The 55,806-nt window shown below is 67.5% G+C and carries 54 protein-coding genes (2 of these 54 only partly in view); 16 read left to right on the top strand and 38 right to left on the bottom strand.

The genetic code is table 11. The features are described from left to right. On the bottom strand, positions 1-642 hold the 5' portion of the coding sequence (gene maiA / locus DIE06_RS19275) for a maleylacetoacetate isomerase (protein ID WP_124662721.1). 3 nt of this gene lie to the left of the window's left edge; the window shows 642 of its 645 coding nt (coding positions 1-642); it begins with the start codon at positions 640-642; its stop codon lies off the left edge, out of view. Between the two features lie 198 nt (positions 643-840). On the opposite strand from maiA, the gene ybiB reads away from it, so the two are divergent. Both ybiB and leuA read left to right on the top strand, forming a co-directional pair. Beyond that, complete coding sequence (ybiB, locus tag DIE06_RS19270; protein WP_124662720.1) at positions 841-1,815, top strand: DNA-binding protein YbiB; 975 nt, start codon at positions 841-843, stop codon at positions 1,813-1,815. Between the two features lie 395 nt (positions 1,816-2,210). Continuing rightward, positions 2,211-3,857 (top strand): 2-isopropylmalate synthase, encoded by a 1,647-nt coding sequence (leuA, locus tag DIE06_RS19265; RefSeq protein WP_124662719.1) that lies wholly within the window; start codon positions 2,211-2,213, stop codon positions 3,855-3,857. Between the two features lie 143 nt (positions 3,858-4,000). Here the strand turns inward: leuA and DIE06_RS19260 are convergent, their stop codons facing one another. Continuing rightward, positions 4,001-4,384 (bottom strand): nuclear transport factor 2 family protein, encoded by a 384-nt coding sequence (locus tag DIE06_RS19260; RefSeq protein ID WP_124662718.1) that lies wholly within the window; start codon positions 4,382-4,384, stop codon positions 4,001-4,003. Between the two features lie 45 nt (positions 4,385-4,429). Continuing rightward, positions 4,430-4,999 carry an acyloxyacyl hydrolase gene (locus DIE06_RS19255; protein WP_124662717.1) on the bottom strand — a complete coding sequence of 190 codons (570 nt, stop codon included), beginning with the start codon at positions 4,997-4,999 and terminating at the stop codon, positions 4,430-4,432. Positions 5,000-5,359: 360 nt separating this feature from the next. On the opposite strand from DIE06_RS19255, the gene rpoH reads away from it, so the two are divergent. The 5 genes from rpoH to cydX all read left to right on the top strand — a co-directional run bounded on the left by rpoH (position 5,360) and on the right by cydX (position 9,817). After that, the gene (gene rpoH / locus DIE06_RS19245) at positions 5,360-6,295 is read left to right on the top strand and encodes an RNA polymerase sigma factor RpoH (protein WP_124662715.1); all 936 of its coding nucleotides are present in this window, start codon (positions 5,360-5,362) and stop codon (positions 6,293-6,295) included. Positions 6,296-6,623: 328 nt separating this feature from the next. After that, positions 6,624-6,902: a cytochrome oxidase putative small subunit CydP gene (gene cydP / locus DIE06_RS19240; protein WP_124662714.1), complete on the top strand. Its 279-nt coding sequence runs from the start codon at positions 6,624-6,626 to the stop codon at positions 6,900-6,902. Continuing rightward, the gene (locus DIE06_RS19235) at positions 6,892-8,472 is read left to right on the top strand and encodes a cytochrome ubiquinol oxidase subunit I (protein ID WP_124662713.1); all 1,581 of its coding nucleotides are present in this window, start codon (positions 6,892-6,894) and stop codon (positions 8,470-8,472) included. Before cydP ends, DIE06_RS19235 begins: the two co-directional genes overlap by 11 nt. A gap of 31 nt (positions 8,473-8,503) precedes the next feature. Further along, a complete protein-coding gene (gene cydB / locus DIE06_RS19230) occupies positions 8,504-9,640 on the top strand; it encodes a cytochrome d ubiquinol oxidase subunit II (RefSeq protein WP_124662712.1) in 1,137 nt (378 codons plus the stop codon). Positions 9,641-9,694: 54 nt separating this feature from the next. Beyond that, on the top strand, positions 9,695-9,817 hold the full coding sequence (gene cydX / locus DIE06_RS19225; protein WP_124662711.1) for a cytochrome bd-I oxidase subunit CydX: 123 nt from the start codon (positions 9,695-9,697) through the stop codon (positions 9,815-9,817). Positions 9,818-9,926: 109 nt separating this feature from the next. Here cydX and DIE06_RS19220 read toward each other — a convergent pair whose 3' ends face one another. Continuing rightward, on the bottom strand, positions 9,927-10,289 hold the full coding sequence (locus DIE06_RS19220; RefSeq protein WP_260433651.1) for a hypothetical protein: 363 nt from the start codon (positions 10,287-10,289) through the stop codon (positions 9,927-9,929). 116 nt (positions 10,290-10,405) lie between these two features. Here DIE06_RS19220 and DIE06_RS19215 point away from each other — a divergent pair, with 116 nt between their 5' ends. Then, positions 10,406-12,892: a family 20 glycosylhydrolase gene (locus DIE06_RS19215; protein ID WP_124662710.1), complete on the top strand. Its 2,487-nt coding sequence runs from the start codon at positions 10,406-10,408 to the stop codon at positions 12,890-12,892. 179 nt (positions 12,893-13,071) lie between these two features. On the opposite strand, the gene nagE is transcribed toward DIE06_RS19215, so the two are convergent. From nagE to imuA, 8 genes are all read right to left on the bottom strand, one after another. Beyond that, positions 13,072-14,835, bottom strand: coding sequence for an N-acetylglucosamine-specific PTS transporter subunit IIBC (gene nagE / locus DIE06_RS19210; RefSeq protein WP_124662709.1), 1,764 nt, complete (start codon positions 14,833-14,835; stop codon positions 13,072-13,074). A gap of 87 nt (positions 14,836-14,922) precedes the next feature. Next, entirely contained in the window at positions 14,923-17,505 is a 2,583-nt protein-coding gene (gene ptsP, locus DIE06_RS19205) for a phosphoenolpyruvate--protein phosphotransferase (protein WP_124662708.1), read from the bottom strand. A gap of 15 nt (positions 17,506-17,520) precedes the next feature. Further along, the gene (locus DIE06_RS19200; protein ID WP_124662752.1) at positions 17,521-18,528 is read right to left on the bottom strand and encodes an SIS domain-containing protein; all 1,008 of its coding nucleotides are present in this window, start codon (positions 18,526-18,528) and stop codon (positions 17,521-17,523) included. Then, positions 18,521-19,624 carry an N-acetylglucosamine-6-phosphate deacetylase gene (gene nagA, locus DIE06_RS19195; protein ID WP_124662707.1) on the bottom strand — a complete coding sequence of 368 codons (1,104 nt, stop codon included), beginning with the start codon at positions 19,622-19,624 and terminating at the stop codon, positions 18,521-18,523. Before nagA ends, DIE06_RS19200 begins: the two co-directional genes overlap by 8 nt. Positions 19,625-19,726: 102 nt before the next feature. After that, on the bottom strand, positions 19,727-20,461 hold the full coding sequence (locus DIE06_RS19190; protein ID WP_124662706.1) for a GntR family transcriptional regulator: 735 nt from the start codon (positions 20,459-20,461) through the stop codon (positions 19,727-19,729). Between the two features lie 320 nt (positions 20,462-20,781). Next, positions 20,782-23,997, bottom strand: coding sequence for an error-prone DNA polymerase (locus tag DIE06_RS19185; RefSeq protein ID WP_124662705.1), 3,216 nt, complete (start codon positions 23,995-23,997; stop codon positions 20,782-20,784). 6 nt (positions 23,998-24,003) lie between these two features. Beyond that, the gene (locus tag DIE06_RS19180; protein ID WP_124662704.1) at positions 24,004-25,491 is read right to left on the bottom strand and encodes a DNA polymerase Y family protein; all 1,488 of its coding nucleotides are present in this window, start codon (positions 25,489-25,491) and stop codon (positions 24,004-24,006) included. Then, entirely contained in the window at positions 25,424-26,131 is a 708-nt protein-coding gene (imuA, locus tag DIE06_RS19175) for a translesion DNA synthesis-associated protein ImuA (RefSeq protein WP_124662703.1), read from the bottom strand. Before imuA ends, DIE06_RS19180 begins: the two co-directional genes overlap by 68 nt. 250 nt (positions 26,132-26,381) lie before the next feature. Between imuA and DIE06_RS19170 the strand changes: the two genes are divergently transcribed. Then, positions 26,382-26,690: a VF_A0006 family four-cysteine protein gene (locus DIE06_RS19170; protein WP_124662702.1), complete on the top strand. Its 309-nt coding sequence runs from the start codon at positions 26,382-26,384 to the stop codon at positions 26,688-26,690. 109 nt (positions 26,691-26,799) lie between these two features. On the opposite strand, the gene DIE06_RS19165 is transcribed toward DIE06_RS19170, so the two are convergent. Both DIE06_RS19165 and DIE06_RS19160 read right to left on the bottom strand, forming a co-directional pair. Beyond that, positions 26,800-27,615 (bottom strand): MetQ/NlpA family ABC transporter substrate-binding protein, encoded by an 816-nt coding sequence (locus tag DIE06_RS19165; RefSeq protein WP_124615819.1) that lies wholly within the window; start codon positions 27,613-27,615, stop codon positions 26,800-26,802. Positions 27,616-27,802: 187 nt separating this feature from the next. Continuing rightward, positions 27,803-29,296 carry a methyl-accepting chemotaxis protein gene (locus DIE06_RS19160; protein ID WP_124662701.1) on the bottom strand — a complete coding sequence of 498 codons (1,494 nt, stop codon included), beginning with the start codon at positions 29,294-29,296 and terminating at the stop codon, positions 27,803-27,805. Between the two features lie 201 nt (positions 29,297-29,497). Between DIE06_RS19160 and DIE06_RS19155 the strand changes: the two genes are divergently transcribed. Continuing rightward, positions 29,498-29,788 carry a YciI family protein gene (locus DIE06_RS19155; RefSeq protein WP_044848209.1) on the top strand — a complete coding sequence of 97 codons (291 nt, stop codon included), beginning with the start codon at positions 29,498-29,500 and terminating at the stop codon, positions 29,786-29,788. A 149-nt stretch (positions 29,789-29,937) separates the two neighbouring features. On the opposite strand, the gene DIE06_RS19150 is transcribed toward DIE06_RS19155, so the two are convergent. Genes DIE06_RS19150 through DIE06_RS19130 form a run of 5 tightly spaced genes read right to left on the bottom strand, consistent with a single transcriptional unit; the run spans position 29,938 to position 34,017 of the window. After that, positions 29,938-30,555 carry an SCO family protein gene (locus DIE06_RS19150; RefSeq protein WP_059599875.1) on the bottom strand — a complete coding sequence of 206 codons (618 nt, stop codon included), beginning with the start codon at positions 30,553-30,555 and terminating at the stop codon, positions 29,938-29,940. Between the two features lie 18 nt (positions 30,556-30,573). Continuing rightward, positions 30,574-31,476, bottom strand: a complete 903-nt coding sequence (gene cyoE / locus DIE06_RS19145) for a heme o synthase (RefSeq protein WP_124662700.1) — start codon at positions 31,474-31,476, stop codon at positions 30,574-30,576. Positions 31,477-31,484: 8 nt separating this feature from the next. Beyond that, the gene (locus tag DIE06_RS19140; RefSeq protein ID WP_124662699.1) at positions 31,485-32,597 is read right to left on the bottom strand and encodes a heme A synthase; all 1,113 of its coding nucleotides are present in this window, start codon (positions 32,595-32,597) and stop codon (positions 31,485-31,487) included. A gap of 25 nt (positions 32,598-32,622) precedes the next feature. After that, positions 32,623-33,246, bottom strand: coding sequence for a cytochrome C oxidase subunit I (locus tag DIE06_RS19135; RefSeq protein WP_124662698.1), 624 nt, complete (start codon positions 33,244-33,246; stop codon positions 32,623-32,625). Positions 33,247-33,306: 60 nt separating this feature from the next. Further along, positions 33,307-34,017 (bottom strand): SURF1 family protein, encoded by a 711-nt coding sequence (locus tag DIE06_RS19130; protein WP_260433650.1) that lies wholly within the window; start codon positions 34,015-34,017, stop codon positions 33,307-33,309. Positions 34,018-34,101: 84 nt separating this feature from the next. Here DIE06_RS19130 and DIE06_RS19125 point away from each other — a divergent pair, with 84 nt between their 5' ends. Continuing rightward, entirely contained in the window at positions 34,102-34,311 is a 210-nt protein-coding gene (locus tag DIE06_RS19125; protein WP_124662696.1) for a twin transmembrane helix small protein, read from the top strand. A 186-nt stretch (positions 34,312-34,497) separates the two neighbouring features. Here DIE06_RS19125 and DIE06_RS19120 read toward each other — a convergent pair whose 3' ends face one another. The 8 genes from DIE06_RS19120 to DIE06_RS19090 form a co-directional block, all read right to left on the bottom strand. Continuing rightward, positions 34,498-35,355 carry a cytochrome c oxidase subunit 3 gene (locus DIE06_RS19120; RefSeq protein ID WP_124662695.1) on the bottom strand — a complete coding sequence of 286 codons (858 nt, stop codon included), beginning with the start codon at positions 35,353-35,355 and terminating at the stop codon, positions 34,498-34,500. A 137-nt stretch (positions 35,356-35,492) separates the two neighbouring features. Further along, the gene (locus tag DIE06_RS19115) at positions 35,493-35,693 is read right to left on the bottom strand and encodes a DUF2970 domain-containing protein (RefSeq protein WP_006752057.1); all 201 of its coding nucleotides are present in this window, start codon (positions 35,691-35,693) and stop codon (positions 35,493-35,495) included. Positions 35,694-35,709: 16 nt separating this feature from the next. Further along, entirely contained in the window at positions 35,710-36,318 is a 609-nt protein-coding gene (locus DIE06_RS19110) for a cytochrome c oxidase assembly protein (protein ID WP_124662694.1), read from the bottom strand. Positions 36,319-36,353: 35 nt separating this feature from the next. Continuing rightward, positions 36,354-36,494 (bottom strand): cytochrome oxidase small assembly protein, encoded by a 141-nt coding sequence (locus tag DIE06_RS38335; RefSeq protein WP_185733425.1) that lies wholly within the window; start codon positions 36,492-36,494, stop codon positions 36,354-36,356. A gap of 80 nt (positions 36,495-36,574) precedes the next feature. Beyond that, positions 36,575-38,182 (bottom strand): cytochrome c oxidase subunit I, encoded by a 1,608-nt coding sequence (ctaD, locus tag DIE06_RS19105; RefSeq protein WP_124662693.1) that lies wholly within the window; start codon positions 38,180-38,182, stop codon positions 36,575-36,577. 43 nt (positions 38,183-38,225) lie between these two features. After that, positions 38,226-39,821 (bottom strand): cytochrome c oxidase subunit II, encoded by a 1,596-nt coding sequence (gene coxB / locus DIE06_RS19100; RefSeq protein ID WP_124662692.1) that lies wholly within the window; start codon positions 39,819-39,821, stop codon positions 38,226-38,228. Positions 39,822-39,877: 56 nt separating this feature from the next. Continuing rightward, on the bottom strand, positions 39,878-40,402 hold the full coding sequence (locus DIE06_RS19095) for a DUF2244 domain-containing protein (RefSeq protein ID WP_124662691.1): 525 nt from the start codon (positions 40,400-40,402) through the stop codon (positions 39,878-39,880). A gap of 195 nt (positions 40,403-40,597) precedes the next feature. Continuing rightward, positions 40,598-41,563 (bottom strand): methyltransferase domain-containing protein, encoded by a 966-nt coding sequence (locus DIE06_RS19090; RefSeq protein ID WP_124662690.1) that lies wholly within the window; start codon positions 41,561-41,563, stop codon positions 40,598-40,600. A gap of 83 nt (positions 41,564-41,646) precedes the next feature. Between DIE06_RS19090 and DIE06_RS19085 the strand changes: the two genes are divergently transcribed. Together DIE06_RS19085 and trmL are read left to right on the top strand one after the other, a co-directional pair. Further along, a complete protein-coding gene (locus tag DIE06_RS19085; RefSeq protein ID WP_124662689.1) occupies positions 41,647-42,459 on the top strand; it encodes a ComF family protein in 813 nt (270 codons plus the stop codon). A gap of 104 nt (positions 42,460-42,563) precedes the next feature. Beyond that, positions 42,564-43,034 carry a tRNA (uridine(34)/cytosine(34)/5-carboxymethylaminomethyluridine(34)-2'-O)-methyltransferase TrmL gene (trmL, locus tag DIE06_RS19080; protein WP_124662688.1) on the top strand — a complete coding sequence of 157 codons (471 nt, stop codon included), beginning with the start codon at positions 42,564-42,566 and terminating at the stop codon, positions 43,032-43,034. A gap of 37 nt (positions 43,035-43,071) precedes the next feature. Here trmL and DIE06_RS19075 read toward each other — a convergent pair whose 3' ends face one another. The 5 genes from DIE06_RS19075 to DIE06_RS19055 form a co-directional block, all read right to left on the bottom strand. Continuing rightward, positions 43,072-43,596, bottom strand: a complete 525-nt coding sequence (locus DIE06_RS19075; RefSeq protein ID WP_124662687.1) for an O-acetyl-ADP-ribose deacetylase — start codon at positions 43,594-43,596, stop codon at positions 43,072-43,074. 118 nt (positions 43,597-43,714) lie between these two features. Further along, complete coding sequence (locus tag DIE06_RS19070; protein ID WP_124662686.1) at positions 43,715-44,713, bottom strand: NAD(P)H-dependent glycerol-3-phosphate dehydrogenase; 999 nt, start codon at positions 44,711-44,713, stop codon at positions 43,715-43,717. A 26-nt stretch (positions 44,714-44,739) separates the two neighbouring features. Beyond that, positions 44,740-45,219: a protein-export chaperone SecB gene (gene secB / locus DIE06_RS19065; protein ID WP_011658008.1), complete on the bottom strand. Its 480-nt coding sequence runs from the start codon at positions 45,217-45,219 to the stop codon at positions 44,740-44,742. 107 nt (positions 45,220-45,326) lie between these two features. Continuing rightward, entirely contained in the window at positions 45,327-45,587 is a 261-nt protein-coding gene (gene grxC, locus DIE06_RS19060) for a glutaredoxin 3 (protein ID WP_124615792.1), read from the bottom strand. Then, positions 45,584-46,006, bottom strand: coding sequence for a rhodanese-like domain-containing protein (locus tag DIE06_RS19055; protein WP_124662685.1), 423 nt, complete (start codon positions 46,004-46,006; stop codon positions 45,584-45,586). Before DIE06_RS19055 ends, grxC begins: the two co-directional genes overlap by 4 nt. A 136-nt stretch (positions 46,007-46,142) precedes the next feature. Between DIE06_RS19055 and gpmA the strand changes: the two genes are divergently transcribed. From gpmA to DIE06_RS19040, 3 genes are all read left to right on the top strand, one after another. Continuing rightward, positions 46,143-46,889: a 2,3-diphosphoglycerate-dependent phosphoglycerate mutase gene (gene gpmA / locus DIE06_RS19050; protein WP_124662684.1), complete on the top strand. Its 747-nt coding sequence runs from the start codon at positions 46,143-46,145 to the stop codon at positions 46,887-46,889. Positions 46,890-47,137: 248 nt separating this feature from the next. Beyond that, on the top strand, positions 47,138-48,679 hold the full coding sequence (locus DIE06_RS19045) for a S41 family peptidase (RefSeq protein ID WP_124662683.1): 1,542 nt from the start codon (positions 47,138-47,140) through the stop codon (positions 48,677-48,679). Positions 48,680-48,791: 112 nt separating this feature from the next. Then, a complete protein-coding gene (locus DIE06_RS19040; protein ID WP_124662682.1) occupies positions 48,792-49,544 on the top strand; it encodes a HesA/MoeB/ThiF family protein in 753 nt (250 codons plus the stop codon). Between the two features lie 89 nt (positions 49,545-49,633). Here the strand turns inward: DIE06_RS19040 and ptsP (DIE06_RS19035) are convergent, their stop codons facing one another. The 6 genes from ptsP (DIE06_RS19035) to DIE06_RS19010 all read right to left on the bottom strand — a co-directional run. Beyond that, the gene (gene ptsP / locus DIE06_RS19035) at positions 49,634-51,406 is read right to left on the bottom strand and encodes a phosphoenolpyruvate--protein phosphotransferase (protein WP_124662681.1); all 1,773 of its coding nucleotides are present in this window, start codon (positions 51,404-51,406) and stop codon (positions 49,634-49,636) included. Positions 51,407-51,611: 205 nt separating this feature from the next. Further along, positions 51,612-51,881 (bottom strand): HPr family phosphocarrier protein, encoded by a 270-nt coding sequence (locus DIE06_RS19030; RefSeq protein ID WP_006752075.1) that lies wholly within the window; start codon positions 51,879-51,881, stop codon positions 51,612-51,614. 74 nt (positions 51,882-51,955) lie between these two features. Further along, positions 51,956-52,426 carry a PTS sugar transporter subunit IIA gene (locus DIE06_RS19025; RefSeq protein ID WP_044848229.1) on the bottom strand — a complete coding sequence of 157 codons (471 nt, stop codon included), beginning with the start codon at positions 52,424-52,426 and terminating at the stop codon, positions 51,956-51,958. A 231-nt stretch (positions 52,427-52,657) separates the two neighbouring features. Then, entirely contained in the window at positions 52,658-53,614 is a 957-nt protein-coding gene (gene gshB, locus DIE06_RS19020) for a glutathione synthase (protein WP_124662680.1), read from the bottom strand. A 25-nt stretch (positions 53,615-53,639) separates the two neighbouring features. Beyond that, entirely contained in the window at positions 53,640-54,929 is a 1,290-nt protein-coding gene (gene gshA, locus DIE06_RS19015; RefSeq protein ID WP_044848231.1) for a glutamate--cysteine ligase, read from the bottom strand. A gap of 242 nt (positions 54,930-55,171) precedes the next feature. Next, positions 55,172-55,806 carry the 3' end of an ammonium transporter gene (locus DIE06_RS19010; RefSeq protein ID WP_124662679.1) on the bottom strand. The gene runs 880 nt beyond the window's last position, so only the last 635 of its 1,515 coding nucleotides appear in the window; the start codon falls outside the window, past its right edge — the gene reads right to left on this strand; the stop codon is at positions 55,172-55,174.

The raw sequence follows: 55,806 nt of genomic DNA, 5'->3' as shown, positions 1-55,806 counted from the left end.
TTCGGCGTCGGGCTGCACGCCGGGCTCGGCGGCCTTGAACCCATCGAGCGTCGACGCATGATCGGCGATCCGCTGGATCGTCGGAAAGCGTGTCGTGTCGATCGAGAAACGGTTCGCGTTGAACACCTGCGGAACGATGCAGATATCGGCGAGCGTCGGCGTGTCGCCGAAGCACAGCGTGCCGGTGCGCGGATCGTTCGCGAGGCGCGTCTCGAGCGAGGCGAAACCCGCCTCGATCCAGTGCCGGTACCATTCGTTCTTCGCTTCCTCGGGCACCTTCAGCGTGTGCTTCAGGTACTTGAGCACGCGCAGGTTGTTCAGCGGATGGATCTCGCAGGCGACCTGCAGCGCGATCGCCCGCACATACGCGCGGTCGGCCGGCGCCTTCGGCAACAGCGCCGGTTCGGGATGCGTTTCCTCGAGATATTCGATGATCGCGAGCGATTGCTGCAGCGTGGCGTCGCCGTCGATCAGCGTCGGCACGACCGCATCCGGGTTCACCGCACGGTAGGCGTCCTTCAGTTGCTCGCCGCCGTCGCGCAGCATATGCACGGGGATCGTGTCGTACGGCAGCTGCTTCAGGTTCAGGGCGATCCGCACGCGGTACGACGCGGAACTGCGGAAATAGCTGTAGAGCTTCATGGGATGTCTCTCTTTTGGTCGTATCCGGCCGGCAACGGGGCCTGCGGCGTACGCGCGGCACCGCCGGGAACCCGAGTTTAGCGCGCCGCGCGGCGGCGGCGCGCGGCCGCGCTTGGGCGAGCCGCGCCCGTGCGATACTCGGGGCATTCCTTACCGCTCACCGCGCGGCCCGATGCCGGCCGCCCGCCCCATGCCCCGATGACCCATCCCCACGACTCCGCAGCCTCGCCGTTCCCTTGCGCCCGCTTCATCAAGGAAATCGGCCGCGGTCCGAACGGCGCCCGCGCGCTGTCCGCCGAAGACACGTTCGAACTCTATCGCGCGATGCTCGACGCGCGTGTGTCGGACGTCGAACTCGGCGCGATCCTGATCGCGTATCGCCTGAAGGGCGAAAGCGCCGACGAACTGGCCGCGATGCTCGCCGCCGCGCAGGCATCGTTCGAACCCGTGCACGTGCAGGATGCCGCGTTCCGGCCGGTGTCGATCCCGAGCTACAACGGTGCGCGCAAGCAGCCGAACCTGGTGCCACTGCTCGCGCTGCTGCTCGCGCGCGAAGGCGTGCCGGTGCTCGTGCACGGCGTCGAGCGCGATCCGGGCCGCGTGACGAGCGCGGAGATCTTCTCGGCGCTGTCGATGGCGCCGTCGACGTCGCACGACGCGATCGAGGACACGCTCGCGGAGCGCCGCGTCGCGTTCGCACCGATCGCTGCGCTGGCGCCGCGCATCGCGCATCTGCTGTCGCTGCGCGGCGTGCTCGGCGTGCGCAATTCCACGCACACGCTCGTGAAGATCCTGCAGCCGTTCGCGCCGGCCGGGCTGCGGCTCGTCAACTACACGCATCCGCCGTACCGCGACAGCCTCGCGCAGCTGTTCCGCGATCATCCGGACGCCGCGCTCGGCGGTGCGCTGCTCGCGCGCGGCACCGAAGGCGAAGCGGTGGCCGACACGCGGCGCCAGGTGCAGGTCGACTGGCTGCACGACGGCGTGTGCGACACGCTGATCGAGCCCGAGCGCTCGTCGAGCGACGCGCCGCCCGTTGCGTTGCCCGAATCGCGCGACGCGGCGACCACGGCCGCGTGGACGGACGCCGTGCTGCGCGGCGACCTTCCGGTGCCCGATACGCTTGCGCGGCAGGTCGACACGATCGTGCGGATCGCCCGGCTCGCGGCGTGACCGGTATCCCCGGGCCGGCACGCTTTCGCACCGGCCTTTCAACCGACCATTTGACACGCGCACGCATCCTGGCATAGAGTTGTCGTCATGCGTTCCTTTCCGAACACCCTCCGAATTACCTCCGGCCGCCTAACGCGGTCGCTATCGCTACGACTAGCCTAAGGCTGTCTTAGCGCCGTGTGCTGTCCGCACGGTCCCTCCCTGCAGTTCCTCGCAGCACCCTTCTCGCAGTTTTTACAACCCGAAGTCGTCAGCATTCGTCCGTCTATCCGTCGGTCGATTCGCGAAGATCATCCGCATCCGCAGCGCGTTTCCGGCGCCACGGTGCGAGGCAGCGCCAACCGTCGCCCATGCCGCCCGTCTTCGCTCGCGACTTGAGACCCGAGGCCCAGAAGATGAAGCGCAACCCGCAAGACAAGTACCGTCCGTTCGAACCCGTCCGCATCCATGGCCGCCGCTGGCCGACCCGCACCATCGAGCGTGCGCCGGTGTGGATGAGCACCGACCTGCGCGACGGCAACCAGTCGCTGATCGAGCCGATGAGCATCGAGCAGAAGCTGGAATTCTTCGACATGCTGGTCGCCATCGGTTTCAAGGAGATCGAAGTCGGTTTTCCGTCGGCGTCGCAAACCGACTTCGATTTCGTCCGCAAGCTCATCGACGACAAACGCATTCCCGACGACGTGACGATCGAAGTGCTCGTGCAGTCGCGCGAAGACCTGATCGCACGCACCTTTGACGCGCTCGAAGGCGTGCCGCGCGCGATCGTGCACCTGTACAACGCGATCTGCCCGTCGTTCCGGCGCATCGTGTTCGGGATGTCGAAGGACGACGTGAAGGCGCTCGCGGTCGAGGGCACGCGACTCATCAAGGAACACGCGGCGGCCCGCCCGGACACGCACTGGACCTACCAGTACTCGCCGGAAACCTTCAGCATGACCGAACTGACGTTCGCGCGCGAAGTGTGCGACGCGGTCGCGCAGGCGTGGCGGCCGACCCGCGATCACAAGATGATCGTCAACCTGCCGGCGACCGTCGAAGCCGCGAGCCCGAACGTGTTCGCCGACCAGATCGAATGGATGGACCGCAACCTCGCGTATCGCGACAGCATCGTGCTGTCGGTGCATCCGCACAACGATCGCGGCACCGCGGTCGCGGCCGCCGAACTCGCGCTGCTCGCGGGCGCCGACCGCATCGAGGGCTGCCTGTTCGGCAACGGCGAGCGCACCGGCAACGTCGACCTCGTCACGCTCGCGCTCAACCTCTATACGCAGGGCATCGACCCGGGCCTCGATTTCTCCGACATCGACGCGGTGCGCCGCGTGGTCGAGCGCTGCAACCAGATTCCGGTACATCCGCGCCATCCGTACGCGGGCGACCTCGTGTTCACGGCGTTCTCCGGCTCGCACCAGGATGCGATCCGCAAGGGTTTCGCGCAGCAGCGCCCCGACGCGGTGTGGGAAGTGCCGTACCTGCCGATCGACCCGGCCGACCTCGGCCGCAGCTACGACGCGGTGATCCGCGTGAACAGCCAGTCCGGCAAGGGCGGCGCGACGTTCCTGCTCGAACGCGGGATGGGCTTCACGCCGACGCGCCGCGTGCAGATCGAATTCAGCCACGCGGTGCAGACGCTTGCCGATGCGTCGGGCGAGGAAGTGACCGGCGACGCGATCTGCGCGCTGTTCGCCCGCGAATTCTTCGAGACCGACGGCCCGGCCGAGCGCCACGGTGACGGCGCGCGCTGGCAGAACCGCGACGTCGCCGGGCCGCCGCCGGCCGGCGCGACGCCCGAAGACACCGTCCGGCGCGTGGCCGCGGCCTTCGCGACGGCGGCCGGCGCGACGATCGACGTTGCCTCGTGCGAGCACGCGCGCACGACGGACGGCCGGATCGCGGTATCGGTCGGCTGCCGGGTCGGCGATGCGCCGTTGCGGCATGGCGTCGGGGTGCACGACGATGCGGCGAGCGCCGCGCTCGATGCGGTCGTCAGCGCGATCAACCGCTCGGCCTGGCATTGCGCCGACCACCGCGCGGCGGCCTGACCGCCAGGTCTCGATTCAGGGTTCCAACGACAGCGAGCGGTGCGTGACCGCCCGTGCGCCGCGCGATCCGCGCCGCACGGGCCAGCAAAAAGCGGCCCAGGAGGCCGCTTCGGTCGGGACATGAAAACGAGCGCCACGCGCGCTCATGTCTCGGTCGCGCACCGCGTTGCCTGCCACGCGAGCAGGCGCCACCGGCCCTGCTCATGGGTGTGAACGGCGGTATAGGCGATCGGAAACACCAGACCGCCGTTATTCGTTTCCATCTCGATCAACGCGCGCCCGGTGACGACGCAGGTTGCATCACCGACGGGCAGCAGGTCCTGCGACTGGATTTCGATCTGGCGATAGCGGCGGCGGCCGGCGACGATGGCGTCGATGAACTGCTGCTTGGTTTCGCGTTTGCCATTGGTGTGCACGAAGAACACCTTGTCCGACAATTGCGCATCGAGCGCCTCGCCGTCTCCGTCGACCATCGCCCGGAACCGATCGCGCTCGAGTGCGCGAATCGCATCGACCACCTTCGCCATCGCCTGACTCCTCGGCAGCGCGCCCGCCGTGCGCGGACGTGCGGATCAGAAGTTGTACTGCACGTAGAACTGGTGGAAATTTATACCAGGATTCGGCTCTTTGATACCCGCGTTAGACACATGTTGAAAACGATAACCGACCTGATACTGTTGGCGTTCTCCGAACTGCGCGCCGACGCCGACGACGTCCGCGAACTGGAATGACGTCGACAGCGACAGATTGTGCGAGATCGTCGGATGCGTCAGGAACCGGATGCCGGCGCCGGCCTCGATGAACGGGCGGACCTGGCCCGCGCTCTTGATGAAACGGAACATCGGCGTCGCGCCGATCTCCCCGAGGTTGGCGTGGACGTTGCCGCCCGTGTGCCAGTAGCCGACGTTGCCTTCCATCACGAACGCGAAGTGCCAGCCGCCGATTTCCCACCAGTTCCAGCCCGGATCCCACACCACGCCGAGATCGGCCGTGTCGATCCCGTGGCGATCGGAAAATCCGCCGCCGGCCCGGATCCCCCACCGATCCGCGAATGCGGCCCCCGATCCGCCCAGCAGCGACGCCGCCAGCAGCGCATGCAGCGCAAGCCGGCTATGGGGCCGGCGATTCTTCTTATTGTTCATCTGACACTCCAACTTTGCGGGTTGAATGGAGCCTTGCCGCAACGGCCGGCCCGAGCGAACTGAATGGTATGGTAAAGGACTTTTCGGATCGGCATCACGAAGCGAAATTGTTTGCTTCCAAAACTACAAAAATCGAAACCGTCTACCGATTACTATCAGAAACAACGGTTTACGGAACTTCCTTCGGTCAGCCCGGTCGCAAATTAGACTATCGACTCGACATGTTCGATAGAAAATCGGGAACTCGGATGGCCACGCGCCCTCTAAGGAATTAGCACTCGGATTACGGGAGTGCTAAGATGGGCCCCGGAATCTCATCCGAGACCAGGGGTTTGTCCCTGATTCCAAAGGAGTTTTTTAGTGAGCCACGCCCTGACCCTTCCGAACACCCTGAGCCCGACGCCGGCCAAGGCCGAATCGGCAGGCTCGCTGGCGCTCGCAACTCAATCGATGTTGCCGGGCCAGCTTGGCAACATCGACGCGTATATCCAGGCCGTGAACCGGATCCCGCTGCTGAGTGCCGAAGAGGAACGCCAGTACGCGACCGAATTCCGCGACGACAACAACCTCGACTCGGCTCGCCGTCTCGTGCTGTCGCACCTGCGCCTCGTCGTGTCGATCGCGCGCAACTATCTCGGCTACGGCCTGCCACACGGCGACCTGATCCAGGAAGGCAACATCGGCCTGATGAAGGCGGTGAAGCGTTTCGACCCGGCGCAAAACGTGCGCCTGGTGTCGTACGCGATCCACTGGATCAAGGCCGAGATCCACGAGTACATCCTGCGCAACTGGCGGATGGTGAAAGTCGCGACGACGAAGGCGCAGCGCAAGCTGTTCTTCAACCTGCGCAGCCACAAGAAGAGCATGCAGGCGATGACGCCCGAGGAAATCGACGGCCTCGCGCAGGAGCTCAACGTCAAGCGCGAAGACGTGACCGAAATGGAAACGCGTCTGTCGGGCGGCGACATCGCGCTCGAAGGGCAAGTGGAAGACGGCGAGGAGTCGTATGCGCCGATCGCCTACCTGGCCGATTCGCACAACGAGCCGACCGCCGTGCTCGCCGCGCGTCAGCGCGACATGCTGCAGACGGACGGCATCGCGCAGGCGCTCGAGGCGCTCGACGCACGCAGCCGCCGAATCATCGAGGCGCGCTGGCTGAACGTCGACGACGACGGCTCGGGCGGCTCGACGCTGCACGACCTCGCGGCCGAGTTCGGCGTGTCGGCCGAACGCATCCGCCAGATCGAAGCGAGCGCCATGAAGAAGATGCGCACCGCACTCGCCGAATACGCATAAATCCGCGATTTAGAGCGCTTCACCCAAAACCGCTGCCCGACCGGCAGCGGTTTTTTTTCGTCTGTCGTTTCGCCGCGCGCTTCGCTTATTAATCGACCTTATTGATCGGGTATCGGGAGAATTCCGGCCCCTTCCGCATAACCTTGATCTGCCTCAAGTTTCGACACGCGCTTCGCGACGGTCTGCCGCAGCGCAGCACTCGGCATCGGAAAGCCGGCATTTTAAAATTGGCATGTCGGCTTAAAAGGATTAAAACAGCTTAACTGCCGTCATAAATCCGACGTAAAGTCGCCCCAAACCCGATGTAAATCGATTCAGGATAATCACCTTGATCTCGATCAATAAAGAGCCTGCGCCACCTCCCCCGCAGGCCGCCGGCACGCCCGGCTGGCGCGCGCGCATTGCCGCGTGGGCTCGCGGGCCGACCTTCGCCCGCGACATCGCGCTGGTGCTGATCGTCAAGCTGGTTCTCTTGATGTCGCTCAAATACGCATTCTTCAATCATCCGCAGGCTGAGCACATGTCGCTGCCGCCTGCCGTCGTCGCCGAGAAGCTGCTCTCGGTGCCGGCGCCTGCATCCACCGAGGGAGACCACCATGATAAGTAGCGAAGTCGTCGATCTGTCGCGTCTGCAGTTCGGCATCACGGCGCTCTACCACTTCCTGTTCGTGCCGCTGACGCTCGGCCTGTCCTGGCTGCTCGTCATCATGGAAGCCGTCTACGTGATGACCGGCAAACAGGTTTACAAGGACATGACCCAATTCTGGGGCAAGTTGTTCGGGATCAACTTCGCGATGGGCGTGACGACCGGCATCACGCTCGAATTCCAGTTCGGCACGAACTGGTCGTACTACTCGCACTACGTTGGCGACATCTTCGGCGTGCCGCTCGCGGTCGAGGGCCTGATGGCGTTCTTCCTCGAATCGACGTTCGTCGGCCTGTTCTTCTTCGGCTGGAGCCGCCTGTCGAAGGTCAAGCACCTGATGGTCACGTTCCTCGTCGCGCTGGGCTCGAACCTGTCCGCGCTGTGGATCCTCGTCGCGAACGGCTGGATGAACAACCCGGTCGGCGCCGAGTTCAACTACCAGACGATGCGCATGGAAATGACGAGCCTGTTCGACGTGCTGTTCAACCCGGTCGCGCAGGTGAAGTTCGTCCACACCGTGTCGGCCGGCTACGTGTCGGCGGCGATGTTCGTGCTCGGCGTGTCGTCGTGGTACCTGCTGAAGAAGCGCGACGTCGACTTCGCGCTGCGCTCGTTCGCGGTCGCGGCCGGCTTCGGCCTCGCGGCGACGCTCTGCGTGATCGTGCTCGGCGACGAATCGGGCTATACGACCGGCGAAGTGCAGAAGATGAAGCTCGCCGCGATCGAGTCCGAATGGGAAACGCAACCGGCGCCCGCGTCGTTCACGCTGATCGGCATCCCGAACCAGGAGGAGCAGCGCACCGACTACGCGATCAAGATCCCGTACGCGCTCGGCCTGATCGCGACACGCTCGATCGACGAACCGGTGATCGGCCTGCGCGAGCTCGCGCAGCACAGCGAGGAGCACATCCAGAGCGGGATGGTCGCGTACGGCGCGCTGCAGAAGATCAAGCAGGGTGACACGAGCGAGGCGACCCGCGCCTTGTTCGACCAGCACAAGCAGTATCTCGGCTACGGGCTGATGCTCAAGCAGTTCACGCCGAACGTGACGGACGCGACGCCCGAGCAGATCAAGGCCGCCGCGAAGAAGACGATCCCGCCGGTCGCGCCCGTGTTCTTCTCGTTCCGGATCATGGTGGCCCTCGGCTTCCTGTTCGTCGCGACGTTCGTCGCCGCGTTCTGGTTCTGCGCGCGCCGCGAACTGCTGCAGGACAACCGCCGCTGGTTCCTCCGCTACGCGGTGTGGGCGATCCCGCTGCCGTGGATCGCGATCGAATTCGGCTGGATCGTCGCCGAGCTCGGCCGCCAGCCATGGACGATCGCGGGCGTGCTGCCGACGCACCTGTCGGCGTCGAGCCTGCAGCCGAGCGACCTGTACCTGAGCCTCGCCGGCTTCATCCTGTTCTATACCGCGCTGTTCGTCATCGAGATCAAGCTGATGTTCAAGTACGCGCGCCTCGGCCCGTCGTCGCTGCATACCGGCCGCTATCACCACGAACTCGCCGCAGCCGGCGAGCGTGCCGCGGTTTGAGCACGCCCCCGCAACGGAACAAGGAATCGCTATGGACTATGCAACTCTCAAGCTGATCTGGTGGCTGCTCGTCGGCGTGCTGCTGATCGGCTTCGCCGTCACCGACGGCTTCGACATGGGCGCGACCGCGCTGCTGCCGTTCCTCGGCAAGACCGACGACGAACGCCGCATCATCGTCAACACGGTCGGCGCGACGTGGGAAGGCAACCAGGTGTGGCTGATCACGGCCGGCGGCGCGATGTTCGCGGCGTGGCCGCTCGTCTACGCCGCGTCGTTCTCCGGCTTCTACTTCGCGATGCTGCTCGTGCTGTTCGCGCTGTTCTTCCGGCCGGTCGGCTTCGACTATCGCAGCAAACGGCCCGACCCGCGCTGGCGCGCGGGCTGGGACTGGGGCCTGTTCGTCGGCGGCTTCGTGCCGGCGCTGGTGTTCGGCGTCGCGTTCGGCAACCTGCTGCAGGGCGTGCCGTTCAAGTTCGACAGCGACCTGCGCGTGACCTACTACGGCGGCTTCTGGGCGCTGCTGAACCCGTTCGCGCTGCTCTGCGGGCTCGTCAGCCTCACGATGCTCGTCGCGCACGGCGCCGCATTCATCAAGATGAAGACCGACGGCGCGATCGCGCGCCGCGCGTCGATCGCGCTGCGCGTGTCGGCGCTCCTCGCGGTCGTGCTGTTCGTGCTGGCCGGCGTGCTGATCGCGTCGACCATCGGTGGCTTCCACATCACGCACGCCGCGCCGACCGACACGGTCGCGAACCCGCTGCTGAAGGACGTCGCCGCCGGCTCGGGCCTGTGGCTCGCGAACTACGGCGAGTATCCGTGGATGATCGCGGCGCCGGTCGTTGGAATCGCGGGCGGCCTGCTCGCACTGCTGCTCGCCGGCTCGAAGCAGGAAAAGACGGCGTTCTTCTGCACCGGCCTGATGATCGCCGGCGTGATCCTGACCGCGGGCTTCTCGATGTTCCCGTTCATCATGCCGTCGTCGCTCGACCCGCGCAGCAGCCTGACCGTGTGGGATTCGACGTCGAGCCACATGACGCTGCAGGTGATGCTGTTCGCGGTGATCGTGTTCCTGCCGATCGTCCTGCTCTACACGAGCTGGGTGTATCGCGTGATGCGCGGCAAGGTCACGCATCAGTCGCTCGAAGAGAACAAGCACTCGATGTACTGAACCCGGCCGGGGCGCGCACGCGCCCTCGCCCACCGTTTCGCAAGGAGTCGGATCATGTGGTATTTCAGCTGGATTCTCGGTATCGGCGTCGCGCTGTCGTTCGGCATCATCAACGCGATGTGGCTCGAAGCGCGGCAGAAGCCGCAGGAAGCGCCGGCACGCGCACGCCGCGACTGACGCATGCGCGGCGGCGGATCGCCCCGCCGCCGTCGGGAACGAACCTCGCTTCACGCGAGGTTTTTTTTCGTCCCGCCCAGCCGGACAGGCCGCGTGCGTCGATGCCAATTTAGCGCCAGATTGATACCACTTGAATACCAATAAAAGGTTTCATAAGATCTTTGGACACGGCCGCTGACAGGCCGAATCCATTTTCGGTGGGGGAGACATGCGAGTCCCGTGTCTGGCGCGCGCCTGCGCGCCGCGTCGTCGTTTGCGCGCAGCCGCCGGCCGCCGGGTGGCGGCGCTCGCCGCTGCGGTTGCGGTCGCGGACGATCGGTCCGGTCGGTCGTTTCCCGCCGACGACGGCCGCATCGACGCCGCGGCGGCCATCGCCCATCGCCGATGAACCCGCCGACGTGCGCTCGCCGATCCGATCGGCACGCTTGCCCGCCTCCCGTTCCGTAACGCACGCGATCCGCGTGTCGAACACGCACGGCGCGAACGCCTCGCGCCGCGCGCTGGTGTCCCCGCAGCTCCGTTGAAAGACCCGACCGCAGCGACGTCGTTCCACGATGCCGCTACGCCCCCTTTTTTTCAGGAGTTCGAATGAAAAGCACGTTGCCCTCCCTGTTGACCGGATTGCTGATCGCGGCGCTGTTGCCGGCCGCGAGCTGCGCCGCGACCGCGCAAACCGCTGCCGGCGCGACCACCGGCAGGATCGCCCCGCCCGCCATGCAGCCGGCCGATCTCGCGGCCCTGCTGGCGAACGGCCTCGCATTGCGCGTCGCCGTCGACAACAATCACGCGGCCGCGGCCGGCGTGCCGTGCGCCGATCTCGGCGCGGATGGCGCGGCCTGCGCGACGGGCCGCCTGTTCCTGCAGAACCGCGGCCACCAGCCGATCGCCGACGGCGGCTGGAAGCTCTACCTGCACAGCATCCGCCGGCTGCTGCGGATCGATCGCCCGGGCTTCGCGCTGCGGCGGCTCACCGGCGACCTGTACGAGCTGACGCCGCAGCCGGGATCGGTACGGCTCGCACCCGGCGAACGCATCGAGCTGCCGTTCGTCGCCGAATACTGGCTGCTGCGCTACAGCGACGTGATTCCGCGCCCGTATGTCGTCGTCGACGGCGCGCCGCCCGCCGTGCTCCGCTACAACGACACCGACGACGAGCTCCGCTATGTCGAATCGCTGCCGGCCGACGCGCAGAACAACTCGACGGGCAACGCGCCGCCCGTCGCGGCCCGCCCCGACGCGAGCCGCGCACTGCCGAGCGTGAAGCGCGAGCAGCCGCTGCCCGGCACGCTCGACCTGCGCGGCGTCGAGCTCGCGCTGCCGGACCTGCCGGACGCGCAGGTCGCGGCGCTGCGCGAACGCGCGACAACACTCGGGCTTGACGGCGTGCGCGTGCCGGTCCGCGGCGCCGTTGCACCGCGCCGGCTGCCGGCCGACATCGCGACGCCGGGCGGGTACCGGCTCGCGATCGGGCCGCGCGGCGTGCTGATCGAAGGCTACGATCGCGCGGGCCTCTACTACGGCGTGCAGACGCTCTACTCGCTCGCGCCCGCCGGCGGCGGCCCGATCCCGGCGATGCTCGTCGAGGATGCGCCCCGCTTCACGCATCGCGGGATGCATGTCGACCTCGCGCGCAACTTCAAGCACCCGGCGACGCTGCGCCGCCTGGTCGACCAGATGAGCGCGTACAAGCTCAACCGCCTGCACCTGCATCTGTCGGACGACGAAGGCTGGCGCATCGAGATTCCCGGCCTGCCCGAGCTGACCGGGATCGGCTCACGCCGCTGTCACGACCCGAGCGAAACGCGCTGCCTGCTGCCGCAGCTCGGCTCGGGCCCCGACAACCGCTCGGGCGGCGGCTACCTGACGCGCGACGACTACGTGGCGCTCGTGCGCTACGCGGCCACGCGTTTCGTCGAGATCATCCCCGAGATCGACATGCCCGCGCATGCGCGCGCGGCCGTCGTGACGATGGAAGCGCGCTATCGCCGGCTGCATGCGGCCGGCCGCGAGCAGGAAGCGAACGCGTACCGGCTGCTCGATCCGCAGGACACGACGAACCTGACGACGGTGCAGTTCTACGACCGGCGCAGCGACCTGAACCCGTGCGTGCCGGGCGCGCTCAATTTCGCGTCGAAGGTGATCCGCGAGATCGCGGCGATGCATGCGGACGCGCAGGCGCCGCTGCATATCTGGCACTACGGCGGCGACGAAGCGAAGAACATCTTCCTCGGCGCCGGCTTCCAGCAGCTGAACGGTACCGACCCGAACAAGGGGCGCATCGATCTCGCCGCGCAGGACAAGCCGTGGGCGCGTTCGCCCGCGTGCACGGCGCTGCTCCAGCGCGGCGAGATCAAGTCGATCGACGAACTGCCGACGCGCTTCGCGAAACAGGTGAGCGCGGCGGTCAGCGCGAACGGGATCGACACGATGGCCGCGTGGCAGGACGGCATCAAGCATGCGAACGGACCGCAGGACTTCAGCACGCACCACGTGATGGTATCGCTGTGGGACACCATCTTCTGGGGCGCGTCGGACAGCGCGCGTGACCTGAGCGGCAAGGGTTACCAGACGGTGCTCGCGCTGCCCGACTACCTGTACTTCGACTTCCCGTACACGCTCAACCCGCGCGAGCGCGGCTACTACTGGGGCTCGCACGCGACGGACGAGTACAAGGTGTTCTCGCTCGCGCCCGAGAACCTGCCGCAGAACGCCGAAGTGATGGGCGATCGTGACGGCAACGCGTTCGAAGCGACGGGCACGGGCCCCGCGCCGCGCATCGAGGGCATGCAGGGGCAGGCCTGGGGCGAGGTGATGCGCAACGACACGTTCCTCGAATACATGGCCTATCCGCGGCTGCTCGCGCTCGCCGAACGTGCGTGGCACCGGGCCGACTGGGAGCTGCCGTATGCGGCCGGCGTGCGCTTCAAGCGCGGCGACACCCATCACGTCGACCTGGCCGCGCTGCAGCGCGACTGGGCCGGTTTCGCGACGCTGCTCACGCAACGCGAATTGCCGAAGCTCGACCGGGCCGGCATCGGCTACCGGAAGCCGACCTTCACGCTGACGAACCCGTGAGCGGTTGACGGGATGAACGGCGGATCCGCGCAAGCGGTACGCAATGCGGATGAATGCCTCGCGCACACGCCCCGCCAATGAAAAACGGCTTGCGACGCATCGCAAGCCGTTTTCGTTTTACCGACTGATGGCCCGAACCCGCTACGCGGACCGGGCCTGTCTCATCGCATCATGCCGGATCAGGCCGGTTGCGGGGCCGCACCGCCGCCCGTCGACGTCAGGCGCGCGCCGAGTTGTTCCGCATAGCGTGCCGCCGTGTTGCCGCACACGATGTGGAACGTGTCCGGCGACACCCACGCGACATCGAGCGCGCCGAGTCGGTCGCGATCGACCGCCGATGCGTCGCGCACGACGACGCGCAGGCGCGTGGTCGCGATCGCGTCGAGCGACGCGACGTTGGTCGCGCCGCCGAACACCGCGAGCCAGCGCAGCGGATCCGGATCGAGCGGGCCGGCCGCCGCGCCCGTGACCGGCTGCGCAGCCGCGACCGTGGCTGTCGCCGCCGCACCGGCCGCGCCGCTGCCGATCGCCGAACGCATCTCGTCGGCAATGATGTCCGCCTCGGGCCCGATGATCACCTGCACGCTGCTACCGCCCCGCTTGAGCACGCCGCGCGCGCCGATCGACTTCAGTTCCGGCTCCGACACCTTTTCCGGATCGACGACGGTCAGGCGCAGGCGCGTCGTGCAGGCGTCGACGACCGTCAGGTTGCCCGCGCCGCCGAGCGCGGCGATGTAGCGCTGCGCGCGCGGTGCTGCGGCCGCGGCACCGGCCGCCGGTGCGACGAAGCCGCCCGATGCGTACGACTCGGTCGCCGCGTCGGTCGAGGCCGGCTCGCGGCCCGGCGTCGCCATGTTGAACTTGCGGATGAAGAAGCGGAACAGCCCGTAATACGCGACGCCGTACGCGATGCCGAGCGGCACCGCGATCCAGCCCTTCGTCGACAGCCCGTAGTTCAGCACGTAGTCGATCGCGCCGGCCGAGAACGTGAAGCCGAGCTTCACGCCGAGAATCTGGCAGATCGCGAGCGACAGCCCCGTGAGCACCGCGTGGATCACGTACAGCACCGGCGCGAGGAACATGAAGCTGAATTCGATCGGCTCGGTCACACCCGTCAGGAACGACGTGAGCGCCATCGAGAACAGCAGGCCGCCGACCATCGCGCGGCGCTCCTTCGGCGCTTCGTGCAGCATCGCGAGACACGCGGCCGGCAGGCCGAACATCATGATCGGGAAGAAGCCGGCCATGAAGGTGCCCGCGGTCGGATCGCCCGCGAAGAAGCGGTGCAGGTCGCCGTGCACGAGCTCACCGCCGGCCGGCGGCGTGAAGTTGCCGAACACGAACCATGCGAGCGAGTTGATGATGTGATGCAGGCCCGTGACGAGCAGCAGGCGGTTCAGGAAGCCGAACACGAACGCACCGATCGCGCCCGCCGTCGTCAGCCACTGGCCGGCCGCGTCGATCACATGCTGGACCGGCTGCCATACGTATCCGAACACGATGCCGAGTACCACGCACACGAGCCCGGTGATGATCGGCACGAACCGCTTGCCCCCGAAGAACGCGAGGTAGTCGGGCAGCTTGATGTCCTTGTAGCGGTTGTACAGCAAGCCCGCGACCACGCCCGCGATGATCCCGGACAGCACGCCCATGTTCAGCTTGGGATCGATGTCCTTCATGATCGCGGTTTCGATCAGGTAGCCGATCGCGCCCGCGAGTGCCGCCACGCCGTTGTTGTCCTTCGCGAAGCCGACCGCCACGCCGATCGCGAACAGCAGCGGCAGGTTGTCGAAAATCGCGCCGCCGGCGTCGGCGATCATCTTGATGTTGAACACGTCCGGCTGCCCGAGTCGCAGCAGGATGCCGGCAACCGGCAACACCGCGATCGGCAGCATCAGTGCCCGGCCCAGGCCCTGTATCTTCAGAAACGGATTCCCGTCCATTCAGTCCTCCAATCCATGTCTCGTCATTAAGCGTCGTTGACCTAATTGCTTTCGTAGTGAAACGGGCCGCGTGCCCGCCGTCGACGTTCAGTCGAGCGGCCAGACCTCGCGGCTTGCTGCCCTTACCGCCTGTGCCGAGTCGAGTGCGAGCAGATCCTGCGCACGCTGCCGACACAGCTGGTAATCGAGACGGCGCACGCGCGCCTTGATGCCCGGCACCGACACCGGGTCGACCGACAGTTCGGTCACGCCGAGGCCGACGAGGATCGGCACCGCGAGCGGATCGCCGCCGAGCGCGCCGCACACGCCGACCCACTTGCCGTGCTTCGCGGCGCCGCGCACCGCGATGTCGATCAGGCGCAGCACGGCCGGATGCAGGCCGTCGGACTGCGCGGCCAGATCGGCCTGGCAGCGGTCCATCGCGAGCGTGTACTGCGTCAGGTCGTTGGTGCCGATCGACAGGAAATCCGCGTGCTGCGCGAGCTGGTCGGCAAGCAGCGCCGCCGACGGCACCTCGATCATCACGCCGACCTCGATCGGCGCGGTGCGGCCCTGTGCACGCGCGAATTCGTCGATGCGCTTGCGCAGCCGCACGAGCTCGCCCGCATCCGTCACCATCGGCAGCAGGATGCGCACCGCGCCGAACGGCTTCACCGCGAGCAGGCCCTGCAGCTGATCGTCGAGCAGATCGGGGCGCACCTGCGCGAGGCGGATGCCGCGCAGGCCGAGCGCCGGGTTCGGTTCGGGCGGCAGTGTCAGGTAGTCGACTTCCTTGTCGGCGCCGACGTCGAGCGTGCGGATGATCGCGGTGCGGCCCTGCAGCACGTCGACGATCGACTGGTAGCTCTGCTGGTGTTCGACGACGCTCGGCGCGGCCTGGCGATGGATGAACATCAGCTCGGTGCGCAACAGGCCGACCGCATCCGCGCCGTTGTCGACCGCGGTGTTCGCGTCGTCGAGCGTCGCGATGTTCGCGGCAACCTCGATCGCGCGGCCGTCGACCGTCGCGGCGGCTTCGCGCGCCTGCTGCCGGTTCGCTTCGCGCACGCCGTCCAGGCGCTGGCGTTCGTGGCGCGCACGCTCGACGTCGAGCGCGGTCGGCGCGTGTTCGAGACGGCCCGCGCTCGCATCGACGACGACCTGCGTGCCGTCCGGAATCGCGTACAGCGCATCGCCGACCGCGACGAGCGCCGGAATGCCGAGCTGGCGCGCGATGATCGCCGCGTGCGACGTCGCGCCGCCGCGCGCCATCACGAGCGCGGTCACGCGCTGGCGATCGAGCGACGACAGGTCCGACGGCGTGAATTCCTCGGCGGCAAGCACGGCCTCGTCGGGCAGCGTGCGCGTCGCGCCGCTCGTGTGGCCGAGCGCGCGCAGCACGCGCTTCTCGATGTCGCGCAGGTCGGCCGCGCGCTCGGCGAGCAGCGCGTCGTCGAGCTTCGACAGCGTGTCGATCTGCGCGCGGATCGTCGCGCGCCACCCGAAGCCCGCGCTCTTGCCGAGGCTGATCTGGTCGCGCGCCGCGTCGACCAGCGTCGGGTCTTCGAGCAGCACGCGATGCACCGCGAAGATCCCCGCCTCGCCGACCGCGCCGCGCGCCGATGCGTTGCGCACGGTTTCGCCGAGTTCGGCGTCGACCGTCTTCAACGCCTCGTCGAGCCGGCGGCTTTCCGACGCGGGCGTACCGGCCGCCTGTTCGGGCGGCACGATGTCCGCATCGTCGAGACGCACCAGCGTGCCGACCGCGATGCCGGGTGCCGCGCAGACGCCCGCGAGCGTGTTCGGATCGAGCATCGCGCCGGTGCTGTGCACGACGGTCTGCGGCGCGGGTGAACGCAGGCGCGCCGGTTTCTCCTCGACTTCGCCGTGCGCTTCGCGCAGCAGTTCATGCTCGACCGCATCGACGGCTTGCTGCGCGTGCGCGCCGCGGCCGACCAGCTCGATCGTCGTGCCTTCGCCGGCGCCGAGGCCGAGCAGGCCGACCACGCTTGCGATCGGCGCCTTGCGGCCATCGAAATGCACTTCGACATGTGCATCGAGCCCGCGCGCGGCTTCGCGCGCCCGTGCGGCCGGCCGCGCATGCAGGCCGCCCGGCTGTGTCAGCACGACCGCGCGGCGCACTTCGTTCATCGCCGCGGCGCCGGCCTGCGCCGCCTGCGCGGCAGCTTCGCCCTTGCCGCGCAGCGTCAGGAGCGGCGTCTCGCCGGCCGTCGCGAAACCGCTCGCGCGCTCGACGACGTCGAACGCGTCGGAGTTCGCGATCGCGATCACCGAGACCAGCGAATGCGCGCTGCGCGCGACCGCGTCCTGGTCGAACTCGATCAGCGGGTCGCCCGCTTCGACACGCGCGCCGGCCTCGACGCGCGCGGTGAAGCCCTGCCCGTTCAGCTCGACGGTGTCGATGCCGATGTGCAGCAGCACTTCCGCGCCTTGCGGCGTCGTGATCGTCACCGCATGGCCGGTGCGCGCGAGATGCGACACGACGCCGGCGCACGGCGCGACGAGCTTGCCCGCGAGCGGATCGATGCCGATGCCGTCGCCGAACATCCCGCCGGAGAACACCGGATCGGGCACATCGGCCAGCGCGACGATCGGCCCGGTCAAGGGGCTGAGCAGGACGATCTGATCATGGGTGGAACTGTTCAACTGGGACTCCTCGGCGCGTCTCATCGGCGGTCTCGGCTTTCAGTGCGTTTCGGTGACTTTGTTCAGGTGGCGCGGCGTGTCGGGATTGCGGCCGCGTGCGACGGCGAGATCCGCCGCCATCACGTAGAACGAAAGAATGGCGGCGATCGGGTCGAGCGCCGAATGGGCGGACTGCGCGAGCGGCAAGGTCGCGCCGGGCGTGCCGGCGGGCGCCGCGAGCAGCACGGCGGCGCCGCGTGCGCGCATGTCCTGCGCGAGCTGCAGCAGCCCGGCCTGCTCGGGCCCCGGCGGCGCGAACACGAGCAGCGGATAGTCGCGGTCGATCAGCTCCATCGGGCCGTGACGGACTTCGGCGCTCGAGAATGCCTCGGCCTGGATGCCGGAGGTTTCCTTCAGTTTGAGCGCGGCTTCCTGCGCGATCGCGAGGCCCAGGCCGCGGCCGATCACGATCATCCGTTCGACGTCCGCGAGCGCGGCGACGGCCGGCGACCAGTCGAGCCGGCCGGCCTGCGCGAGCGTGTCGGGCAGGCCGCGCAATGCCGTCATCAGCGCGGCGTCGCGCTGCCAGTACGCGACGATCTGCGCGGACAGCGACAGCATCGCGATATAGCTCTTGGTCGCGGCGACCGACAGTTCGGGACCGGCCAGCAGCGGCAACTGATGCTCGCACGCGTCGGCGAGCGGCGACGGCAGCACGTTCACGGCAGCGACGGTGCGCGCGCCGGCTTCGCGCAGCGCGGCCATCGTATTGACGAGGTCGGGGCTCTGGCCCGACTGGGAGAATGCGAGCGCGAGCTGGTCCTGCACCTTCAGCTGCGCCTGCTGCAGCGTCGCGACCGACATCGGCAGCGACGCGACGGGCACGCCGAGGCGGCTCATCGTCAGGCTCGCGAAATAGCTGGCGGCGTGATCCGAGCTGCCGCGCGCGACCGTCAGCGCGACGGCCGGCGGGTGATCGAGCAGTTGGCCGGCGAGCGCTTCGACGCGCGTGGTGTCGGCGAGTTGCGCGGCGACGACCTGGGCGGACTCGCGCGCTTCGTTAAGCATATTCGACAATCGATTCTCCTTCGACGTAGGTCGCGGTGAGGTTCAGGTCGCGATCGAACACGACGAGGTCGGCCCATGCGCCGCGCTCGAGGCGGCCGCGATCGGTGACGCCGAGGTAGTCGGCCGCATAGCGCGACATCCGGTTCGACACGTCGGCGATCGGCAGGCCGAGCGACACGAGGTTGCGCAGCGCCTGGTCCATCGTCAGCGTGGAGCCGGCGAGCGTGCCGTCGGCGAGCCGCACGCCGCCGAGGCACTTGGTCACGTGCTGGCTGCCGAGCCGGTATTCGCCGTCGGGCATGCCGGTGGCGGACGTGCTGTCGGTCACGACGTACAGGCGCGGGATCGCGCGCAGCGCCGCCCGAATCGCGCCCGGATGCACGTGCAGCAGGTCGGGGATGATTTCCGCGTACTCGGCATGCGCGAGCGCGGCGCCCACCAGGCCCGGGTTGCGGTGATGCAGCGGCGACATCGCGTTGAACAGGTGCGTGAAGCCGCACGCGCCGTGCTTGAGCGCGGCGACGGCGTCGTCGTAGGTCGCGAGCGAGTGGCCGAGCTGCACGCGCACGCCGCGCGCGGCCATCTCGCCGATGATCTCGATGTGGCCGGCGATTTCCGGCGCGAGCGTGACGACGCGGATCGGTGCGATCGACAGGTACTTGAGCACTTCGTCGAGCACGGCCGACACGGCCGCGTCCGGCTGCGCGCCGAGCTTGCCGGGGTTGATGTACGGCCCTTCGAGGTGCACGCCGAGCACGCGCGCGCCGCCGGCCGAGCGGGTGCGGGCGACGGTGCCGAGGTTCGCGACGACCTGCATCAATTCGTCGCGCGGCGCGGTCATCGTCGTCGCGAGCAGGCTCGTCGTGCCGAACTGCGCGTGCGTGCGCGCGATCGTCTCGATCGCGTCGCCGCCTTCCATCACGTCGGCGCCGCCGCCGCCGTGCACGTGCAGGTCGATGAAGCCGGGCAGGATGTACGGCGCGTCGTTCTTCGCGGGATCGGCGGGCGTGCCGTCGAGCGTGGTGATGCGGCCGTTCTCGCTGCCGAGCGAGCCGTGAATCCAGCCGTCGGGGGTGAGGATGTTGCCAGTCAGCATGACGTTTCTCTTGATGATCCGGTGACGCGGACATCCGCGTCGCGATTTGCAAATCCGTTGCGTTGCGTTCCGTTGCGCGTAACGCGCGGGCAGTCTCGCGCGTCAGCGTTTCAGTTCGGCGACGAAGTCGTAATAATCGTCGCGGCAATACGTTTCGGTCACTTCGATCGCGCGCTGGTCGGCGCCGTAGCCGATGCGCGTGATCACGAGCAGGGCCGAGCCCGGCTTCACCGCCATCCACTTCGCGATCTCGTGCGTCGCGTTCGCCGCGCGAAAGTGCTGCAGCGCGCGCACGACGGTCATCCCGCGTGCGTCGAGGTATTCGTACAGCGACGCGCCAAGCGCCCGCGGATCCGGCACCACCGCGGCCGGCAGCGTCGAATGCTCGACGGCCATCACGATGCCGTCGGCGCGGCGCAGCCGTTCGAGCCGCGCGACCGTCGCGCCCGGCGCGAGGCCGAGATGCGTGATCTCGTCGCGGCTCGCGGCGCGCAGCTTGCGCGACAGCCACACCGAATCGGGCACGAAGCCGCGTTGCTGCATCTTCGCGGTGAAGCCGACGAGACGCGACAGCGGATCGGCCACCCGCGGCGTGATGAAGCTGCCCGCGCCGCGCGCCCGCTTGATCAGCCCCTGCTCGACCAGCAGCGCGAGCGCACGGCGGGCCGTGATCCTCGACACGCCGACCGACCCCGACAGCAGCCGCTCCGACGGCAGCGCCTCGCCGGCCCGCCACGCGCCGGCATGAATCGCGCTCGTCAGGTTGCGGGCGAGCTGCAGATACAGCGGCGTGTCGTCGAGGGGATCGGGCGCCAGTTCGGACCAGCCGGTTTCCATGTGCCTCCGGGTGTCGGACGACGATCTCGGACCGTCGAAAGTGAACGCATTATATAACCACCATAATACCAGTCAACGAACTGGTATTAGCGATGTGAAGAACCTCGGAAGCCTTGCCAGGCAAGCGTTTTAGTAGCGGGAAAGCCTTTGTTTACAAGATGATGCGGGATAGGGATTTACCCGGATTTGGATGCAAGGGGACAGTTCACGTGCCGGATTCGGCTGGTTTGGAGGGTCGAAAACGAGACCAGAATAGAACCAGTTCGGCCGACTGGTATGCATCCGGCAGCAGCGCGCGGGCGGCATGCCGGCACGCCGCGTCAGTGGAACTCGCGGCTCGACGTGCGCAGGCCGCCGAGCAGCGGTGTCAGATCCTCGAAATGCTGCGCGACGAGGTGCCTCACGTTGCTGACGACCTGCCACACGCCCGACGCCGCGAGCAGTCGCGAATCGAGCGTTTCGCGGCGCTGCCGCGCCAGTAGTTCGGGCCGCACGATCACGTTCACGCAGCCCGTCTCGTCCTCGAGCGTCATGAACATCACCCCCTTCGCGGTGCCCGGCATCTGCCGCGCGATCACGAGCCCGCACGCGCGCGCGAGCCGTCCGTCGGGACGATCGCGCAACTCGGCCGCGGACGACAGCCGCTGCGCGCGCAACGCGGGCCTCAGCAACGCGACCGGGTGGCGATTCAGCGTAAGGCCGGTGGTGTGATAGTCGGCGAGGATGTCGTCGGCTTCCGACGGCGCGCCGAGCACGGGCTTCTCCGTTTCGTCGATCGGCGCGGCGGCGAGCAAATCGCGCTCGGGAGCCGCGGCGACAGCCTGCCACAGTGCATCGCGGCGATGGCCGGCGAGCGTCGCGAGCGCATTCGCGGCGGCGAGCGCTTCGAGATCGCGCCGTTCGAGTTGCGCGCGACGCGCGAGCGCGTCGACGTTCTCGAACGGGCCGGCCGCGCGAGCGGCCTCGATGCGCCGCGCGGCGGCCTCGCCGAGGCCGCGCACGAGCGACAGGCCGAGCCGCACCGCGGGCTGGCCGTGCGGCGGCGGCTGGCCGGGCAGCGCTTCGAGCGACGCTTCCCAGCCGCTTCGCGTGACATCGGCCGGCAAGACCTTCACGCCGTGACGTTTCGCGTCCTGCACAAGCTGCGCGGGCGCGTAGAAGCCCATCGGCTGACTGTTCAGCAGCGACGCGACGAAGATCGCCGGTTCGTGGCATTTGAGCCAGCTGCTCGCATAGGCGAGTTTCGCGAAGCTGGCCGCGTGGCTCTCGGGAAAGCCGTATTCGCCGAAGCCCTTGATCTGCTCGAAGATCTGCTCGGCGAATTCGCGCGTGTAGTGGCGTTCGAGCATCCCGTCGACGATCTTGTCGTGATACTTCTCGAGGTTGCCCTTGCGCTTCCACGCGGCCATCGCGCGGCGCAGCTCGTCGGCCTCGCCGGGTGTGAAGCCCGCCGCGACGATCGCGATCTGCATCACCTGTTCCTGGAAGATCGGCACGCCGAGCGTGCGAACGAGCACTTCCTTGAGCGCCTCGCTCGGATACGTGACCTCCCCCTCCTCTTCGCCGGCCACGATCCTGCGCCGCTTCAGATACGGATGCACGGCGCCGCCCTGGATCGGCCCGGGACGCACGATCGACACCTGGACGACGAGGTCGTAGTAGTTGCGCGGCCTCAGGCGCGGCAGCATCGACATCTGCGCGCGCGATTCGATCTGGAACACGCCGACTGTATCGGCGCGGCAGATCATGTCGTAGGTTGGTTCGTCATCCTGCGGAATGTGCTTCAGCGTGAACGGCTGGCCGTCCTTCTGCGGCCCACGCCACGCGGTGCGCAGGTCGAAGGCGCGATGCAGCGCCGACAGCATGCCGAGCGCGAGCACGTCGACCTTCATCAGCTTGAGCGATTCAAGATCGTCCTTGTCCCACTGGATCACGCGCCGCCCGTCCATCGCCGCGTTCTCGACCGGCACGAGCCGCGTGAGCTTGCCGCGGCTGATCACGAAGCCGCCCGAGTGCTGCGACAGGTGACGCGGAAAATTGAGCAAGCGCCCCGCCAGTTCGGCCCATGCACGAATGATCGGCGTCGCCGGGTCGAGGCCGGTCGTCGCGAATTGCTGCAGCAGGTCGCGGCTGCCGTCGAACCAGCGATGCCCCTTCGCGACGCGGTCGACCAACATCGGATCGACGCCGAGCGCCTTGCCGGTTTCGCGCAGCACGCCGCGCGGGCGATACGTCGAGACGGCCGCCGCGAGCGCGGCGCGATCCTTGCCGTATTTTTCGTAGATATGCTGAATGACCTCTTCCCGGCGCTGGTGCTCGAAGTCGACGTCGATGTCCGGCGGCTCGCCGCGCTCCTCGCTGATGAAGCGCTCGAACAGCATCGTGCTCTGTTCGGGATTCACCTCGGTGATGCCGAGGCAGTAGCAGACGACCGAGTTCGCGGCCGAGCCGCGGCCCTGGCACAGGATGTTCCGGCTGCGCGCGTATTTGACGATGTCGTAGACGGTCAGGAAGAACGGTTCGTAGCTCAGCCTCGCGATCAGGTCGAGTTCATACTTGATCTGCTTCTCGACCTTTTCCGGAATGCCCTGCGGATAACGCCCGGCCGCCCCGGCGAAGGTTTCCTGTTCCAGGTAGCGCGTCGGCGTGAGCCCCTTCGGCACGATCTCGTCGGGGTATTCGTAGCGCAGCGTGTCGAGTTCGAAATCGCACGCGCCGAGAATCGCGCACGTTTCCGCAATCTCCTCCGCCGAAAACAGCTGCGCGATCCGGTTCCGCGTGCGCAGGTGCTGTTCCGCATTCGGCGCGAGCGCATACCCGCACTCGGAAACCGGCATCCCGACGCGGATCGCCGTCATCACGTCCTGCAGCGGCTTGCAGGAACGCCGATGCATCGTCACGTCGCCGAGCGCGACGATACGCATGCCGCGCCGCTCGCCGGCCGCGCGAATCTCCTCGCGCTGTGCGCCGTCGAGCGGGCGCTGCAGCTGCACGAGCCCGAGTCGTGCGCGCTCGCCGAAGGTCGCGCGGAACCAGGCGACCTGCGCATCGAGCACGTCCGCACGCACGGGATGCGTGGGCACGAGAATCGCGAAGCAGTCGGGCATGCCGCGCAGGTGCGCGAACGCTGCAGGCGGTGCCGACAGCATCCGCGACGTCAACGTGTAAGTGCCCTTCGGCGCGGCCATCCGTCGCCACGAAATCAGCTCGGAAAGATTGCCGTAACCCTCCCGGTTCTGCGCAAGCAGCACGAGCCCGAACGCACCCGGCCCCGGATCGTGGCCGGGTGCGACTTCCGCTTGGGTTACTTCGAAATACGAACCGATGACGAGCGGCAACCCTTTCTCCCGCGCGGCGACATGCATGCGCGGCGCGCCGGCCAGCGAGCATTCGTCGGTGATCGCGATCCCGCGATAGCCGAGTTCCACCGCCCGCTCGACCAGTTCGTCCGCATGCGACGCGCCATGCAGGAACGAAAAGTTCGACCGGCAGAACAACTCCGCGTAATCGGGCAGCCAGCTGATTTCCGCAACCATCGCCGTTCACCCGAACAAGCCGTGCAGGAACCAGCGCAGTTCGGACTCGCTCGCCGCACGCTCCTTGAACACCCAATAACACGCGCCGGCTTCGTCCTGCGCGACGTGGTAATCGCGTGCGGCCATCTGCCCGTCGAACCACCCGGCTTCGATCCGCTCGGCCGACGACATCATCCTGAGTGGCGTATGAAATACCGGCCGCTCCCCGCGCATCAGAAGCGGCAGCGGCTCGGCCAGCAGCCACGCGGGACGCGGCGGTGCGGCAGGCGGGCCGGCGGCCGGCTTGCCCGCCGGTGCATCGAGCGGCAGCCAGCGGTTCGCGGCTTCGGGCCGATGATCGGCAACGGGCGCCGCGCGCAGCACGTTGTCCACGCCGAGCCGCGCGACCAGCAGCTCGAACAGCCGCGCACGCGTCTCTTTCGTGCCGCCCGGCTCGGGAAAGAGATCGTCGGCCGGCGGCGCGACCGATTCGACGCGCGTGGCCTTCAGCCGCACCGCGATCACCGCGGCCGGCAGCTCCACGCGCGCGAGCCGCTCGCCAAGCAGCCGCATGAAGTGCGCTTCGTCGCGCACGGGCGCGGCGAACGCGAGTTCGAGCGGCGTCGGCGGCACGGCCTGGCGGCCGCGCTCGTGCTCGAGATCGAACGTCATCGCGGCCAGCGACAGTTGCCGTGCGGCCAGCCAGCCGCAGAGCTGCACGACGAGCCGCCGCGCGGCGAACAGCACGGCTTCCGCGTATTCGACGCGTTCCGGCAATTCGAGCCGCACGTCGAACACGGGCGGCACCGCCATCCACGCGAGCGGCTCGACCGCCTCGCCATACGCGCGATCGAGCGCGGCGAGCAGCGCCGGACCGCAGCGGCGCTGCAGCCCCGCGCGCGGCAGGCCGCGCAGATCGGCGAGCGTGCGGCAGCCGAGGCCGTCGAACCAGCCCGCATACGGGCGCGCGTCGGGCAGCAGCACGCACGGCAGCCTGTCGAGCGCACGAACGAGCGACGCCTGCCCGGCGATGCGGCGCCGGATGCGCGCGCGGGCCGACACGCGCGCGAGCAGCCATGCGCCGCGCCCGGTCGGCGCGGCGGACAGGCGCGCCGCATAGCCGAGCGCCGCGAGCGTCGCGCGCACCTGGCGGCACAGCGCCGGCAGGCCGCCGAACAGGCGCAGGCTCGGGCCGACGTCGACGATCAGCGTCGCTTCATCGTCGAGCGCGACGCACGGCGAGAAGCGCAGCAATGCGAGCGCGACCGCGCGCAGCGCATCGGCCTCGCGGGCGGGATCGCGTTCGACGAGCCGCGTGTCGGGCGCGAGCGTCAGCACGCCGCCGCGCTTCATGCCCGCGCGCACGCCCTGCCGCCGCGCGGGTGCGTCGGCAATCAGCACGACACCTTGCTCGAGCACCGCGCAGCCGGTCGCACCGGCCTGCGCGTCAGACGGCGGCGGGGCGCACACGTCGAGCGGCAGGCGCGGCAGATGGATGCCGAGCAAGACGCGCATAGCGGCTCTCCACGATGGGTGACGGCAAATCGAGCGCGAGCGGCTCGCTGCGCGCGGGCCCGCGGCGCTTGACGATGTCGAGCGACACGCCGCCCGGCACCGGATGCAGCGCGACGCGCAGCACGGCCGGTGACGGCTGCCGCGCGGCCGACAGCGGGCGCAGCATCACGAACAGCGTATCGCCGGTGCGCGCGGCCGCGAGATGCAGACGCCGCAGCGCATCGGGCCGCGCGTCCTGCCAGAGCAGCAACGCACCGCAGCAGCCCGCCCTGAGCGCCTGCTCGGCAGCCCACAATGCATCGGTGCGGCTGCCGGCGCGCAGCCACAGCAGCGCGTCGGACGGCACGCCGAGACCGGCCAGCGCAGTCGCATGCGGCGACTGCGGCGGCGCGACGAGCGCGAGCGGACGCCGCGCGCTGACGGTGCGTGCGAGCGCGGGCGCGAGCAGCCGCATCTCGCCGCAGCCCGGCTGCGCGGCCAGCAGTTCGACGAGCCCGCCGACCGGCCAGCCGCCGCCCGGCAGTTCGGCGGACAGCGACGCGAAGCCCGTGTCGATCGTGCGCGGACCGCCGCGCGCGAGCTGCGAGCCGCGCCAGAGCGACGGATGAAGGGATTCGGGAGAAATGGAGGATGCGAGCATGATGCCACCCACAACTGTATGGATATACAGTATATGGCAATGTGCTCGTGTCGCACAGTGCTGCTACGAGGCCGGCATTTTCATCAGATGAAAACGAGGAGGAAGCCGGCGCCCCTGCCGTCGCGCCGCCGCGAAACGCGTGCGACGCGCGGCCGGCCGCGGTCCGGCCGGTATCGGCGCAACGCGTCAGCCGCCCCTGTCGCTTTACGTTATGCTGTCCGCCGACCCAATCCACACCATCGGACTGCCCATGAACCGGGGAATCCGTGCGATCGCATGCGCGGCGGTCGCGCTGGCGCTGCCGAGCGCCGCACTCGCGCTGACCGACGGCTATGCGCAGTACGACGACTGCATGCTGGGCGCGCTGCGCGAGAGCCGCAACGGCGCGGCGGCCCAACTGATCCAGCGCTCGTGCGACGCGCTGTACCGCAACAACGCGATGCTGCTGCCGCGCGAGCGGCGCTTCCACGAGTGCGTCGTGCAGTCGCTGCCGGGCGTGCGCGACAACTATGCGATCCAGCAGATCATGGCGATCTGCTCGCGGCGCGGCGAGATGTGAGCGGGCGCTGAACGCGGGGTGCCGCGCGGCCGCCACCGGCCGCGCCAACGAAAAAGGGCCTGCGCGATGCAGGCCCCTTCGTTTCAGCAGTCCGACCGGTGTGCGGCGTTCAGAACGACGCGACCATCGAGCCCTTGAACTGCTTCTTGATGAATTCCTTCACTTCCGGCGACTGGTACGCCTTGACCAGCTTCTTCACCCACGGCTGATCCTTGTCCTTCGCGCGCACGGCGATCACGTTCGCGTACGGGCTCGTCAGCGCCTCGAGCGCGATCGCGTCCTTGGTCGGCTGCAGGTTCGCGGCGAGCGCGTAGTTCGTGTTGATCACGGCGGCGTCGACGTCCGACAGCACGCGCGGCAGTTGCGCGGCGTCGAGCTCGGAGATCTTCAGCTTCTTCGGGTTCTCGGCGATGTCGAGCACCGTCGCGTTGTTGCCGCCCGTGCCGGCGCCGGCCTTCAGCTTGATCACGCCTTGCGTCTGCAGCAGCAGCAGTGCGCGGTTCTCGTTCGACGGATCGTTCGGCACCGCGAGCTTCGCGCCTTGCGGCAAGTCCTTCAGCGACTTGAACTTCTTCGAGTACACGCCGATCGGCGAGATATAGGTCAGGCCCGCGGTGACGATCTTGTAGCCGCGCTGCTTCACCTGGCTGTCGAGATAGGGCTGGTGCTGGAAGCTGTTCGCGTCGAGATCGCCCGAGTCGAGCGCCGCGTTCGGCTGCACGTAGTCGTTGAATTCGATGACCTTCACGTTCAGGCCTTCCTTCTCCTTCGCGACCTTCTGCACGACCTGCCACACTTCCGAATCCGGACCGGCCACCGTGCCGACCTTGATCACCTTGTCTTCGGCGTGCGCGCCCGCCGACAGCGTCAGCGCGGCACCGGTGGCCAGCACGGAAAATACCTTCAGGAGACTGCGACGCTTCATCTGTTTCTCGCTTTCTTGCTAACTGAAAATGGGGCGCGATACGGGTATGCCCGAACTCGCAGGAAGGGGCAAATGGTGTCACAGGATCGGCCGGAAGTGAAATACATCCAGCTCATATGGGTATGCACCGCGGCGGTGCTGACGGAGGATGCGCGACCCGGCCCGCGACCCGACCGTTAGTTGTGTTTTAACGAGCGATGCCCCCGGCATCGGCGACCCGGAACGCGCCGATCGCGTCGCGCAGCCGTCCGGCCTGCTCCTGCAGCGACGCCGCGGCCGCGGCGGCCTCCTCGACGAGCGCCGCGTTCTGCTGCGTGACCTGGTCCATCTGCGTGACCGCGCGCCCGACCTGCGTGATACCGCTCGCCTGCTCTTCGGACGCGGCCGCGATCTCGCCCATGATGTCGGTCACGCGCGCGACCGCCTGCAGGATCTCGCCCATCGTCGTGCCGGCCTGGCCGACCAGCGTCGAGCCGTTGCGCACACGCTCGACCGAATCGACGATCAGCTTGCGGATCTCCTTCGCGGCCGTCGCGCTGCGCTGCGCGAGCGAACGCACCTCGCCCGCGACCACCGCGAAGCCGCGCCCCTGCTCGCCGGCCCGCGCGGCCTCGACCGCCGCATTCAGCGCGAGGATGTTGGTCTGGAACGCGATGCCCTCGATCACGCCGATGATGTCGGCGATCTTGCGCGAGCTGTCGTCGATCTCGCCCATCGTGCCGATCACGCGACTGACGACGTAGTTGCCCGCCCGCGCGATCTCCGATGCGTTGTTCGCGAGCCCGCTCGCCTGTCGCGCGTTGTCGGCGTTCTGCTTCACCGTCGCGGTCAGCTGCTCCATGCTCGCGGCCGTTTCCTCGAGCGACTCGGCCGACTGGCGGATTCCGCCGATCGTCGCCTGCAGGCGCGCCTGCATGTCGCGCATCGCCGCCATCATGCTCGTGCCGTCGCCCGCGCGCACCGGCACCGGCCGCGTCAGATCGCCCTGCGCGATGCGGGTCGCCAGCGCGGCCGCTTCGTCCGGCTCGCCGCCGAGGCTGCCGCGCACGTTACGGATGATCACGAGCATCGCCGCGCTGATCACGAAGCCGATCACGAACACGACCGCGAGGTGACCGAACAGCGTCCGGTAGTAGACGGTATCGATGTCCTTCAGGAGCACGCCGCTCGAGATGTTCCAGTCCCACGGCGCGAAGCGCGTGACGTAGCTGATCTTCGGCACCGCGGTTTCGCTGTGCGGCAGCCGGCCGCGATACTCGGCGAAGCCGCTGCCGGTCGCCTTCGCGGCGTTCAGGATCGTGACGAACAGCGGCTTGCCGTCCGGATCGAGATAGTCGCCGACCTGCGTGCCGACCAGCTTCGGCAGCGTCGGGTGCATCAGCACGACGGGGTTCGAATCCATCACGAATACATAGCCCGACTCGCCGTAGCGCATCGCGGCCAGGCTCGCGAGCGCGTCGCGCTTCGCGTCGGCCTCGGGTAGCGTGCCGCCCTGCGCGAGCGCATGATATGCCTTCACGATGCCGACCGCCGAGTCGACCAGGTTGGCGATGCCTTCCTTGCGTTCGGCGAGCATCGTCGCGCGCGTCTCGTATGCGCTCCACGCGCCGACGCCGAGCAAGCCGATCCATACCAGCGCAAGCGCGAGCCACAGCTTGCGGTTCAAACTCATTCTGCTCATCTGCGCGCCTCGTTGTCGAAGTCGATGCCCGCACTGCGCGCGAACGGCCGGTCGCGCGCAAACGGTCGCGCCCCGTATTTACGGCAGCGAGACTTACAACTTGAATACACGCACGACGGCCGGCACGACACGGAACGGCCGCTGTGCTACAAAGACCGGCTGACCGGCGCGCCACGCGCCGGCGACATTCCAGGGCCATCCATGTACGTCATCGACATTCACTACAACGCGTCGCTCGAGCGCATCGACGATGCGCTCGAACGCCACCGTGCGTATCTGCAGCCGCTGTTCGAGCGCGGCATCTTCATCGCGGCGGGGCCGAAGGTGCCGCGCGAAGGCGGCGTGATCCTCGCGGCCCGCATCGACCGCGACGAACTGGACGCGATCCTCGAGACCGATCCGTTCGTGACCGAAGGGCTCGCGACGTATCGGGTGACGGAATTCCGGATTACACGCGCCGCGCAGGGCTTCAACGTGCCCGCACTGCCGTGACGCGCGCCAGCGCGAACATGTGCACACACGCCGCCATGCGAGGCGGCGAATGCGGATAGAGGGGAAGCAGCAAGAATGCGTGACGGCGCGTCGCGGCCGTCACGCGTGTCGCCGGGCGAGTGCCCGGGCGAACATGCGGCGTACGCCGCTCAGTCGACCAGCAGCTTCAGGTCGTGAACCCACGGGCCGGGGCCCTGGCCGTCGCGCACGAACAGGCGCAGCTTGCCGTCGCGATCGAACACGTAGCTCGCGGCAGTGTGATCCATCGTGTAGCTGCCGGGCGTCTTGCCCGGCACCTTCGCGTAGTACACGCGGAAATCCTTCGTGACCTTCTTGAGCGCCGCTTCGTCGGCCGGCCGCAGGCCGATGAACGACGGATCGAACGCGGGCACGTACTGGCCGAGCAGCGCGGGCGTGTCGCGCTCCGGATCGACGGTGACGAACAGCACCTGCACGCGTTTTGCGGCATCGGGCCCGAGTTGCTTCAGCGCCTCGGACAGTTCGGCCATCGTCGTCGGACAGACGTCGGGACAGTGCGTATAGCCGAAGAACATCACGACCGCACGGCCCTTGAAGTCGGCGAGCGTGCGCACCTTGCCGGTCGTGTCGGGCAGCGAGAAATCGCTGCCGAACTGCGTGTTGCCGGTGATGTCGAGATTCTGGAATTTCGGTGCGTTGTCGCAGCCGGCGAGCAGCGTCGCTGCCGCGAATGCGCACGCGAGCATCCAGCCTTGGCGCGCGCGGCGCCCGAACCATGAATGGAGCATTGCGTTCAAACCGTGCGATTACACGCCGAGCAGCGGGCGCGCATAGTGATCGACGAGCAGCGCGGCGAACAGCAGCGACAGGTAGACGATCGAGTAACGGAAAGCCTTGCGGGCGAGTTCGTCCGAATAGTCGCGGTGGATCTTCCACGCATAGGCGAGGAACACCGCGCCGAGCAGCACCGCGCTCGTCAGGTAGACGGCCCCGCTCATCCCGGAGATGAATGGCATCAGCGTGACCGCGAACAGGATCACCGTGTACAGCAGGATGTGCAGCCGCGTGAATTTCTCGCCGTGCGTGACGGGCAGCATCGGCAGGCCCGCGTTTTCGTAGTCCTTGCGGCGATAGAGCGCCAGCACCCAGAAATGCGGCGGGGTCCACACGAAGATGATCAGCACGAGGATCCACGCGTCGCCGGGCACCGCGCCGGTGACCGCGGCCCAGCCGAGCGCCGGCGGCATCGCGCCCGATGCGCCGCCGATCACGATGTTCTGCGGCGTCATCGGCTTGAGCAACAGCGTATAGATCACCGCGTAGCCGACGAACGTCGCGATCGTCAGCCACATCGTCAGCGGGTTCGCGAAGGTATAGAGCGTCCATGCGCCGACGCTGCCGAGCACGGCCGAGAACAGCAGGATCTGCGGGGTCGTGATCTCGCCGCGGGCGGACGGACGCCACGCGGTACGGCGCATCATCGCGTCGATCTTCTGCTCGACGAGGCAGTTGATCGCGAACGCGGCGCCGGCCAGCAGCCAGATGCCGACCGTGCCGCCGATCAGCACATGCCACGGCACCATGCCCGGCGTCGCGAGAAACATGCCGATCACCGCGCAGAACACCGCGAGCTGCGTGACACGCGGCTTCGTCAGCGCCATGTACTGCGAGAACCGGCTACCGGGCGATTGGGAAAGGGTGCTTTGCATGGGGACGGTCACGCCGGGGCGACGTCGCGCGCGGGCTGCACGACACGGCCGGGGCGGCTTGAAAGGATGCGAAAGTTTAACATGACGACGAGCAGCAGCAGGATCGCGGCGCCGCCGTTGTGCGCGACGGCGACCGGCAGCGGCCACTGCAGCACGATGTTGGTCAGGCCCGTCAGGAACTGCAGCAGGACGACCAGCAGCACGCCGTTCGCGGGCCGGCGCAGCGACGCGAAACGGCGCATCTTCAGCGCGAACGCGACCAGGTACGCGACGACGACGAACGCGAACGTGCGGTGGGTCCAGTGGATCGCGACCAGCGCGTCCTGCGTGATCGCGTCGCCGTCCTTCGTCATCCCGAGCGCGCGCCACAGATGGAAGCCCTGGCCGAAGTTCATCGGCGGAATCCACTGACCGTTGCAGGTCGGGAAATCGGTACACGCGAGCACTGCGTAGTTGGTGCTCACCCAGCCGCCGAGCGCGATCTGCACGACCAGCAGCACCAGCGCCGCGAGCGCGGCCGCGCGGTAGCGGCCGGCCTCCGGGTCATGCGACGGCAGCGGCGTCTGCCGCGCCGCGAGCCAGCCGAGCGTGCCGAGCAGCGTGAGGCCGAGCAGCAGGTGGGTCGTGACGATCACCGGCTGCAGCTTCATCGTGACCGTCCACGCGCCGAACACGCCCTGCACGACGATCAGCAGCAAGAGGCTCGTCGGCCACCACGGCGACACGTGCAGCGGGCGGCGGCGCAGCCGCGCGGACCATGCGATCACGACCTGCGCGATGATCAGCACGCCGATCGCCATCGCGAAATAGCGGTGGATCATCTCGATCCATGCCTTCGTCATGCTGACGGGGCCGGTCGGCATCGCCTGGTGCGCGGCCGTGATCGCGGCGTGCGCGATGAACGGCGACGACGTGCCGTAGCAGCCGGGCCAGTCCGGGCAGCCGAGGCCCGAATCGGTCAGCCGCGTGAAGCCGCCGAACATCACCAGGTCGAGGGTCAGGAACGTGGTGATCCACACCAGCTTGCGGAACTTGTTGTCGTCGGCCTTCACCCATACGTACGACAGCGGCAGCAGCGCGATGCAGAGGCCGATCAGGCCGAGTTGCAGTAGATACGACATCGAATGGTTGCCTCGTTGTCTCGCCTTAGCCGATGCTCGACCACTTCAGCAGTTTCGTCACGTCCGACTTGATCTTGCTGGGGTTCGGGTTCTTCGGGAAACGCATCATCAGGTTGCCGTTCGGGTCGACCATGTAGATGTGGTCGCTGTCCTTCGTGCCGGTGTCGGCCGGCAGCCATGCGGCCACCGCGGCCGGATCGGCGACGAGCCGGCGCGTGTCCGGATACGCGTCGAGCACCTTCTGCGGCATCGCTCCCGCATCGCTGCGCAGCCACACCATCGTGATCCGGTGCCGCTCGCCCGCCTGCGTGACGCGGATCTGGCGCATGAAGTAGAGCTTTTGCGCACATGCGTCGTCGCAGGCGCTGCGGTCGGTCATCACGAACAGCCACACGCCGCGCAGCGACGACAGCGGCACCGTCTTGCCGGTTTCGTCGGTGACCTGCAGGTCGGCCGGGATCGGCCGCTGCGGCTCGATCAGCGTGCCGTAGTTGGTCGAGCCGCCCTTCGGCTTGATCACGTAATAGGTGAAGTACGACGCGATGATCGGCGCCGCGCACACGAGACCCAGCAGCACGAGCATCCAGCGGCCGCGCTTGCGGGACGCAGGCGACGGCGCTGCGGCCGGACCCTGACGGGAAGATTGCATGGACAAATCAGACCTCTCGAAACGAACCCGCGGCGCTTGCGCCGCGTCCTGGCATGGCGCTCACGCGCCGGCCGACTTCTTCGCCGCACGCCGCGCGGCGTACAGGCCGAAGCCGAGTGCGGCCGCCGCCATGGCCCACCACTGAAACATGTAACCGTAATTGCGCTCGACGCCGGTCGTCGCCGCCGGCCAGTCGCGCACGAGCTTGTCGCCGTCGTCGCTCGTCTGCTGGATCACGAACGGCTGCAGCGGCAGCCCCGTTTCCTTCGCATACGCGGCGACGTCCAGGTTCTGCCGGATCTTCTGGTGCGCGGCCGAGCCGCCTTCGCCGAGTTCGAACGCACGCGACGCGTCGGCACGCGCGATGCCCTCGATCTCGATGTCGCCGTCGGGCGTCGGGAACGGCTCGATCGCCGTGCGATCGGCGATGTTGCGCGGCAGCCAGCCGCGGTTCACCAGCACGACGCCGCCGCCCGAGAGTTTAAACGGCATCACGACGTAAAAACCCGGCTGGTCGTTATACGGCCGATTGTCGAGGAACACCGCCTGATCCGGCAGGAAGCGGCCCCTGGCCCGCACGCGATGGAACTCGATCGATGCGAGCGGAATCGGCTGCGCCCCGACGTCGACGGGCACCGCGTGCTCGTAGCGCACGATACTCGCCTGCAGCGCTTCCTTCTGGTGCGCGCGGTCGCGCTGCCAGAATCCGAGACGAATCGTGACCGCGACGACGACGAGAATCAACAGCGCAGGCAGCCAGCGGATCTTCATCGGGCCACCCGCGAGGCGCAATCGCGAAAGCGAAGTGCGATAATTATCCTCTTCCTTTCGAATTGCCGTCGTCCGGTTCGTGTCATGCACATCCTCGTTCCCATCGCCTTCGTCCTCATCATCGCCAGCATGGGCTCGGCACTCTACTTCATGATGCAAGACCGCGGCCATACGAAACGCATGGTGTGGTCGCTTGCCACCCGCGTCGGGCTGTCGGCCTCGCTGTTCCTGTTCATCCTGTTCGCGAACTGGATGGGCTGGATCCATTCGACCGGCCTGCCGATCGGGCGTTGATGCCTTCCCCACGGCGGCCGCCGTGTCCGCTGTGACATTTCGCCGCACAACGGCGCCACCAAGCAAAAGCGCCGCCTGACTGAGTCGCGGCGGCGCCGGATTGGCGTCGAGCGCAGGCAGCCAGCCGCTGCCCCGTCCCCGCCAATGAAAACGGCCCGCGCATCGCTGCGCGGGCCGTTGTTGCATTTACAGCCAGTAGACGACGACGTACAGGCCGAGCCAGACGACGTCGACGAAGTGCCAGTACCACGCGGCGCCTTCGAATGCGAAGTGGTGATCCGGCTTGAAGTGGCCGCGGATCATCCGCACCAGCACCACCGCGAGCATCGTGCCGCCGAGGAACACGTGGAACCCGTGGAAGCCCGTCAGCAGGAAGAACGTCGAACCGTACACGCCCGAGTTCAGCGTCAGGTTCAGTTCGTTGTACGCGTGGTAGTACTCGAAGCCCTGCAGGAACAGGAAGCTGACACCGAGCACGAGCGTCGCGGCCAGCCAGGCGATCGCCTTGTTGCGGTGATTGTCACGCAGTGCATGGTGCGACACCGTCAGCGTCGCGCCCGACGCCAGCAGGAATGCGGTGTTGATCGTCGGGACCGGCCACGGGCCCATCGTCTTGAAGTGACCGGCGAGCGCGGCCGGGCCTTCGTTCGGCCACACGGCGGAGAAGTCCGGCCAGATCAGCTTGTAGTCGAGGCTGCCAAGCTGGTGCAGCGCGATTTCACGCGCATAGAACAGCGCGCCGAAGAATGCGCCGAAGAACATGACTTCGGAGAAGATGAACCAGCTCATGCTCCAGCGGTACGACTTGTCGACGTTCTTGCCGTAATGACCGCCTTCCGACTCGGCGATCGCGTCGCCGAACCAGTGATACAGCGTGAAGAGCAACCACAGCAGGCCAAGCAGCGCCGTATACGGAGCCCAGTCGTGACCGTTGATCCACAGCGCCACCGACGCGAGCATGACCAGCAGGCCGATGGCCGCGCTGATCGGATGCTGCGACGGATGCGGCACGAAATAGTACGGGGTCTGGTTTTGACCGCTCATGCTTGATTCTCCACTTCAGTCCAATTTGTGTACCGGAAACCGCTCCGGCTTTATTTCTTGCGCGGCGCGACCGCCGCCGCTCTTTCCCGCACGCAGCGCCGATGCGCTGCGCACTGCATTCTTTCCAGCCGCGAGCCTCAGCCCACCACCGCGCGCACGATCAGGATCAGCACGCCGATGAACACACCGGCCGCGATCAACGCGACGATCAGCACGTGCAGCGGATTCAGCTGCGTCGCGTCGGCCTCGAGGTCGCGCCGCTTGCGCACCCCGAAGAACGACCACAACACCGCTCGCACCGCCTGGCCGAACGACCCGCTCCGCTTGGTCTCCGTCATCGCCCCGTCTCCGTCGTCATGCGTCCGGCTTCGCCGCGCCCTGCGCCGCCGTCTTGCCCGGTGCCGGCGCCGGCGCGGCCGGCGCGTTCAGCTCGAAGAACGTGTACGACAGCGTGATCGTCTTCACGTCCTTCGGCAGCTTCGGATCGATCACGAACACCACCGGCATCTTGCGCGACTCGTGCGCGGCCAGCGTCTGCTGCGTGAAGCAAAAACACTCGATCTTCTTGAAGAACTCCGTCGCCTGCTTCGGCGCGTAGCTCGGAATCGCCTGCGCCACCACCGGCCGGCCCTGCCCGTTGGTCACGTCGTACACGATCGTCGTCAGTTCGCCCGGATGCACGTCGAGGCTGTTGTGCTCCGGCTTGAAACCGAGCGGGCCGCGCGCATTCGCATCGAACTCGACCGACACCGTGCGGCTCATGTCGACCTGCGAGTTCTTCACCTCGCGTTCGCTGACATCACGCTGCACCAGGTTGTTGATGCCGGTGATCTGGCAGATCGCGCGATACATCGGAATCAGCGCGAAGCCGAAGCCGAACATCAGCCCGGCCACGACGAAGAGCTTCACCAGCATCGAACGATTGAATGCGCGATCGACGGCGCCCTCTTCCGGCTTCGACATACGACAACTTCCTCGCTACTGCGTCAGTTACTGCATCAGTGGGTGGACAGCCACCACTGCTTGATCACGACACCCACAAAAAAAACGGCGGCGATGACGAGCAAGACGAGGCCGAGCCGCTTGTTGCCCGCGCGAATCTGCTCGGGCGTTCGTCTTTCTTGTGGATTCCGGTTCATCTGAAACTTCTCTGAAACTTCGATTCGGCGCCCGCCGCGCCTGCCTGCGCGGCAGGCAGCGGCGGAACGCCGGGTGAAACTTACTCGACGTGCGGCGGTTGCTCGAACGTGTGGAAGGGAGCCGGGCTCGGCACCGTCCACTCGAGGCCCGTCGCGCCATCCCACGGCTTGTCCGACGCCTTTTCCAGGTCGCCGCCGCCACGGTAGGCCGGCAGCGCGACCGCGAACAGGAAGTACACCTGCGCGAGACCGAAGCCGAATGCGCCGATCGTCGCCACCTGGTTGAAGTCCGTGAACTGCGCCGGGTAGTCCGCATAGCGGCGCGGCATGCCCGCGAGACCGACGAAGTGCATCGGGAAGAACGTCAGGTTGAAGAAGATCATCGACGACCAGAAGTGGATCTTGCCGCGCGTCTCGTTGTACATCCAGCCCGTCCACTTCGGCGCCCAGTAGTACCAGCCCGAGAACAGCGCGAACAGCGACCCGGCCACCAGCACGTAGTGGAAGTGCGCCACCACGAAGTACGTGCCGTGGTACTGGATGTCGAGCGGCGCCATCGCGAGCATCAGGCCCGTCAGACCGCCGAACGTGAACACGAACAGGAAGCCGATCGCGAACAGCATCGGGGTTTCGAACGTCATCGAGCCGCGCCACATCGTCGCGAGCCAGTTGAACACCTTCACGCCTGTCGGCACCGCGATCAGCATCGTCGCGTACATGAAGAACAGCTGACCGGTGACCGGCATGCCCGTTGCGAACATGTGGTGCGCCCAGACCATGAACGACAGGATCGCGATCGAAGCCGTCGCGTACACCATCGAGCTATAGCCGAACAGCGTCTTGCGTGCGAACGCCGGGATCACCTGCGACACGATCCCGAACGCCGGCAGAATCATGATGTACACCTCGGGGTGGCCGAAGAACCAGAAGATGTGCTGGTACATCACCGGGTCGCCGCCGCCTGCCGCGTTGAAGAACGACGTGCCGAAGTGGCGGTCGAACAGCACCATCGTGATCGCGCCTGCCAGAACCGGCATCACGGCGATCAGCAGGTACGCGGTGATCAGCCAGGTCCATGCGAACATCGGCATCTTCATCAGCGTCATGCCCGGTGCGCGCATGTTCAGGATCGTCACGACGATGTTGATCCCGCCCATGATCGACGACGCGCCCATGATGTGGACCGCGAAGATCGCGAAGTCCATGCCCGGGCCCATCTGCGTCGACAGCGGTGCATACAGCGTCCAGCCGGCGGCCGTCGCGCCGCCCGGCGCGAAGAACGAACCGACCAGCAGCACGGCCGCGACCGGCAGCAGCCAGAAGCTGAAGTTGTTCATCCGCGCGAACGCCATGTCCGACGCGCCGATCTGCAGCGGAATCATCCAGTTCGCGAAGCCGACGAACGCCGGCATGATCGCGCCGAACACCATGATCAGGCCGTGCATCGTCGTGAGTTCGTTGAAGAACTCCGGACGCATGATCTGCAGGCCCGGCTCGAACAGTTCGGCACGGATGCCGAGTGCCATCACGCCGCCCGACAGGAACATGATGAACGAGAACAGCAGGTACAGCGTACCGATGTCCTTGTGGTTGGTGGCGAACAGCCAGCGCCGCCAGCCGTGCGGGGCTTCGTGCGCGTGGTCGTCGTGCGCGTGGTCCGCGGCTACGTCGTGCCCGATGCTAGACATGAAAATCTCCTAATGCGAATACGTCGACTAACTCAGCGACACGTCAAGCCGCCGGCCCGATCTCGACCCGCCGGGCTTCCTTGGCGTCAGCCCCGCCCGTGATCGTTTCCGGCTTTTTGAGAATAATGTGGTCTTCCGCCACGCCTGCTGCCTTCAGCGCGTCGCGCACGACTTGTGCACGATGCTTGGCGAGTTCGGCGTTCGCGTCGGCCGAGCCCGTCTTGTCGGTGAAACCCGACAGCGCGAGCTTCGCGTCCGGATGTGCCTTCGCATAGTCGGCCGCTGCGGCAATCGCCGCTTTCGCGTCGGCCGGCAGCACGCTCTTGCCCGTTTCGAAGTAGATCGTCGACAGTGCAGCCGAAGCCGATGCTGCCGCCGGCTGCTCGGCCGCGCCCGACGCGGCTTGCGCCGGTGCCGAGGCCGCTTCGGCCGGCGCCGCTGCGCCTGCCGTGTCTTCCGGCATCTTGCCGTTGCGCGCATCAGCCACTTGCTTCGGCTGCAGCAGGTCGTTCTTGTGGTTGCCCCACGAGTTGCGCTCGTACGTGATGACCGATGCGATGTCGAGGTCCGACAGCGACGCCCACGATGGCATGGCACCCTTGCCGTTCAGCACGCGCTCGACGTGACCGGCGATCGGGCCGTTCACGATCTTGCTGCCGTCCATCGCCGGGAAGGCGCCGAGGCCCTTGCCGTTCACCTGGTGGCAGGCCGCGCAGTTCGCCTTGTAGACTTCCTCGCCGTGCGCGACGAGCTCGGCCATCGTGTAGACCTTGTTCGGATCGACCGACGCGCTGGCCAGCTTGGCCTTCTGCGCGGTCACCCACTTCGCGTAGTCGTCGTCCGACAGCACGACGACGACGACCGGCATGAACGCGTGTTCCTTGCCGCACAGTTCGGTACAGAAGCCGCGGAACGTGCCGACCTTGTCGGCCTTGAACCACGTATCGCGCACGAAGCCGGGGATCGCATCCTGCTTCACGCCGAACGCGGGCACGTACCACGAGTGAACGACGTCGTTCGCGGTCGTGATGATGCGGATCTTCTTGTTGACCGGCACGACGAGCGGGTTGTCGACTTCCTGCAGGTAGGTCTCGGTGATCGGCTTCTTGCCCATCACTTCGTCACGCGGGGTGCTGAGCGTCGACAGGAAGCTGATGCCCTCGCCCGGGCCCTTCACGTAGTCGTAGCCCCACTTCCACTGGTAGCCGGTGACCTTGATCGTGAGATCGGCGTTGGTCGTGTCCTTCATCGCGACGACGGCCTTCGTGGCCGGCAGCGCCATCAGCACGACGATGATGAACGGCACGATCGTCCAGATGATTTCGACGGTCGTGCTTTCATGGAAATTGGCGGCCTTGTGGCCTTTGGATTTGCGGTGCGCGAAGATCGAATAGAACATCACGCCGAACACGCCGACGAAGATCACCGTACACAGGATCAGCATCATCGTGTGGAGATCGTAGAGCTCCTCGGCGATCTTCGTGACAGGCGGCTGAAAGTTGATCTCGTTGACGCGGGGGCCGCCCGGGCTATCACCGACCGCCAGAGCAGCGCCGGCAAAGAGCAGTCCGCTGCATGCCAGCACGCCCGTGAGGGCTCGCTTGATTGTTTTCATAGCATCCTTACCCAAAATTTCCATTCAAACCCTCCCCCGTCGCAAGCCGCCGGCCTGTTCCGGCCGGCGCCCGCGCTTCGTCAGCCGCAGCGCCTGAGCGACACGCGCAGTTCGTCGGCGAACTGCGCACGCTTGTGCTGCGCGAGATGCTGCCCGATTACGACGGTCTGCCCGCGCGATACGAGTCGAATCGGATCGCGTGGCGTCGCACCCGGCTCGACCCGCACCCAGCGCGGGTTGAATTCGATCTGCGTGAACCGCTCCGCATCCATCCGCTCGATCACGAGCCGGTGCGGAAACAGCCTGATGCGCTCGTAATCGACCGCATGACGGGCATAGATCGCGAACGCGACGCCTACCGCCAGCAATTCGATTCCGGTGAAGGGCATGACAAGCCAGGCCCCGCACCACATCAGCACTGCCGCGATCACCAGCGAGAAGCCCGCGAGCGACGCGTAAAACAGCACGAACTGGCGCGGCGACGCCGAACAGTTGCGTTTCATGAGCCAGTCTTCGAGGACCGGCTCATCGTTCGTCGTCTCCGCCAAAAACCTCGCCGCTTCCATCGCCGCCTCACGCGAATGGCATGCGATGCATGCCTGCATCGGACTCGTCGGCCCGTATTGCGGGGACCCCGGGACGACAAGCTGACGCATTATAGGCGGGTTCAATGGCATCCACAAGCAAGCGGCTATCGGCCCGCGAGCCAAGCGCCACAAGCTTCCCGGCCGTTTTCGGCGTCAATTCGACCCCGCTTTGCGCCGCTAATTTCAGACATAACAAAACCCCTCTTTACCGCTTTACCGATTCTTCGGACGCCCCTTTCCGATATCTTCGATGCGCACGATGCCGTGCCCCTCGGCGGTCGTGCGCGGCACGGCCTTCCACGCGTGGCCGTAGATCACTTCGAACGTCAGCGGAATCGTGCCGTCCGCGCGCCGGCGCGCTTCCAGCGCATCGCCGAGCGCCGCGCGAAAGCGCCGCGCCGCACGCTGCGGCACCGCGCGGTCGAACGGATAGGCGCCCCAGCAGCGCACGTCGGCCAGCAGGGAATCAGGGGTCTTGTACGTGACGGTCAGCACTTCCTGGTCCATCACCGGAATCTCGAAGCCGCTCTCGACGAGCATGTCGCCGAGATCGTGCATGTCGACGAAATCGACGACGCGCGCGGCGGGCGGCGCGATGCCGAGCGCCGCTTCGGCGTCCGCACAGGCCGCGCGCAGCTCGCGCAGCGTATCGGGGCCGAGCGTACTGAACATCAGCAGGCCGTTCACGCGCAGCACGCGCTGCCATTCAGGGAACACCGTATCGGGACGCGAATGCCAGTGCAGCGCGAGATTCGACCAGATCAGGTCGAACGCGCCGGCCGCGAACGGCAACACCGAGAAGTCGGCCTGCGCGACGCGCGGGCCGCGCTGCCCCAGTGCCCGGCCGAGCGACGCGGGCAGCCAGCGGCGCCAGCTCGTCTGCTCGACCTCGCGCTGGCCCGCCCGCGCGAGCATCGCGCCGGACAGGTCGACGCCGAACACCGGGGCTTCGGGAAAGCGCGCGCGCAGCGCCGGCAGGTCGTCGCCCGGGCCGCAGCCCGCGTCGAGCACGGCCGCGGGACTCACCTTGATGTATTCGAGGCGCTCGTTCATCCGCTGCGCGATCTCGCGCGGCAGGAACGCGACCGCGTCGAACGCGGCGGCGCGGCGATCGAAGATCCGCCGCAAACGCCGGGCGTCATTGGCCGGACGGCCGGTTGAAGTCGAAGCTGGGGACATGTCGGGCACACTGGCGAAGAGCCCGAAGTATACTCGCTCGCCTCGCAGCCTTCAGCGAGACGGGGCCGCCAGGAGTGTTCGCGATGGATCGCAGTTCCACCCCGCGCCCGATGCGCGTCGTTTTGTCGCAGGTTCGCGCGCTGGCCATGCGCATCGTCGCGCTCGCGTTGCCGAATCGGTGCGCGCTGTGCGGCAATTTGTCACACACGGTGATTTGCAGCGCCTGCGACGCCGCGTACTGGAACGAAGCGCGGCTGCGCTGCGACGTCTGCGCGGTGCCGCTGGGCGTCGGGCGGCCGCGGCCGCGCGCAGACCGCAACCGGCACGGTGACGCCGGCCCCGCGTCCACCTACCGGTGCGACACGTGCCGCGCGACGCCGCCGCCGTTCGACGCGACGCTCGCGCTCGCCGATTACCGCGCGCCGCTGGACGGGCTCGCGCGCGGCCTGAAGTTTCATGCGCGGCTCGCGCTGGGAGCGGAATTCGCGGCCCGGCTCGCGCAGCGGGTCGACGACACGGACGCGATGCGCGGCGCGGGAGGCTTCGATGTGATCGCGCCGGTGCCGCTGTCGCACGGGCGGCTCGTCGCGCGCGGCTACAACCAGGCGTGGGCGATCGCGCGGCCGCTTGCGCACCGGCTCGGCGTGCGTGCCGACGCGGCGCTGCTTGCACGCGTGGCCGAAACCGCGCCGCAGTCGCGGCTCGACCGGCGCGCGCGGCGCGACAATGTGCTCGCGGCGTTCGCGGTGACGGGCGACCTCGCCGGCCGCCACGTGGCGCTGGTCGACGACGTGATGACGTCCGGCGCGACGCTCGCCGCGGCCGCGCAGGCATTGAAGGCGGCGGGTGCCGCGCGCGTGACGAATCTGGTTGCGCTGCGCACCGCCAGGGATTAATTAGATAGAGGCCGGCCGCCCGCATACGGCGACGGCCGTCACGAACCGGCCGGCCGGGACGGCAGCACGTTGCTCCGCCCCGGCCGGCCCAGCCAGACCCAACCATGTTCAACGTCGTCCTCGTCGCCCCAGAAATTCCGCCGAACACCGGCAACGTGATCCGCCTGTGCGCCAACACCGGCGCGCGCCTGCACCTGATCGAGCCGCTCGGCTTTCCGCTCGACGACGCGAAGATGCGCCGCGCGGGCCTCGACTATCACGAGTACGCGCAAATGCGCGTGCACCGCGACTGGGACGCGTTCGTCGCGGCCGAGGCACCCGATCCCGCGCGGATGTTCGCATTCACGACCCGCGGCTCGGGCCGCTTCCACGACCATGCGTTCGTGCCGGGCGACTGGTTCGTGTTCGGCTCGGAAACGCGCGGCCTGCCGGCCGACCTGCTCGAACGCTTCCCGAACGAACAGCGCGTGCGCCTGCCGATGCGGCCGGGCAACCGCAGCCTGAACCTGTCGAACACGGTGGCCGTGGTCGTGTTCGAGGCGTGGCGCCAGGCCGGTTTCGACGGCGGCGCCTGACACGCCCGCCCGGCCCGCGCCGCGCGGGCCGGACCCGCTAGATGCGCGCGAGCCGCGCGCGATACAGGTCGTAGATGTCGGATGAAAAGCACGCGAATACCACGCGTGCGAGGTTCGGCGCCTGCGGCAGCATTTCGACGACCGTGCCGACCGCGATGTCGACGGCCTCGTCGGCCGGATAGCGATACACGCCGCAGCTGATCGCCGGGAATGCGATCGAGGTCGCCGCCACCTCCTCGGCCAACTCGATCGCGCGCCGGTAGCATGCCGCGAGCAGCTCCGGCTCGCCGCGTCCGCCGCCATGCCACACCGGGCCGACCGCATGAATCACGTACCGGGCCGGCAACCCGTGGCCGCGCGTGAGCTTCGCGTCGCCGGTCTCGCAGCCGCCGAGCGTGCGGCACTCGGCGAGCAGCCCCGGGCCGGCCGCGCGATGGATCGCGCCGTCGACCCCGCCGCCGCCGAGCAGCGAACCGTTCGCGGCGTTGACGATCGCGTCGACGTCGAGCGTCGTGATGTCGACGAGTTGCACGTCGAGCGTGGTGGAACCGATCTGCAGCATGACACCCTCCCGAAACGCCGGAGACTGTTCAAGCGTAGTGCGCTTTGGCGCCGCCCGCTTTGCGCGAGCGCGCCGGGCCGCAAGAATCGGCGTGATTCGTCGGCGTGATTCGTCGGTGTTATTCGGCGCGCGCGTCGCGCCGCAGCAGGCCGCTGACCGCATCGCGCGGTGCGACGCCGTCGAACAGCACGCCGCATACGGCTTCGGTGATCGGCATTTCGATCGATTGCGCACGCGCGAGCGCGAGCACGGCCTGCGCGCAGCGCACCCCTTCGGCCACATGGCCGAGGGCGCCGAGGATGTCGTTCAGCGAGCGGCCGGCTGCCAGCTGCAGGCCGACCGTGCGATTGCGCGACAGGTCGCCCGTCGCGGTGAGGATCAGGTCGCCGAGGCCCGTGAGGCCCGTGAAGGTTTCCGCACGGCCGCCGAGCGCGACGCCGAGGCGTGACATTTCGGCGAGGCCGCGCGTGACCAGCGCGGCGCGCGCATTTAGCCCGAGACCGAGACCGTCGGCGATGCCGGTCGCGATCGCCAGCACGTTCTTCACCGCGCCGCCGACCTCGACGCCGACCACGTCGTCACCCGTGTAGATCCGCATCGCGCCGTGATGAAACGCGGCAAGCGTGCGCTCGCGGCATTCGGCGGACGTGCTCGCGACCGTCAGCGCGACGGGCAGCCCGAGCCCGACCTCGCGGGCAAAGCTCGGCCCCGACAGCACGCCGTTGCTGTGCTGCCCCGGCAGCTCGGCCGCGATCACCTGGTGCGGCAGCAGATGCGTGTCGGCCTCGAAGCCCTTGCAGACCCACACGACATGCGCGGGCACGCAGCCCGCGTCGCGCATCGCGCCGAACAGCGTGCGCAAGCCCGCCACGGGTGCCGCGATCACGCACAGCGCGTCGTCCGCGGCGCCATGCGCGAGCGCGGCGCCGAGATCGGCGTCGTAGCGCAGCGCATCGGGCAGCGCGATGCCGTCCAGATAGCGGGAATTTTCGTGCCGGGCCTGCAGCCCAGCGATCAGCGCGGCGTCGCGCGCCCAGAGAAACGTATCGTGCCGCGCGGCCAGATGGCCCGCGAGCGCGGTGCCCCAGGCACCGGCGCCGAGAACGGCTACTTTCATACCCAGCACCGGTCCGGAGTGAAACGTCAGTTCAGCGTCGTGCCGTTCGGCGCGCCTGCCGCACCGGCCTGCTGCTGAAGCTGCGCGAGGCGCTGCTCGTACAGCGCCTGGAAGTTGATTTCCGCCAGGTGGATCGGCGGGAAGCCCGCACGCGTGATCGCGTCGGCGATGTTCGAGCGCAGGTACGGGAACAGGATCGTCGGGCAGGCGATGCCGACGAGCGGGTCGAGCTGTTCGTCGGGAATGTTGCGAATGTCGAAAATGCCGGCCTGCTTCGCTTCGATCAGGAACGCGACCTTGTCCTTCACCTTCGCGGTGACGGTACCCGACACGACGACTTCGAACACGCTTTCCGCGAGGCGTTCCGCCTTGACGTCGACTTCGACTTCAACCGACGGCATGTCCTGCTCGAGGAAAATCGCCGGCGAATTCGGCTGCTCGAGCGACATATCCTTCAGGTAGACGCGCTGGATGTTGAAGAACGGTTGGTTTTCGACGTCGGACATGGTGTTTCCCTAAATGTGGTGACGGGGCGGCCCGGCTTCATGCCGGCCGCCTCGGTTGAATCCTGCGCGCTCGAGCCGCGGCGCGGCCGGCGGCCATTCTGCCCTAATCAGGCCGCTTGCAGAAGCGGCGCGAGCCCGCCTTCGCGGTCGAGCTTCGACAGATCGTCGTAACCGCCGACGTGCGTGTCGCCGATATAGATCTGCGGCACCGTGCGACGGCCCGTGCGCGTCATCATTTCCTCACGGCGGGCCGGATCGCGGTCGATCAGCACCTTTTCGATCTGCTCGACGCCGCGCAGCTTCAGCAGGCGCTCGGCCTGAATGCAATACGGACACACCTGCGTGCTGTACATCAAAACCTTGCTCACTTCGCCACTCCTTGTTTGACGACCGGCATCCCGGCCTGCTGCCAGGCGGCGACGCCGCCCTCGAGCACGTGTACCTCGGCATAGCCTGCCGCCTCGACCTCGCGCGCCGCCTTCTGCGACTGCTGGCCGTTCTGGCAGACGAGCAGCACGGGGGTGCTCTTGTTTTTCGCGACCTGCGCGATTTTCGTGCCGATCTCGCCGGCGGCGACCTGGCGCGCCGACGGCAGGTGGCCGGCGGCGAAGTCGGACGCGGCACGCAGGTCGATCACGACCGCGTTGCGGCGATTGATGAGCTGCGTCGCCTCCGCGGCCGACAGGCCGCCACGGCCGCGACGCAGGGCCGGCCATGCGAGCAGGCCGCCCGAAACCAGCAGGATCGCGATAAGGGCCAGGTTCGTGTAATCGGTAAAGAACTTCACGGAATTCCGCCGGAAAAAGAGAAATCGGAAAAGGACAATCCCGTCATTATAAAATAACCGTCTTGCGCGATGGCGGACCCGCACCGGGTACCGCGCGACGCGCCCCGCTTCCCTATCACTACCGACCGCAAGATCCATGTACAAACTCGTTCTCATCCGCCACGGCGAATCGACGTGGAACAAGGAAAACCGCTTCACCGGCTGGGTCGACGTCGACCTCACCGAACAGGGTCGCAACGAGGCCTACCAGGCCGGCGAATTGCTCAAGGAGGCCGGCTACACGTTCGACATCGCGTACACGTCGGTGCTCAAGCGCGCGATCCGCACGCTGTGGCACGTGCAGGACAAGATGGACCTGATGTACCTGCCGGTCGTCCACTCGTGGCGCCTGAACGAGCGCCACTACGGCGCGCTGTCGGGTCTGAACAAGGCGGAAACGGCCGCCAGGTTCGGCGACGACCAGGTGCTCGTGTGGCGCCGCAGCTATGACACGCCGCCGCCGGCACTCGAGCCGACCGACGAGCGCGCGCCGTTCAACGACCCGCGCTACGCGAAGGTGCCGCGCGAGCAACTGCCGCTCACCGAGTGCCTGAAGGACACGGTCGCGCGCGTGCTGCCGCTGTGGAACGAGTCGATCGCGCCGGCCGTCCGGGCGGGCAAGCAGGTGCTGATCGCCGCGCACGGCAACTCGCTGCGCGCGCTGATCAAGTACCTCGACGGCATCTCGGACAGCGACATCGTCGGCCTGAACATTCCGAACGGCGTGCCGCTCGTGTATGAACTCGACGAGAACCTGAAGCCGATCACGCACTACTACCTGGGCGACCAGGACGCGATCGCGAAGGCGCAGGCTGCCGTCGCGAAGCAGGGCAAGGCGGGCTGATACCCGTCCAGCCGGGCAGGCCGCCTCGCGCGCGGCCTGCCCGGCCGCCCCGGCGCGCGGCGCGAACCTTCGCGGCCCCGGCGCTGTCGAATCCGCTTTCGAATCCACTGCGCGTCCGGCGGCACCCGCCGGAACCCGGGGCTCCGGGGCCAATTCGCACCGTTCCACTGGGTAATCGGACGAACAGTTATACTTGTCCGCTACATCCCCGCTACCGCCACGCGCTTCCCGACCGCACCAGACTCTCTATGCGAATGAAATTGAAGAACATCGGCCTGATTGCCGCGGGCCTCGCCACGGGCGTATTCGCCACGCTGCAGGTTTCGGCGTCGGCCGAGCAGACCGCCACGGCACCGCTTCCCCTCGACCAGCTCCGCCTGTTCGCGGAAGTGTTCGGCCAGATCAAGCGCGAGTACGTCGAGCCGGTCGACGACAAGAAGCTGTTGACGGCGGCGATCAAGGGCATGGTGTCGAGCCTCGACCCGCACTCGTCGTTCCTCGACAAGACCGACTATGACGAGTTGCAGGAGCAGACCAAGGGCCGCTTCGCGGGTCTCGGCATCGAAATCTCGCAGGAAGACGGCCTCGTCAAGGTGATCTCGCCGATCGAGGACACGCCCGCGTTCCGCGCCGGCATCCGCCCGGGCGACCTGATCACGCGCATCAACGACAAGCCCGTGCGCGGCATGACGCTCGACAAGGCCGTCAAGCAGATGCGCGGCGAGCCGGGCACCAAGGTCACGCTGACGATCTTCCGCAAGAGCGACGACCGCACGTTCCCGATCACGGTCACGCGCGCGATCATCAAGGTCCAGAGCGTGAAGATGAAGCTGCTCGACCCGGGCTATGCCTACATCCGGATCACGAGCTTCCAGGAGCGCACGACGCCCGATCTCGCCGCGAAGCTCCAGGACATCGCGCGCCAGCAGCCGAACCTGAAGGGCCTGATCGTCGACCTGCGCAACAACGGCGGCGGCCTGCTGCAGAGCGCGGTCGGCGTCGCCGGCGCGTTCCTGCCGGCCGACTCCGTCGTCGTGTCGACCAACGGCCAGATCCCGGATTCGAAGCAGGTCTACCGCGATACCTACGACAATTACCGCCTGCCGTCCTTCGACGGAGATCCGCTGAAGAGCCTGCCGCCGATCTTCAAGACCGTGCCGATGGTCGTGCTGACGAACGCGTACTCGGCGTCCGCGTCGGAAATCGTCGCCGGCGCGCTGCAGGACTCGAAGCGTGCGCAGATCATGGGCAAGACGACGTTCGGCAAGGGCTCGGTGCAGACGGTCCGTCCGATGACGGCCGACACCGCGCTGCGCCTGACCACCGCCTATTACTACACGCCGAGCGGCCGTTCGATCCAGAACAAGGGCATCACGCCCGACGTGCCGGTCGATCAGTATGCGGACGGCGATCCGGACGACGTGCTCGTGACGCGCGAGGTCGACTACACGAACCACCTCGCGAACACGCAGGATCCGAACGAGAAGAAGGAACAGGAAGTGCGCGAGCAGCGCCGGATGGACCAGCTGCGCGTCCTCGAGGAGCAGAACGACAAGAAGACGCCGGAGCAACGCCAGAAGGACCGCGATCGCAAGCCGATCGAGTTCGGCAGCGCCGACGACTTCATGATGCAGCAGGCGCTCAACAAGCTCGAGGGCAAGGCGGTGCAGGAATCGAAGTCGCTGCTCGCCGAGAGCACGGCGAAGAGTCCGGCCGGCAAGGCCGCGTCCGCCGCGAAGGCGTCGGGCGCGAAGGCGGCCGCACCGAAGCCCGCGTCGGCACCGCAGTAAGCGCCGGCCGGCATCCGACGGGCCATCGCGGGAAGACCGCGATGGCCCGTTTTTCATGTGCGCCTAGAATAGACCGATATCCGGCACGTCCCGCCTCGCTCACGCCTTCCCCATGAACGACGATCAACTCCTTCGCTACTCCCGCCACATCCTCGTGGACGAAATCGGCATCGAGGCGCAGCAGCGCTTCCTCGACGCGCATGCGATCGTCGTCGGCGCCGGCGGCCTCGGCTCGCCGGCCGTGATGTATCTCGCGGCATCCGGCGTCGGCACGATCACGCTCGTCGACGCCGACACGGTCGACCTCACGAACCTGCAGCGGCAGATCCTGCACGTGACGGCGTCGGTCGGCCGCAGCAAGGTCGAATCCGGGCGCGACGCACTCGCGCAGCTGAACCCGGAAGTGACCGTGCATGCGGTCGCGGCACGCGTCGACGATGCATGGCTCGACGAACACGTTCCGCAGGCAACCGTCGTGCTCGACTGCACCGACAACTTCGCGACGCGCCACGCGATCAACCGCGCGTGCGTCGCGCACGGCGTACCGCTCGTATCGGGCGCCGCGCTGCGCTTCGACGGTCAGATCAGCACGTTCGACTTCCGCGACCCGGCCGCCCCCTGCTACGCGTGCGTGTTCCCGGAAGACCAGCCGTTCGAGGAAGTCGCGTGCGCGACGATGGGCGTGTTCGCACCGACGGTCGGGATCATCGGCGCGATGCAGGCCGCGGAAGCGCTGCGCGTGATCGGCGCGATCGGCACGACGCTCAACGGGCGGCTCATGATGCTCGATTCGCTGCGGATGGAATGGACGACGATGAAGATCGCGCGCCAGGCCGACTGCCCTGTGTGCCAGGGCCGGCACTGACGCGCGCGGGATGCATGCGCCGAACGGCGCATGCGTGACGCTTTGCTACCTTCGCGACGCGCGACGGTTCCGCAGCGCAGCCGCGCCGCCTAGGCGGCCGCGTCCGCGCGCGGTTCCGCGACCGACAGGCGCTTGAGCGCCGCCTGCACTTCCTCCGGCTCGAACGCGGCCAGCACGTCGGCCGTCGGCTTCTCGAGCGCCTTCAGGTGTGCGCGCAGGATCTCCTGCTTCACGACCAGCAACTGGCTCGGGTGCATCGAGAACTCGGTGAGCCCCATCCCGAGCAACAGGCGCGTGAGCGCCGGATCGCCCGCCATTTCCCCGCATACCGACACCGACACGCCCGCGCGCTTCGCCTCGCGCAGCGTGTACGAGATCAGGTGCAGCACCGCCGGATGCAGCGGGTCGTACAGGTGCGCGACCGCGTTGTCCGCGCGGTCGATCGCGAGCGTGTACTGGATCAGGTCGTTCGTGCCGATCGACAGGAAATCGAAGCGCTTCAGGAACAGCGGCAGCGCGATCGCAGCGGCCGGGATCTCGATCATCGCGCCGATCCGCACGTTCGGATCGTAAGCGAGCCCCGCGTCGTCGAGCTGGCGCTTCGCCTCGCGGATCAGGTCGAGCGTCTGGTCGATCTCCTGCGCGTGCGCGAGCATCGGGATCAGGATCTTCACCTGCCCGAACGCTGACGCGCGCAGGATCGCGCGCAGCTGCGTGAGGAACATCTGCGGCTCCGACAGGCTCCAGCGGATCGCACGCAGGCCGAGCGCCGGGTTCGGCGCCGTCTCGTAGGCTTCGTCGAGCGCCTCGAGCGGCTTGTCCGCGCCGACGTCGATCGTGCGGATCGTCACCGGCATGCCCTTCATCCACTCGACCGCGCGCTTGTATGCGGCGAACTGCTCCTCCTCCTCCGGCATCTCCTTCTGATGCATGAACAGGAACTCGGAGCGGAACAGCCCGACGCCGACCGCGCCGGCCTCGACGGCCGCCTTCGCGTCGTCGGGCAGCTCGATGTTCGCGTACAGCTCGATCTTCGTGCCGCACAGGGTTTGCGTCGGCGAGAACTTCAGGCGCTGCAGCTTGCGTTGCTCGAGCAGCTTCTCGGACTGGCGGTACGAATATTCCTCGAGGACGATCGGCGCGGGATCGACGATCACGATCCCCTGGTCGCCGTCGACGATGATCAGGTCGTTCTGGCGGATCAGCGAACTCGCATGCTGGACGCCGACCGCGGCCGGAATGCCGAGGCTGCGCGCGACGATCGCCGTGTGCGACGTGCGGCCGCCGAGATCGGTGACGAACGCCTGGAACGACTGCGACTTGAACTGCATCATGTCGGCCGGCGCGATGTCGTGTGCGACGACGATCATCTCGTTCTGGCCATGCGCGGCCGCGCGATCGAGCGCCTGCGACGCCGACGGCGCACCGGCGAGCGCCTTCAGCACACGCTCGACCACCTGTTCGATGTCGGCCTTGCGCTCGCGCAGGTATTCATCCTCGATGTCGTCGAAGTGGCGCGTGAGCAGTTCGAGCTGCTCGGTCAACGCCCATTCGACGTTGTAGCGGCGCGTGCGGACCAGGTCGATGGTTTCCTGCACGAGCATCGCGTCGCTCAGGATCATCGCGTGCACGTCGATGAACGCGCCCACTTCGGTCGGGGTGTCGTCCGTCAGATCGGCGCGCAGCGCCTCGAGTTCGCGATGCACGACCTCGCGCGCCGTATTGAAACGCGCGACCTCGGCGTCGATCTGGTTCGCCTCGACCAGGTAATGGGCGACGTCGAGCGCCGCCGGCGCGATCAGATACGCTCGCCCGATCGCGATACCACGTGAGACGGGAATGCCATGCAGCGTGAAGGACACGCGCACCTCCTCTGTACATGTAAAGCCGCGGCACACTGCTGCGATGCGCTTATGACCCCGGTTAGCGATTATAAATTCCGCACCTCCGTGCTGACTGCATGCAGCGCAACATTGCAGTTTCCGCATCAATGCTGCGGACGAAAAAAATGCCGCGACAAACGCGGCATTCTGCTTCGAAATGGCAACGATCCCGGGGAGGCCCGGATCACTGACCTTCGCCGAACTTGTCCGCGATCAGCTTGAGCAGCGCGTCCATCGCCTCGCGCTCGTCGGGACCTTCGGTCTCGATCGTCACGCTGCTGCCGATGCCCGCCGCGAGCATCATCACGCCCATGATGCTCTTTGCGTTGATCTTGCGTCCGTTGCGCGTCATCCAGACTTCCGACTGGAAGTTGCCGGCCAGTTGCGTAAGCTTGGCCGAAGCGCGTGCATGGAGCCCCAATTTGTTGACGATGGTGGTTTCTTGTTGAAGCATGATTCTCGGTCGGGTCGGTCGAGGTCGCCGGCGACGTGCGTCGGCGGGTCGGTCTAAAACGGAAAACGGGACGGTCAGTGCGATTCGGTGCGCGGTTGCGGCTCGGGCGGAATCGGCGCGCACTGGCCGCAGCCGGTTTCCGACGGCGGCGGTGGCGTGCCGGCCGACACCTCGTGGACGCCCTTCGCGCCGCCGGACAGCGCCTTGTCGACGAGCTTGTCGAGCGGCACGGTACGGTAGCAGACGGCGCGCACCAGCATCGGCAGGTTCACGCCCGCCAGCACGCGCACGTTGTCGAGTTTCGCGAGCTGGCCCGCGATGTTCGCGGGCGTCGCGCCGTACATGTCGGTCAGCACGACGACGCCGTTCTCTTCCCTGAGCCGCGCAAGCTCCGCGTGCGCGAACGCCATCACCTGGGTGGGGTCGCTGTCCGCCAGCACGTCGATGCAGCCGATGCGCGCGGGCACGCCGCCGTAGATGTGCGCGATGCAGTCCCGCAGCGCGGTGGCGAGCGGCGCGTGCGCGATGATCAGAATCCCGGCCATGTCAGACTGCCCCCGGCCGCCCCTGGCGGGCCGACGCCCCGCAGCGGGGCAACGAGCATAGCGAGTGTGGGAATCGTTTCATGTTCAACCTTGCAACGGTTTCGGCCCGACCGCCGGGCCTTCGGCGCGCTGGTCGCGGCACCGGGCAAGCGGGCATTGTAGCAGGCCGGTCGAACCGCTCCGGCGACGGGGGACCTGCGCGGCCGCCGCCGGGGTTGCGCGGGAAGCGGGCTACGCGGCCGCCCGCTCCAGCGCGTCGATGAACATCGCGGCGACGTCGAAACCCGTCTGCTCCATGATTTCGCGGAAGCACGTCGGGCTCGTCACGTTCACCTCGGTCAGCCAGTCGCCGATCGCGTCGAGCCCGACCAGCAGCAGGCCGCGCGCGGCGAGCACGGGCCCGAGCGTCTCGGCGATCTCGCGGTCGCGCGGCGTCAGCGGCTGCGCGACGCCGAGCCCGCCCGCGGCCAGATTGCCACGCACCTCGCTGCCCTGCGGAATCCGCGCGAGCGAATACGGCACCGGCTCGCCCGCGATCAGCAGAATGCGTTTGTCGCCCGCCTTGATCTCGGGAATGAACTTCTGGATCATCAGCGAGCGCGTGCCGTCATGGCCGAGCATCTCGATGATCGCACCGAGATTCATCCCGTCGGCCTTCACGCGGAACACGCCCATCCCGCCCATCCCGTCGAGCGGCTTCACGATCACGTCGCCATGCTCGGCGTGGAACGCACGCAAGCGCGCGGCGTCGCGCGTGACGAGCGTCGGCGCGACGAACTGCGGAAACTCGCCGATCGCCAGCTTCTCCGAGTGATCGCGGATCGACTGCGGCTTGTTGAACACGCGTGCGCCGGCCCGCTCGGCAAGCTCGAGCATCCAGGTGGCCGTCACATACTCCATGTCGAACGGCGGATCCTTGCGCATCAGCACCGCGCCGAACGACGTCAGCTGACGCGATTCGTGCGCGGCCGCCTCGTACCACGGGTGGCGATGCAGGTCGGCCGTGTCGCCGACGATCGTCACGCGCTGCACGTCCGCCTCGACGCCCGAGCCCGTCCAAGCGAGCTGGTGCGGCTGGCACGCATACACCGCATGCCCGCGCCGCGCCGCCTCCGCCATCATCGCGTAGGTCGAATCCTTGTAGATCTTGAAGCGCTCGAGCGGGTCGGCGATAAAGAGAATGTCCATGCGGGTCCTGTACGTAGCGAAGCCGTTACACCTGGATGGCTTCGGGATCGGTCTTTTCCAGTTCGATCGACGACGCGATCAGCGACAGGCGCGCGACGACGCCATACATGTAGAAACGGTTCGGCGGCGCGGCACCCGGCTTCGCGCCGGCATCCGGCAGCGCCGTGTGCTCGAAGCCGAGCGGCACGTAGTGCATGCCGGGCGCGTTCAGGTTCTGGTCGCGCTCGCGGCCGCCGTGCGTGCGGTAGAAACCGCCGACCACGTAGCGGTCGATCATGTACACGACCGGTTCCGCGACTTCGTCGCCGACGCGCTCGAACGTATAGACGCCTTCCTGCACGATCACGTCGCGCACCGCGAGGCCGGCCTTCGACTCGGCCATCTGCGCGCGCTCGGCCTTCGACATGCGGCCGATCTCGGCCGCGTCGTGCACGGTCATCACGCCGCGCCCGGCGGTGCCCGCGTCGGCCTTCACGACGACGTACGGCTTCTCGCTGATCCCGTATTCGCGGTACTTGCGCGCGATCTTCTTCAGCACGCCGTCGATCGCGTCGGCGAGCGCCTGCTCGCCTTCATGCGCCTGCCAGTCGACGCCTTCGACATGCGCGAAATACGGATTCACCATCCACGGATCGACGCCGACCATCTTCGCGAACTTCTTGGCGACGTCGTCGTAGCACGAGAAGTGCGTCGACTTGCGGCGCACGGCCCAGCCCGCGTGCAGCGGCGGCAGCAGGTACTGCTCGTGCAGGTTTTCCAGCACGGCGGGAATCCCGGCCGACAGGTCGTTGTTCAGCAGGATCGAGCACGGATCGAAATTCTTCAGGCCGAGGCGGCGCTGCGAACGCTCGAGCGGTTCGAGCACGATCTTCTGGCCGTCGGCCAGCGTGATCGGCGTCATGTCGGTGATGCTGGGGTCGAGCGAGCCGAAGCGCACGTTCAGGCCGGCCTGGCGCATGATCGTCGCGAGCCGCGCGACGTTTTCCAGGTAGAACGCGTTGCGGGTCGGCAGCTCGGGAATCACGAGCAGGTTCTTCGCGTCCGGGCAGATCTTCTCGATCGCCGCCATCGCGGCCTGGACGGCGAGCGGCAGCACTTCGGACGGCAGATTATTGAACGCGCCGGGGAACAGGTTCGCGTCGACGGGCGCCAGTTTGAAACCGGCGTTGCGCAGGTCCACCGAACAATAGAACGGCGGGGTGTGTTCCTGCCATTCGAGCCTGAACCAGCGTTCGATCGCAGGCGTCGCGTCGAGGATCTTCTGCTCGAGCTCGAGCAGCGGACCGTTCAACGCGGTAACGAGGTGGGGAACCATGAATCACTCGCGAGCGGGAGAATGAAGATTGTAGAGCAATTGCCTTGCCCATTTGGGGATTGTTCCCGGCTTCACAAGGATTTGAAGGAAGTTTTCGGCTATTGACCCGATAGATCGAAGGGTTATGCGCTACGGCCGCGGAAGGCTGGAGAAAAAAAGCCCGCCGGGTGGGCGGGCCGAAGTCGCTGCGCTCATTCGTGACGGGCGCCGTCTGCGCGGCGGCCCGCCGTCATCCGTACGACTTATTCGACGTGCTCGCCGTGCAGCACCACGTCGAGGCCTTCGCGCTCTTCCTCTTCGGTCACGCGCAGGCCGATCGTCAGGTCGATCAGCTTCAGCAGCACGAAGCTCAGCACGCCGCTGTACACCAGCGTGATCAGCACGCCCTTGGCCTGCAGCAGCAGGCTGCCGTCGGCGCCGCCGATGTCCTTGATCGCGAACACACCGGTCAGCAGCGCGCCGAGAACCCCGCCCACGCCGTGCACGCCGAATGCATCGAGCGAATCGTCGTAGCCGAGCTTCGACTTGAGCCACGTCGCCGACCAGAAGCACACGACGCCGGCCGCGATGCCGATCACGAGTGCACCCGTCACGCCGACGAAGCCGGCGGCCGGCGTGATCGCGACGAGGCCCGCGACCGCGCCCGACACGATGCCGAGCACCGACGGCTTGCCGTGCGAGATCCACTCGGCGAACATCCAGCCGAGCGCCGCGCAGGCGGTTGCGACTTGCGTCGTCAGCATCGCGAAGCCGGCACGGCCGTCGGCCGCGACCGCGGAACCCGCGTTGAAGCCGAACCAGCCGACCCACAGCATCGAGCCGCCGATCATCGTCAGCACGAGGTTGTGCGGCGCCATCGATTCACGACCGAAGCCGA

This window comes from Burkholderia sp. Bp8998 (genome assembly GCF_003854235.1).
Classification (GTDB): Bacteria; Pseudomonadota; Gammaproteobacteria; order Burkholderiales; family Burkholderiaceae; genus Burkholderia.
The sequence above is the reverse complement of the archived record's forward strand: the minus strand, read 5'-3'. Positions and strand labels throughout refer to the sequence as shown.

What these genes read in the sequence shown, in the direction of transcription:
- ybiB (WP_124662720.1), top strand. Translation starts at nt 841, where the DNA reads ATGACCCATCCCCACGACTCCGCAGCCTCGCCGTTCCCTTGCGCCCGC.
- leuA (WP_124662719.1), top strand. Translation starts at nt 2,211, where the DNA reads ATGAAGCGCAACCCGCAAGACAAGTACCGTCCGTTCGAACCCGTCCGC.
- DIE06_RS19260 (WP_124662718.1), bottom strand. Translation starts at nt 4,384, where the DNA reads ATGGCGAAGGTGGTCGATGCGATTCGCGCACTCGAGCGCGATCGGTTC.
- DIE06_RS19255 (WP_124662717.1), bottom strand. Translation starts at nt 4,999, where the DNA reads ATGAACAATAAGAAGAATCGCCGGCCCCATAGCCGGCTTGCGCTGCAT.
- DIE06_RS19235 (WP_124662713.1), top strand. Translation starts at nt 6,892, where the DNA reads ATGATAAGTAGCGAAGTCGTCGATCTGTCGCGTCTGCAGTTCGGCATC.
- cydB (WP_124662712.1), top strand. Translation starts at nt 8,504, where the DNA reads ATGGACTATGCAACTCTCAAGCTGATCTGGTGGCTGCTCGTCGGCGTG.
- cydX (WP_124662711.1), top strand. Translation starts at nt 9,695, where the DNA reads ATGTGGTATTTCAGCTGGATTCTCGGTATCGGCGTCGCGCTGTCGTTC.
- DIE06_RS19215 (WP_124662710.1), top strand. Translation starts at nt 10,406, where the DNA reads ATGAAAAGCACGTTGCCCTCCCTGTTGACCGGATTGCTGATCGCGGCG.
- nagE (WP_124662709.1), bottom strand. Translation starts at nt 14,835, where the DNA reads ATGGACGGGAATCCGTTTCTGAAGATACAGGGCCTGGGCCGGGCACTG.
- ptsP (WP_124662708.1), bottom strand. Translation starts at nt 17,505, where the DNA reads ATGAGACGCGCCGAGGAGTCCCAGTTGAACAGTTCCACCCATGATCAG.
- DIE06_RS19200 (WP_124662752.1), bottom strand. Translation starts at nt 18,528, where the DNA reads ATGCTTAACGAAGCGCGCGAGTCCGCCCAGGTCGTCGCCGCGCAACTC.
- nagA (WP_124662707.1), bottom strand. Translation starts at nt 19,624, where the DNA reads ATGCTGACTGGCAACATCCTCACCCCCGACGGCTGGATTCACGGCTCG.
- DIE06_RS19190 (WP_124662706.1), bottom strand. Translation starts at nt 20,461, where the DNA reads ATGGAAACCGGCTGGTCCGAACTGGCGCCCGATCCCCTCGACGACACG.
- DIE06_RS19185 (WP_124662705.1), bottom strand. Translation starts at nt 23,997, where the DNA reads ATGGTTGCGGAAATCAGCTGGCTGCCCGATTACGCGGAGTTGTTCTGC.
- DIE06_RS19180 (WP_124662704.1), bottom strand. Translation starts at nt 25,491, where the DNA reads ATGCGCGTCTTGCTCGGCATCCATCTGCCGCGCCTGCCGCTCGACGTG.
- imuA (WP_124662703.1), bottom strand. Translation starts at nt 26,131, where the DNA reads ATGCTCGCATCCTCCATTTCTCCCGAATCCCTTCATCCGTCGCTCTGG.
- DIE06_RS19170 (WP_124662702.1), top strand. Translation starts at nt 26,382, where the DNA reads ATGAACCGGGGAATCCGTGCGATCGCATGCGCGGCGGTCGCGCTGGCG.
- DIE06_RS19165 (WP_124615819.1), bottom strand. Translation starts at nt 27,615, where the DNA reads ATGAAGCGTCGCAGTCTCCTGAAGGTATTTTCCGTGCTGGCCACCGGT.
- DIE06_RS19160 (WP_124662701.1), bottom strand. Translation starts at nt 29,296, where the DNA reads ATGAGCAGAATGAGTTTGAACCGCAAGCTGTGGCTCGCGCTTGCGCTG.
- DIE06_RS19155 (WP_044848209.1), top strand. Translation starts at nt 29,498, where the DNA reads ATGTACGTCATCGACATTCACTACAACGCGTCGCTCGAGCGCATCGAC.
- DIE06_RS19150 (WP_059599875.1), bottom strand. Translation starts at nt 30,555, where the DNA reads ATGCTCCATTCATGGTTCGGGCGCCGCGCGCGCCAAGGCTGGATGCTC.
- cyoE (WP_124662700.1), bottom strand. Translation starts at nt 31,476, where the DNA reads ATGCAAAGCACCCTTTCCCAATCGCCCGGTAGCCGGTTCTCGCAGTAC.
- DIE06_RS19140 (WP_124662699.1), bottom strand. Translation starts at nt 32,597, where the DNA reads ATGTCGTATCTACTGCAACTCGGCCTGATCGGCCTCTGCATCGCGCTG.
- DIE06_RS19135 (WP_124662698.1), bottom strand. Translation starts at nt 33,246, where the DNA reads ATGCAATCTTCCCGTCAGGGTCCGGCCGCAGCGCCGTCGCCTGCGTCC.
- DIE06_RS19130 (WP_260433650.1), bottom strand. Translation starts at nt 34,017, where the DNA reads ATGAAGATCCGCTGGCTGCCTGCGCTGTTGATTCTCGTCGTCGTCGCG.
- DIE06_RS19125 (WP_124662696.1), top strand. Translation starts at nt 34,102, where the DNA reads ATGCACATCCTCGTTCCCATCGCCTTCGTCCTCATCATCGCCAGCATG.
- DIE06_RS19120 (WP_124662695.1), bottom strand. Translation starts at nt 35,355, where the DNA reads ATGAGCGGTCAAAACCAGACCCCGTACTATTTCGTGCCGCATCCGTCG.
- DIE06_RS19115 (WP_006752057.1), bottom strand. Translation starts at nt 35,693, where the DNA reads ATGACGGAGACCAAGCGGAGCGGGTCGTTCGGCCAGGCGGTGCGAGCG.
- DIE06_RS19110 (WP_124662694.1), bottom strand. Translation starts at nt 36,318, where the DNA reads ATGTCGAAGCCGGAAGAGGGCGCCGTCGATCGCGCATTCAATCGTTCG.
- DIE06_RS38335 (WP_185733425.1), bottom strand. Translation starts at nt 36,494, where the DNA reads ATGAACCGGAATCCACAAGAAAGACGAACGCCCGAGCAGATTCGCGCG.
- ctaD (WP_124662693.1), bottom strand. Translation starts at nt 38,182, where the DNA reads ATGTCTAGCATCGGGCACGACGTAGCCGCGGACCACGCGCACGACGAC.
- coxB (WP_124662692.1), bottom strand. Translation starts at nt 39,821, where the DNA reads ATGGAAATTTTGGGTAAGGATGCTATGAAAACAATCAAGCGAGCCCTC.
- DIE06_RS19095 (WP_124662691.1), bottom strand. Translation starts at nt 40,402, where the DNA reads ATGCAGGCATGCATCGCATGCCATTCGCGTGAGGCGGCGATGGAAGCG.
- DIE06_RS19090 (WP_124662690.1), bottom strand. Translation starts at nt 41,563, where the DNA reads ATGTCCCCAGCTTCGACTTCAACCGGCCGTCCGGCCAATGACGCCCGG.
- DIE06_RS19085 (WP_124662689.1), top strand. Translation starts at nt 41,647, where the DNA reads ATGGATCGCAGTTCCACCCCGCGCCCGATGCGCGTCGTTTTGTCGCAG.
- trmL (WP_124662688.1), top strand. Translation starts at nt 42,564, where the DNA reads ATGTTCAACGTCGTCCTCGTCGCCCCAGAAATTCCGCCGAACACCGGC.
- DIE06_RS19075 (WP_124662687.1), bottom strand. Translation starts at nt 43,596, where the DNA reads ATGCTGCAGATCGGTTCCACCACGCTCGACGTGCAACTCGTCGACATC.
- DIE06_RS19070 (WP_124662686.1), bottom strand. Translation starts at nt 44,713, where the DNA reads ATGAAAGTAGCCGTTCTCGGCGCCGGTGCCTGGGGCACCGCGCTCGCG.
- secB (WP_011658008.1), bottom strand. Translation starts at nt 45,219, where the DNA reads ATGTCCGACGTCGAAAACCAACCGTTCTTCAACATCCAGCGCGTCTAC.
- gpmA (WP_124662684.1), top strand. Translation starts at nt 46,143, where the DNA reads ATGTACAAACTCGTTCTCATCCGCCACGGCGAATCGACGTGGAACAAG.
- DIE06_RS19045 (WP_124662683.1), top strand. Translation starts at nt 47,138, where the DNA reads ATGCGAATGAAATTGAAGAACATCGGCCTGATTGCCGCGGGCCTCGCC.
- DIE06_RS19040 (WP_124662682.1), top strand. Translation starts at nt 48,792, where the DNA reads ATGAACGACGATCAACTCCTTCGCTACTCCCGCCACATCCTCGTGGAC.
- DIE06_RS19030 (WP_006752075.1), bottom strand. Translation starts at nt 51,881, where the DNA reads ATGCTTCAACAAGAAACCACCATCGTCAACAAATTGGGGCTCCATGCA.
- DIE06_RS19025 (WP_044848229.1), bottom strand. Translation starts at nt 52,426, where the DNA reads ATGGCCGGGATTCTGATCATCGCGCACGCGCCGCTCGCCACCGCGCTG.
- gshB (WP_124662680.1), bottom strand. Translation starts at nt 53,614, where the DNA reads ATGGACATTCTCTTTATCGCCGACCCGCTCGAGCGCTTCAAGATCTAC.
- gshA (WP_044848231.1), bottom strand. Translation starts at nt 54,929, where the DNA reads ATGGTTCCCCACCTCGTTACCGCGTTGAACGGTCCGCTGCTCGAGCTC.